General features: G+C 33.1%; 56 protein-coding genes (1 of these 56 cut by a window edge). 27 read left to right on the forward strand and 29 right to left on the reverse strand.

What is annotated here, in order from left to right:
* From SOM12_RS15555 to SOM12_RS15570, 4 genes are all read right to left on the reverse strand, one after another.
* A protein-coding gene (locus SOM12_RS15555; RefSeq protein WP_320494116.1) for a ribonucleoside-diphosphate reductase subunit alpha crosses the window boundary here: on the reverse strand, positions 1 to 162 show its 5' portion. 2,232 nt of this gene lie to the left of the window's left edge; the window shows 162 of its 2,394 coding nt (coding positions 1–162); its start codon is at positions 160 to 162; its stop codon lies beyond the left edge, outside the window.
* Between the two features lie 264 nt (positions 163 to 426).
* Entirely contained in the window at positions 427 to 1,404 is a 978-nt protein-coding gene (locus SOM12_RS15560) for a ribonucleotide-diphosphate reductase subunit beta (protein ID WP_320494118.1), read from the reverse strand.
* 336 nt (positions 1,405 to 1,740) lie between these two features.
* Positions 1,741 to 2,310: a DUF3109 family protein gene (locus SOM12_RS15565; protein ID WP_320494119.1), complete on the reverse strand. Its 570-nt coding sequence runs from the start codon at positions 2,308 to 2,310 to the stop codon at positions 1,741 to 1,743.
* A gap of 88 nt (positions 2,311 to 2,398) precedes the next feature.
* On the reverse strand, positions 2,399 to 3,178 hold the full coding sequence (locus SOM12_RS15570) for a hypothetical protein (protein ID WP_320494120.1): 780 nt from the start codon (positions 3,176 to 3,178) through the stop codon (positions 2,399 to 2,401).
* Positions 3,179 to 3,469: 291 nt separating this feature from the next.
* Here SOM12_RS15570 and SOM12_RS15575 point away from each other — a divergent pair, with 291 nt between their 5' ends.
* The 3 genes from SOM12_RS15575 to SOM12_RS15585 all read left to right on the forward strand — a co-directional run bounded on the left by SOM12_RS15575 (position 3,470) and on the right by SOM12_RS15585 (position 4,966).
* On the forward strand, positions 3,470 to 4,048 hold the full coding sequence (locus tag SOM12_RS15575) for a MarC family protein (RefSeq protein WP_008465051.1): 579 nt from the start codon (positions 3,470 to 3,472) through the stop codon (positions 4,046 to 4,048).
* 107 nt (positions 4,049 to 4,155) lie between these two features.
* Complete coding sequence (locus SOM12_RS15580; protein WP_095928256.1) at positions 4,156 to 4,359, forward strand: hypothetical protein; 204 nt, start codon at positions 4,156 to 4,158, stop codon at positions 4,357 to 4,359.
* A gap of 1 nt (position 4,360) precedes the next feature.
* Positions 4,361 to 4,966 (forward strand): FAD-dependent oxidoreductase, encoded by a 606-nt coding sequence (locus SOM12_RS15585; protein ID WP_320494324.1) that lies wholly within the window; start codon positions 4,361 to 4,363, stop codon positions 4,964 to 4,966.
* 5 nt (positions 4,967 to 4,971) lie between these two features.
* On the opposite strand, the gene SOM12_RS15590 is transcribed toward SOM12_RS15585, so the two are convergent.
* The 6 genes from SOM12_RS15590 to SOM12_RS15615 all read right to left on the reverse strand — a co-directional run bounded on the left by SOM12_RS15590 (position 4,972) and on the right by SOM12_RS15615 (position 9,022).
* A complete protein-coding gene (locus SOM12_RS15590; RefSeq protein ID WP_320494124.1) occupies positions 4,972 to 5,586 on the reverse strand; it encodes a hypothetical protein in 615 nt (204 codons plus the stop codon).
* A gap of 38 nt (positions 5,587 to 5,624) precedes the next feature.
* Positions 5,625 to 5,942, reverse strand: a complete 318-nt coding sequence (locus SOM12_RS15595; protein ID WP_320494126.1) for a hypothetical protein — start codon at positions 5,940 to 5,942, stop codon at positions 5,625 to 5,627.
* A 90-nt stretch (positions 5,943 to 6,032) separates the two neighbouring features.
* Complete coding sequence (locus SOM12_RS15600; RefSeq protein WP_095928258.1) at positions 6,033 to 6,398, reverse strand: nuclear transport factor 2 family protein; 366 nt, start codon at positions 6,396 to 6,398, stop codon at positions 6,033 to 6,035.
* A gap of 16 nt (positions 6,399 to 6,414) precedes the next feature.
* The gene (locus SOM12_RS15605; RefSeq protein WP_320494128.1) at positions 6,415 to 7,992 is read right to left on the reverse strand and encodes a S41 family peptidase; all 1,578 of its coding nucleotides are present in this window, start codon (positions 7,990 to 7,992) and stop codon (positions 6,415 to 6,417) included.
* Positions 7,992 to 8,423 (reverse strand): deoxycytidylate deaminase, encoded by a 432-nt coding sequence (locus tag SOM12_RS15610; protein ID WP_095928260.1) that lies wholly within the window; start codon positions 8,421 to 8,423, stop codon positions 7,992 to 7,994. The genes SOM12_RS15605 and SOM12_RS15610 overlap by 1 nt, the downstream gene beginning before the upstream one ends.
* Before the next feature lie 5 nt (positions 8,424 to 8,428).
* Positions 8,429 to 9,022, reverse strand: a complete 594-nt coding sequence (locus SOM12_RS15615) for a HupE/UreJ family protein (protein ID WP_095928261.1) — start codon at positions 9,020 to 9,022, stop codon at positions 8,429 to 8,431.
* Positions 9,023 to 9,190: 168 nt separating this feature from the next.
* Here SOM12_RS15615 and SOM12_RS15620 point away from each other — a divergent pair, with 168 nt between their 5' ends.
* Positions 9,191 to 9,622 carry a TerB family tellurite resistance protein gene (locus tag SOM12_RS15620; RefSeq protein ID WP_095928262.1) on the forward strand — a complete coding sequence of 144 codons (432 nt, stop codon included), beginning with the start codon at positions 9,191 to 9,193 and terminating at the stop codon, positions 9,620 to 9,622.
* A 149-nt stretch (positions 9,623 to 9,771) separates the two neighbouring features.
* On the opposite strand, the gene fbp is transcribed toward SOM12_RS15620, so the two are convergent.
* Complete coding sequence (gene fbp / locus SOM12_RS15625) at positions 9,772 to 10,776, reverse strand: class 1 fructose-bisphosphatase (RefSeq protein ID WP_320494131.1); 1,005 nt, start codon at positions 10,774 to 10,776, stop codon at positions 9,772 to 9,774.
* A gap of 171 nt (positions 10,777 to 10,947) precedes the next feature.
* On the opposite strand from fbp, the gene SOM12_RS15630 reads away from it, so the two are divergent.
* Positions 10,948 to 11,436 (forward strand): GNAT family N-acetyltransferase, encoded by a 489-nt coding sequence (locus tag SOM12_RS15630; RefSeq protein ID WP_320494133.1) that lies wholly within the window; start codon positions 10,948 to 10,950, stop codon positions 11,434 to 11,436.
* 138 nt (positions 11,437 to 11,574) lie between these two features.
* Positions 11,575 to 12,834, forward strand: coding sequence for an aspartate kinase (locus tag SOM12_RS15635; RefSeq protein ID WP_320494135.1), 1,260 nt, complete (start codon positions 11,575 to 11,577; stop codon positions 12,832 to 12,834).
* A gap of 63 nt (positions 12,835 to 12,897) precedes the next feature.
* Here the strand turns inward: SOM12_RS15635 and SOM12_RS15640 are convergent, their stop codons facing one another.
* Positions 12,898 to 13,242, reverse strand: a complete 345-nt coding sequence (locus SOM12_RS15640; RefSeq protein WP_320494137.1) for a helix-turn-helix transcriptional regulator — start codon at positions 13,240 to 13,242, stop codon at positions 12,898 to 12,900.
* 179 nt (positions 13,243 to 13,421) lie between these two features.
* On the opposite strand from SOM12_RS15640, the gene SOM12_RS15645 reads away from it, so the two are divergent.
* The 6 genes from SOM12_RS15645 to SOM12_RS15670 all read left to right on the forward strand — a co-directional run bounded on the left by SOM12_RS15645 (position 13,422) and on the right by SOM12_RS15670 (position 17,739).
* Positions 13,422 to 13,646, forward strand: coding sequence for a hypothetical protein (locus SOM12_RS15645; RefSeq protein WP_320494138.1), 225 nt, complete (start codon positions 13,422 to 13,424; stop codon positions 13,644 to 13,646).
* 88 nt (positions 13,647 to 13,734) lie between these two features.
* The gene (locus SOM12_RS15650; protein ID WP_320494139.1) at positions 13,735 to 13,953 is read left to right on the forward strand and encodes a hypothetical protein; all 219 of its coding nucleotides are present in this window, start codon (positions 13,735 to 13,737) and stop codon (positions 13,951 to 13,953) included.
* A 72-nt stretch (positions 13,954 to 14,025) separates the two neighbouring features.
* On the forward strand, positions 14,026 to 14,655 hold the full coding sequence (locus SOM12_RS15655) for a hypothetical protein (RefSeq protein ID WP_320494141.1): 630 nt from the start codon (positions 14,026 to 14,028) through the stop codon (positions 14,653 to 14,655).
* 165 nt (positions 14,656 to 14,820) lie between these two features.
* Complete coding sequence (locus SOM12_RS15660) at positions 14,821 to 15,342, forward strand: peroxiredoxin family protein (RefSeq protein ID WP_320494143.1); 522 nt, start codon at positions 14,821 to 14,823, stop codon at positions 15,340 to 15,342.
* Positions 15,332 to 17,503, forward strand: coding sequence for a peptidase domain-containing ABC transporter (locus SOM12_RS15665; RefSeq protein ID WP_320494144.1), 2,172 nt, complete (start codon positions 15,332 to 15,334; stop codon positions 17,501 to 17,503). The genes SOM12_RS15660 and SOM12_RS15665 overlap by 11 nt, the downstream gene beginning before the upstream one ends.
* Positions 17,504 to 17,580: 77 nt before the next feature.
* Positions 17,581 to 17,739, forward strand: coding sequence for a DUF5808 domain-containing protein (locus tag SOM12_RS15670; RefSeq protein WP_320494146.1), 159 nt, complete (start codon positions 17,581 to 17,583; stop codon positions 17,737 to 17,739).
* A 1-nt stretch (position 17,740) separates the two neighbouring features.
* On the opposite strand, the gene SOM12_RS15675 is transcribed toward SOM12_RS15670, so the two are convergent.
* A complete protein-coding gene (locus SOM12_RS15675; RefSeq protein ID WP_320494147.1) occupies positions 17,741 to 19,987 on the reverse strand; it encodes a TonB-dependent receptor domain-containing protein in 2,247 nt (748 codons plus the stop codon).
* Between the two features lie 113 nt (positions 19,988 to 20,100).
* Complete coding sequence (locus SOM12_RS15680; protein ID WP_320494148.1) at positions 20,101 to 21,159, reverse strand: helix-turn-helix domain-containing protein; 1,059 nt, start codon at positions 21,157 to 21,159, stop codon at positions 20,101 to 20,103.
* Between the two features lie 93 nt (positions 21,160 to 21,252).
* Here SOM12_RS15680 and SOM12_RS15685 point away from each other — a divergent pair, with 93 nt between their 5' ends.
* The 4 genes from SOM12_RS15685 (at position 21,253) to SOM12_RS15700 (ending at position 26,951) form a co-directional block, all read left to right on the forward strand.
* Entirely contained in the window at positions 21,253 to 21,480 is a 228-nt protein-coding gene (locus SOM12_RS15685) for a DUF5808 domain-containing protein (protein WP_095928268.1), read from the forward strand.
* Between the two features lie 103 nt (positions 21,481 to 21,583).
* A complete protein-coding gene (locus SOM12_RS15690; protein ID WP_320494149.1) occupies positions 21,584 to 25,018 on the forward strand; it encodes a hypothetical protein in 3,435 nt (1,144 codons plus the stop codon).
* A 63-nt stretch (positions 25,019 to 25,081) separates the two neighbouring features.
* A complete protein-coding gene (locus SOM12_RS15695; protein WP_320494150.1) occupies positions 25,082 to 25,657 on the forward strand; it encodes a hypothetical protein in 576 nt (191 codons plus the stop codon).
* Positions 25,658 to 25,871: 214 nt separating this feature from the next.
* On the forward strand, positions 25,872 to 26,951 hold the full coding sequence (locus SOM12_RS15700) for a glycosyltransferase (protein ID WP_320494151.1): 1,080 nt from the start codon (positions 25,872 to 25,874) through the stop codon (positions 26,949 to 26,951).
* A 145-nt stretch (positions 26,952 to 27,096) separates the two neighbouring features.
* On the opposite strand, the gene SOM12_RS15705 is transcribed toward SOM12_RS15700, so the two are convergent.
* The 3 genes from SOM12_RS15705 to SOM12_RS15715 all read right to left on the reverse strand — a co-directional run bounded on the left by SOM12_RS15705 (position 27,097) and on the right by SOM12_RS15715 (position 30,592).
* Positions 27,097 to 28,407 carry a porin gene (locus SOM12_RS15705; RefSeq protein ID WP_320494152.1) on the reverse strand — a complete coding sequence of 437 codons (1,311 nt, stop codon included), beginning with the start codon at positions 28,405 to 28,407 and terminating at the stop codon, positions 27,097 to 27,099.
* A gap of 163 nt (positions 28,408 to 28,570) precedes the next feature.
* On the reverse strand, positions 28,571 to 29,656 hold the full coding sequence (locus SOM12_RS15710) for a sensor histidine kinase (protein ID WP_320494153.1): 1,086 nt from the start codon (positions 29,654 to 29,656) through the stop codon (positions 28,571 to 28,573).
* A 252-nt stretch (positions 29,657 to 29,908) separates the two neighbouring features.
* Positions 29,909 to 30,592, reverse strand: a complete 684-nt coding sequence (locus SOM12_RS15715) for a response regulator transcription factor (protein ID WP_008465097.1) — start codon at positions 30,590 to 30,592, stop codon at positions 29,909 to 29,911.
* 243 nt (positions 30,593 to 30,835) lie between these two features.
* On the opposite strand from SOM12_RS15715, the gene SOM12_RS15720 reads away from it, so the two are divergent.
* The 4 genes from SOM12_RS15720 (at position 30,836) to SOM12_RS15735 (ending at position 36,557) form a co-directional block, all read left to right on the forward strand.
* Entirely contained in the window at positions 30,836 to 33,583 is a 2,748-nt protein-coding gene (locus SOM12_RS15720) for a TonB-dependent receptor (RefSeq protein WP_095928273.1), read from the forward strand.
* Positions 33,584 to 33,721: 138 nt separating this feature from the next.
* The gene (locus SOM12_RS15725) at positions 33,722 to 34,909 is read left to right on the forward strand and encodes a hypothetical protein (RefSeq protein ID WP_095928274.1); all 1,188 of its coding nucleotides are present in this window, start codon (positions 33,722 to 33,724) and stop codon (positions 34,907 to 34,909) included.
* Positions 34,910 to 35,116: 207 nt separating this feature from the next.
* A complete protein-coding gene (locus SOM12_RS15730) occupies positions 35,117 to 35,455 on the forward strand; it encodes a T9SS type A sorting domain-containing protein (RefSeq protein WP_095928275.1) in 339 nt (112 codons plus the stop codon).
* Between the two features lie 121 nt (positions 35,456 to 35,576).
* Positions 35,577 to 36,557, forward strand: a complete 981-nt coding sequence (locus SOM12_RS15735; protein WP_320494326.1) for an acyl transferase — start codon at positions 35,577 to 35,579, stop codon at positions 36,555 to 36,557.
* Between the two features lie 60 nt (positions 36,558 to 36,617).
* Here SOM12_RS15735 and SOM12_RS15740 read toward each other — a convergent pair whose 3' ends face one another.
* Positions 36,618 to 36,962, reverse strand: coding sequence for a hypothetical protein (locus tag SOM12_RS15740; RefSeq protein WP_320494155.1), 345 nt, complete (start codon positions 36,960 to 36,962; stop codon positions 36,618 to 36,620).
* Between the two features lie 185 nt (positions 36,963 to 37,147).
* Between SOM12_RS15740 and SOM12_RS15745 the strand changes: the two genes are divergently transcribed.
* Positions 37,148 to 38,845, forward strand: coding sequence for a T9SS type A sorting domain-containing protein (locus tag SOM12_RS15745; RefSeq protein ID WP_320494156.1), 1,698 nt, complete (start codon positions 37,148 to 37,150; stop codon positions 38,843 to 38,845).
* 80 nt (positions 38,846 to 38,925) lie between these two features.
* Here the strand turns inward: SOM12_RS15745 and tyrS are convergent, their stop codons facing one another.
* Positions 38,926 to 40,221: a tyrosine--tRNA ligase gene (gene tyrS, locus SOM12_RS15750; RefSeq protein WP_320494158.1), complete on the reverse strand. Its 1,296-nt coding sequence runs from the start codon at positions 40,219 to 40,221 to the stop codon at positions 38,926 to 38,928.
* 258 nt (positions 40,222 to 40,479) lie between these two features.
* Between tyrS and SOM12_RS15755 the strand changes: the two genes are divergently transcribed.
* Both SOM12_RS15755 and SOM12_RS15760 read left to right on the forward strand, forming a co-directional pair.
* A complete protein-coding gene (locus tag SOM12_RS15755) occupies positions 40,480 to 41,715 on the forward strand; it encodes an outer membrane beta-barrel protein (RefSeq protein WP_320494159.1) in 1,236 nt (411 codons plus the stop codon).
* 138 nt (positions 41,716 to 41,853) lie between these two features.
* Positions 41,854 to 42,855 (forward strand): NAD-dependent epimerase/dehydratase family protein, encoded by a 1,002-nt coding sequence (locus SOM12_RS15760; RefSeq protein ID WP_320494161.1) that lies wholly within the window; start codon positions 41,854 to 41,856, stop codon positions 42,853 to 42,855.
* Here SOM12_RS15760 and SOM12_RS15765 read toward each other — a convergent pair.
* Genes SOM12_RS15765 through SOM12_RS15775 form a run of 3 tightly spaced genes read right to left on the reverse strand, consistent with a single transcriptional unit; the run spans position 42,850 to position 45,427 of the window.
* Complete coding sequence (locus tag SOM12_RS15765) at positions 42,850 to 43,341, reverse strand: DUF4296 domain-containing protein (RefSeq protein ID WP_320494163.1); 492 nt, start codon at positions 43,339 to 43,341, stop codon at positions 42,850 to 42,852. The genes SOM12_RS15760 and SOM12_RS15765 overlap by 6 nt on opposite strands.
* Positions 43,342 to 43,350: 9 nt before the next feature.
* The gene (locus SOM12_RS15770; protein ID WP_320494165.1) at positions 43,351 to 44,691 is read right to left on the reverse strand and encodes a dihydroorotase; all 1,341 of its coding nucleotides are present in this window, start codon (positions 44,689 to 44,691) and stop codon (positions 43,351 to 43,353) included.
* 10 nt (positions 44,692 to 44,701) lie between these two features.
* Positions 44,702 to 45,427 (reverse strand): polyprenol monophosphomannose synthase, encoded by a 726-nt coding sequence (locus SOM12_RS15775; protein WP_095928284.1) that lies wholly within the window; start codon positions 45,425 to 45,427, stop codon positions 44,702 to 44,704.
* A gap of 107 nt (positions 45,428 to 45,534) precedes the next feature.
* Here SOM12_RS15775 and SOM12_RS15780 point away from each other — a divergent pair, with 107 nt between their 5' ends.
* The 3 genes from SOM12_RS15780 to SOM12_RS15790 all read left to right on the forward strand — a co-directional run bounded on the left by SOM12_RS15780 (position 45,535) and on the right by SOM12_RS15790 (position 47,672).
* The gene (locus SOM12_RS15780) at positions 45,535 to 46,203 is read left to right on the forward strand and encodes a DUF4271 domain-containing protein (RefSeq protein WP_320494166.1); all 669 of its coding nucleotides are present in this window, start codon (positions 45,535 to 45,537) and stop codon (positions 46,201 to 46,203) included.
* Positions 46,204 to 46,217: 14 nt separating this feature from the next.
* Positions 46,218 to 46,967, forward strand: coding sequence for a uroporphyrinogen-III synthase (locus SOM12_RS15785; RefSeq protein ID WP_008465120.1), 750 nt, complete (start codon positions 46,218 to 46,220; stop codon positions 46,965 to 46,967).
* A 234-nt stretch (positions 46,968 to 47,201) separates the two neighbouring features.
* Positions 47,202 to 47,672 (forward strand): Lrp/AsnC family transcriptional regulator, encoded by a 471-nt coding sequence (locus SOM12_RS15790; RefSeq protein ID WP_095928286.1) that lies wholly within the window; start codon positions 47,202 to 47,204, stop codon positions 47,670 to 47,672.
* Between the two features lie 220 nt (positions 47,673 to 47,892).
* On the opposite strand, the gene SOM12_RS15795 is transcribed toward SOM12_RS15790, so the two are convergent.
* From SOM12_RS15795 to SOM12_RS15805, 3 genes are all read right to left on the reverse strand, one after another.
* A complete protein-coding gene (locus tag SOM12_RS15795; protein ID WP_320494170.1) occupies positions 47,893 to 48,579 on the reverse strand; it encodes a zinc metallopeptidase in 687 nt (228 codons plus the stop codon).
* Positions 48,580 to 48,683: 104 nt separating this feature from the next.
* Positions 48,684 to 49,313 carry a response regulator gene (locus SOM12_RS15800; RefSeq protein ID WP_250834990.1) on the reverse strand — a complete coding sequence of 210 codons (630 nt, stop codon included), beginning with the start codon at positions 49,311 to 49,313 and terminating at the stop codon, positions 48,684 to 48,686.
* Positions 49,303 to 51,315 carry a histidine kinase gene (locus SOM12_RS15805; protein WP_320494173.1) on the reverse strand — a complete coding sequence of 671 codons (2,013 nt, stop codon included), beginning with the start codon at positions 51,313 to 51,315 and terminating at the stop codon, positions 49,303 to 49,305. Before SOM12_RS15805 ends, SOM12_RS15800 begins: the two co-directional genes overlap by 11 nt.
* Before the next feature lie 167 nt (positions 51,316 to 51,482).
* Here SOM12_RS15805 and SOM12_RS15810 point away from each other — a divergent pair, with 167 nt between their 5' ends.
* Positions 51,483 to 51,884: an MmpS family transport accessory protein gene (locus SOM12_RS15810; RefSeq protein ID WP_320494174.1), complete on the forward strand. Its 402-nt coding sequence runs from the start codon at positions 51,483 to 51,485 to the stop codon at positions 51,882 to 51,884.
* Between the two features lie 74 nt (positions 51,885 to 51,958).
* Here SOM12_RS15810 and SOM12_RS15815 read toward each other — a convergent pair whose 3' ends face one another.
* The 4 genes from SOM12_RS15815 to leuS form a co-directional block, all read right to left on the reverse strand.
* The gene (locus tag SOM12_RS15815) at positions 51,959 to 52,555 is read right to left on the reverse strand and encodes a hypothetical protein (RefSeq protein WP_320494175.1); all 597 of its coding nucleotides are present in this window, start codon (positions 52,553 to 52,555) and stop codon (positions 51,959 to 51,961) included.
* Entirely contained in the window at positions 52,542 to 53,015 is a 474-nt protein-coding gene (locus SOM12_RS15820; RefSeq protein WP_095928292.1) for an RNA polymerase sigma factor, read from the reverse strand. Before SOM12_RS15820 ends, SOM12_RS15815 begins: the two co-directional genes overlap by 14 nt.
* Positions 53,016 to 53,020: 5 nt before the next feature.
* Entirely contained in the window at positions 53,021 to 53,866 is an 846-nt protein-coding gene (locus SOM12_RS15825; RefSeq protein ID WP_320494177.1) for an alpha/beta fold hydrolase, read from the reverse strand.
* Positions 53,867 to 54,430: 564 nt separating this feature from the next.
* Positions 54,431 to 57,295: a leucine--tRNA ligase gene (leuS, locus tag SOM12_RS15830; RefSeq protein ID WP_320494178.1), complete on the reverse strand. Its 2,865-nt coding sequence runs from the start codon at positions 57,293 to 57,295 to the stop codon at positions 54,431 to 54,433.
* Positions 57,296 to 57,531: the final 236 nt, after the last annotated feature.

The raw sequence follows: 57,531 nt of genomic DNA on the forward strand, positions 1-57,531 counted from the left end.
CTCAGAAGTCGAAACCCCATCATACAATCCTTCGATAACTCTCATCGCTACCTTAACTGGATCTACAAGCTCATTTAAGCCGTAACACAATTTTTTGATTCTTTCTGTAATCTTATCAAACATTACGGGCTCTCTGTGGCCATCTCTTTTTACTACATACATAAGCTTACCTTTATTAGTTATTGAAAAAATGAAAGTATCTAGAGAACGAGCCCTAGTACTTAAACATTGCGTGTTTTTAAATTAATTTTGGAGAATTACCAAATTCTCAATAGTTACTCATTTCAAATTCGAAATTCGAATTTAAATGCGTCAAAAATTGCTATTGAATCTGCGACTTGGGGAAAGAGATTCAACCTTTAAAATATTCCTGTAATCTTTTTTTAGCGTCTCTAGAAGATAGACGCTAAAAGTATTTTTTGTTGTCTAAAAATCTGCATCAAATGAAATTTTTTGAGCATCACTGTCATTGTTCATAACACCTGACTTTTGATACTCTGCAACACGTTTTTCAAAGAAATTAGTTTTTCCTTGAAGAGAAATCATGTCCATGAAATCAAATGGATTTGCCGAACCGTATACACGCTCGCAACCTAACTCTACTAATAATCTATCGGCAACGAACTCTAAATACTGTGTCATTAACCCAGCGTTCATACCAATTAAACTTACCGGAAGAGATTCTGTAACAAACTGTCTTTCGATATCTAAGGCATCTACAATAATTTCTTTAATTCTGTCTTTTGGCACTTTGTTTACCAAGTGATGATTGTGCAGGTGAACCGCAAAATCACAATGTACGCCTTCGTCACGAGAAATCAACTCATTAGAGAATGTTAAACCTGGCATTAAACCACGTTTTTTCAACCAATAAATGGAACAGAAGGCTCCTGAGAAAAAGATTCCTTCAACAGCAGCAAAAGCGATTAGTCTTTCTGCAAATGAATCTGACTCGATCCATTTTAAAGCCCATTCTGCTTTTTTAGCAATTGCTGAGAATACTTCCAAAGCATTAAATAATTCTGCTTTTTCTGCTTCGTCTTTTACGTAAGTATCAATTAATAGTGAATACGTTTCACTATGAATGTTTTCCATCATAATTTGGAAACCATAGAAAAACTTCGCTTCAGCATATTGAACTTCGTTTACAAAGTTCTCAGCCAAGTTTTCGTTTACGATTCCGTCAGAAGCAGCAAAGAATGCTAAGATATGTTTAATGAAATATCTTTCGTCGTCATTCAATTTGTTATTCCAGTCTGTCAAATCTTGGTGTAAATCGATTTCTTCTGCAGTCCAAAAACTTGCTTCCATCTTTTTATACCACTCCCAAATATCATGATGTTTAATCGGAAAAATAACGAAACGATTTTTATTTTCTTGTAATATTGGTTCGATTTGTGACATGACAGATTCTGTTAATTTTTTTATTGAATTTTTACACATTCAGTGCACTACAAAGATTGTCAATTAACGGCAAAAATAAAAGCCAAACTTATTCACAATCGGACGTAGTTTTTAACAAAGCCTAAAATTTGAAAAACTTTTCAGACAATAATTAATTTACTGCAAATGAATGATTTAAAAGCTATTTTACACTTCAAAAGCCCCGTAAAATATAGACTTTTTCGAATAAAAAGCAAGAAATTTTAAAAAGTTTTAAAAAGTTTTTTTTGAGTCAAAACTTTATTTTTTTGAGTTAAAAGATGTAGTCAAAAAGACTATAATTTTAACTGTAGATTTTTATGAATTTTTAAGTTCTTCGGCTACTTTTTCTAGCTCCAAATACCAATCTTCGCCAAAGCGTCTAATAAGCGCTTCTTTTACAAATTTGTAAACTGGAACTTCTAATTCTTTACCTAACGAACAAGCATCATCACAAATATCCCATTTATCATAATTGACCGCAGCAAATTCTGTGAAGTCTTTTACACGAATTGGATATAAATGACAAGAAACTGGTTTTTTCCAATCAACGAGTCCTTGATTATAAGCTTGCTCGATTCCGCAAAGAGCCGTTTTTCCGTCAAAAATTACGTAAGCACAATCTTTATTATCGATAAGCGGAGTTTCGAGATCTCCATCGGCTCCTTTTACCCAGGTACCCTGAGCTTCGATTGCTTCGATTCCTTCTTTTCTTAAAAAAGGCTTTACTTTTGGATAAATTTCTTCTAAAATTTTTGTTTCGGCTTCGTTTAAGGGCGCGCCGGCATCTCCATCAACACAACAAGCTCCCTTGCACGCTGATAAATTACACACAAATTCTTTTTCGAGGATATCCTCTGATACTATGGTTTTTCCTAATTGAAACATTTTGCAAAGGTAACTAAAGATTCAGGAAATAAAAACCGCTACCAAATATATGTTCTTAGTCTAAATAACTTGACTTACAAACTCCTTGTTACATGAATTTATAGTCTGATTTATTAAAGGTAAAAGCGCTCTTTTCTAAACTAACACATTTCATCGTTGTTACTTTTTTGCTTTTTAGATCTTTCATAGTCATATCCATTAGCAAAGTGCGTTCATCGGGTTTGAAATAATTAAGGAACTCATCTGGCATTTTCCAGCCTTTTTGATTTTTAAACATATCGCTAAAACTCACTTTTGCTTCACTTGTGTAATAACAGATAATATCGTGTTCATCATTGGTCATTTGCATTCCTTTGCAATTGTATCCTAAAAAAGTTTTATTTGGCAATGTCTTAATCGTGTATTTTGACTTTTCTCCCTCTTTCTTTGCTATTGATGAATAATCAGGCATTTTTGAAGCCGTTGCCATTTTACTTTTACCATCACCAAAACCGGTCACCGTTATGCTATTTTTAGAGTCCATAATCATCAGCATATTTTGGCCTTTTCCCTGATCAATATTCATTGCAAAATAAGAAGCATTAGGTTCTAGAAAATAATTTGCATTCATAGTCTTGCCTTCATCTGTTTTAATTTCCATAATATATTTCCAGCTAAAAGAATAAGAATCTGGAACCGCCGACGGATCAACCTTGTTTTTCCCATAATTTAAAACAGCATTTTCTATACTTGCATTTTTATCCGCACTTCCGCTGCTATTTTGCGCTTTTTGCTCTGCTGCTTTTTTAATTTGCTGCCAGATTTGGGCTTGTGAACTATTGTAAACCAACAAACACAAGAAAACTATAACAAACATCCTCTTTTTCATAACCCCTCCTTTTTAAATTACAACAAATTTAGTAATTGATTTTCAGTAAGTTATACTTTTTAACGTTTGATTTCATGAACCTTACAAAATGGAGAATGCAAATAAATTAAGTTCAAAAATAAAACGTGCTTTTTTCCTCAATTCAACAACTCAAACATCATATTGTTACAAATATCACATTTTACATATATAAAAGATGTTTTTATAACAAAAATACACTGTAACGAAAAAACACCTAACTTTATTAACTACTTTTGCAGCAGTTTTTTAAACCCTAAAAATCAAAGCGATATGTTAGAAATCGATTTTAAAGAAATCATTACCGTTAGTATGGTGCTTTTTGCCGTAATTGATATTGTTGGTTCAATTCCGATTATTGTGAATTTAAGAGCTAAGGTCGGACACATAGAATCTGAAAAAGCTTCTATCGTTGCAGGAGCTATTATGATTGTTTTTCTCTTTGTTGGAGAAGGTTTACTAAACTTAATTGGTATCGACGTTCACTCGTTTGCCGTTGCTGGATCTTTCGTTTTATTCTTTTTGGCGCTAGAAATGATTTTAGGAATCAGAATCTACCGTGACGAAGAACCAGGATCTGCCTCTATCGTTCCTTTGGCTTTCCCGCTAATTGCTGGAGCAGGAACAATGACGACTTTGTTATCGCTTCGATCTCAATTTCACACCATTAATATCATCATCGCGATTGTTCTAAATATTATCTTGGTTTACATCGTTTTGAAGTCTTCTAAAAAAATCGAAAATCTATTGGGAGAAAACGGACTTGGAGTAGTTCGCAAGACATTTGGAGTAATACTTTTGGCGATTGCTGTTAAATTATTCGCTGCTAATGTTAAAGGTTTGTTTGTCTAAATTTTATTTTTATAAATTTACCCCGTAAAATTTCTAAAATACAACTTTAAGGCATTTTCCCCATTAAAGTTCTACTTTATTATTTTAGGCAAAAACAAAACAACCTTATGAAAATTTTCACTTCAATCTTAGTGCTTTTGGCACTAGCTTTAATTGTTTTTAATATTACGCTATTAGACTTTCAGAACCCTTTTCAAGGAGATAGTATGGTAGCTTTTATTGGAATCGCCGCTTCATTTTGCGCTGTTTTGATTCTTTTGATTTTTAGAATTTCAAAAAGAATTGAAGAAAAAATGAATGACAACAGATAATATGTTTGATGTTTTAATTATCGGAGGAGGAGTATCAGGAATGTCATGTGCTCTTGTCTTAGGGTCCGCAAAAAACAAAACTTTTGTTACTGATAAAAAAATCGGAATTTTTACCCACCAGAAAAATTCTTCTTTACAAGAAGCAATATTTTATAACGCTTACGGAATTACACCAGGAAAATTAGGTTCTGAACTTTTAACTGAAAGCACACAGGATTTAGCTACAGCTTACCCACACATTGCTCAGATTCCAAATGAAAAAGTAATGAAAATTGAGGGCAGTTATCCTGAATTTACTGTTGTAACCAACAAGAATTCATACCAAACAAAAAATATCGTAGTCGGAATTGGTTCTGCCAATACTTTCGACATTGAAGGTTTAATGCAATACATTGAACCACATAAAAAAGCACTACCAGAAAAACAACGTATTCAGCTTAAAAATGAAGACCATAAAGTTACTGACGGCATTTATGTAATCGGAACTTTAGCGGGCTGGAAAAGTCAATTGGCAATTGCTGCCGGAAGTGGCGCTGCAGTAGCAACAGATATTCTTACTTTATGGAATAATGGCGTGCAAACTCACGCTCACGATAGTATTCGATAAAATTACTATTTGAATTTCACTTTATTATAAATTGGCAATCCTGGTAAAGGCATTGCCAACGTATCTTTATGCATTGAAAAAGATATTATCGCTTTCTTTTTTTCAGCAAAAGAAAGAGTGTCTTTTATCTTTTCATATTTTCTCTCAATCTGATTTGTTTTTAAAGCGACATATAATTTCTTTATAACCGAATCTATATTGTTCTTTTTCTGAAAATAATATTCATAATACTTTTCTTCGTTGTTAGAACAAACCACTTTTAGCCTAAACGTTGGAGAACTTTCCATACATCCATCTTGTTTATACGAACTTATAAGAGCTTTGTTTTTATCAATTTCAGGTAAACACTTCACCAAATCAGTTATTAATTTCGCATCAACCTTCGAATGAAAATAAAATTCAGTTTTATTTGGAGAGAATTCGCAGACATAAGTTTGATTCTCCCCATTTAAATTTATAATCGAATATAATTTTGGCTGAATATAAAATTTCCCTCTAAAAGACTCTGTAGGATATTTTAAATCCCAGTTATAACAGATAAGTTCAATACTTCTAATATCTTTCTGATTTGAAGAACATCCAAAACTAAAAAATATCAAACCTATCAGAAGTTTTTTCATACAATAAAACTAATCTCTCTTTTAATTAAATTCAATCTTTACTTCACTGAAACGATTTGAGTTACTTTAATATGATTTTCGTCTTCACTTTTCCATTTTTCTCCTTTTACAGATACCACATCTCCAATTTTTAATTGTTTGTAGTTTTGAGGACCGCCAACATTTACAATGCTAATAGTAGCAAAATAGACTTCTTTGGCGTCTGTAGTAATTTTTGCTGTGTAACCGTCTTTTCCTGCCTCAATAGAATCTACTTTTCCAGAAACTGCAGTATTTGGATCGTTTTTCATTGTTTTACAAGAGATTACAAAAGTTATTAAAATCAATAATAAACTTATTCTTTTTAGATTTTTCATATAATTTATTTTACCGCAAATTAAGCTCTTATTTACACTCAGATTGCTTAATTACGTTTTAAGTTAATATTATTTTTCCAGCTTCAAACTTTATGCCAGCTGAACACAGCTTCCTGCAATAACTTTTAGATTTTTTCCTATTTTTTTCCAAACTCTTATGTATTTGAAAACGCCATTAATCGGAGTGTTATCATAAGTCCCATTTAAAGCGACTGTAACAGTAACTACAGCCGAATCACCAATTATGTTAACGATTTGATCAGAACCTTCCAAAGAATCTATTTTAATCTTTCCAGAACGATAGGTCTGCAAATCAAAATCTTTAGTGATGGTTTGTCCGTCTGGCATGTTGAATAATAAATCATCATGAAGGATGGTATCCAAAGCCAAAACATCCGATTTTTTAATGGCAGTTAAAAGTTCGATTTCTGCATTAACAACGGTTTCTATTTTCATGATATAAAGATTGAAGTTATTTCTTCGGAGTCAGAATTGTTTTTATCATGGCGTCTTCTTTTAAGATTACATCATAATAGTACAATTCTCCATAAAGCTGTCGAGCAAATTCAGCCGTAATATGACGGTTGACAAGTGCTTTTGTTTTATCCATTTTCAAATCCAGACCCGTCATCAAGATATAATTCTTAAATTTTTTGAAATATAGGTCTGAGCTTTTCATTTTAGCTAAAAAATCAGCAAAACTATCCCCTGCAAAAGCATTTCTGTTTTTATCTAATTCTTCAAAAACAAAATGCCCCACAATTCCTGTTTGCAGCAAATAAGCAACATTTTCATTCCCGTGCTCTGCTTCTAAAGGCACAAAAACATCTGGAACAATTCCGCCACCGCCGTAAACTATTTTACCCTTTGGAGTTTTGAATTTTAAAGAATCTGCCACTTTTATGCTGTCTTTTGCATAAAATTCTCCAGTAGCAATTCTAGATTCAGATTCTTTAAAATATTCTTCGTTTCCTTTTTTATATGGTTTCTGAATTGATCTTCCTGTTGGCGTATAATAACGCGCCACGGTCAATCTCACGGCTGATCCGTCGTTAAAATCCATTTCTCTTTGAACTAATCCTTTTCCGAAAGAACGACGACCAACGATAGTTCCGCGGTCATTATCTTGAATAGCACCTGCTAAAATTTCGCTTGCAGAAGCACTATTTTCATTAATAAGAACATACACTTTTCCAGTTTCAAAACTTCCTGCTTTTGTAGCATATGTCTTTTCAGTAGAACCGTTTTTGCTTTTTGTAAAAACAATCAACTGTTTGTCTTTCAAAAATTCATCGGCAATAGCAATAGCTTCTTCCATATAACCACCGCCATTATCACGAAGATCAATTACAAGCGACTGGATTCCTTTTTGTTTTAATCTTGTTAAACCCGTTTTGAATTCATTAAAAGTAGTTTCTGCAAAACGGTTAATTTTGATATAACCTACATTGTTGCCAATTAGCAAAGACGCGTCTACGCTTTTAATTGGAATAATATCTCTTTTTACTTTAAACTTGAGTTTCTTTTGTTCTGATTTTCTAAAAACAGTCAGCTCGATTTCTGAACCCTGAAGCCCTTTTAATTTAGAAAACAAACTATCTGAAGGCAGTTTTCTACCGTATAATTTCGTTTTTCCAGCAAATAAAATACGATCGCCAGATTTTATTCCCGCTTTTGCCGAAGGTCCATTTTCAACTGGTTTTATAATCGCAACCGAATCTTTATACATATAAAAATTGATTCCGATTCCGACAAAATCACCTTTCATGCTTTCGGCAACCTCAGCTTGTTCACTTGGCGGAATATAAACCGAATGGGGATCTAATTTAGAAAGAATATTATCGACCGTAAGATTTACAATCGAATCGGTATTGACGCTATCAACATATTCTGTATTAATAAAATCAATAAGTTTGTTAAGCTTGGTTTTTGAGTAATTTTTAGCCAAAAGCTGGTCGCTTGCGGGAGCATTCATAACGCTTCCGGCAATTGTTCCAAGAGCAAAAGTGGCTCCTATTACTATGGGTAAATATTTTGAGTTAAATTTCATTACTCTTCTAAAACAGGAATATGTTCTACTTCTATGCCTGCTTTTATTAAAAATTGAATTCCAGAATCATCACGATATCCATCTTTATACACCACTCTTTTTATTCCAGACTGATGTATTAATTTGCTACATTCTTTGCAAGGCGAAAGCGTAATATACAATGTTGCGCCTTCGCAAGACTGCGTTGATCTGGCTACTTTCAGGATCGCATTTGCTTCGGCGTGTAAAACATCCCAGCGTGTTAATCCGTCTTCGTCTTCACAACAATTTTCAAATCCAGACGGCGTTCCGTTGTAGCCATCAGAAATGATCATTCTGTCTTTTACGATAATTGCACCAACTTGTTTACGTTTACAGTAAGAAAGCAGGCTCCACTCTTTTGCAATTCGCAGATATGCTTTATCGTATTTATTCAGCTTTTTTACTTCCATTTAATTTATCTGTTCCAAATTGGACTTTCAATAATCATCGGAATTACAACTCCAATAATGAAAGCCGACATTACAAGTGCCCAGTCGCGTTTTGAAAAACGAAAAACCGTCTGCACTATATATGAAATTACCAGAACAACAAAAACCACTACAAGCTGAGCAGCTTCTATTCCTAAGGCAAACTCTCCCAAAGGTAACAATTTTGAGGTTGCAGAACCGCCTAAAATTGTTTTGAAATAATTAGAAAAACCTAGTCCGTGAATAATTCCAAAGAATAAAGTTATGAAAAATACCAGATTTACGCCATCATTTTTTGAGGTCTTTCCGGCCGTAAACAAATGATAAAGAGCGGTTACGAGAATTGTAATCGGAATCAGGAATTCTACAACATCTACTTTTATGGCAATGATACCGTAAACAGAAAGCACTAGAGCCAAAGTATGACCAATTGTAAAAATAGAAACCAGAAGAAAAATCTTTTTCCAGTCTTTAAAAAGATACGGAACGGTTAAGGCGATTAAAAAAAGAACGTGATCGTAAGCATTGATATCTAAAACGTGTTTTAATCCTATTTGAAAATAAATCCAAAATTGTGACATAGGTATATTGTAATTAAATAATTAGGGGTTGTAAACTTACGATTAATTTTCAAAATTAAAGATTCAAGTTTCCAATTCCTGCAATAAAAATAAGTTAAATTTTATGAGAAATTTAAAATCGTTAATGTAAAATAAAATTTATATTTGTGATATAAAAACTTAATAATTATGTCATTTTCAGAATTATTTGATAGCGAATTCAAGCAAAGAAACAAAGGACACTTTTCTGCTATCGTTCGTGTAGCATTAGCAGATGGAGTTGTATATCCAGAGGAAAAAGCCTTTTTGGACAAACTTGCTTCTCGTTTAGAAATTACAGAATCGGAATACGAAGAAATTCTTAGCGATCCATTAAAATATCCTATCAATCCACCTTATTCATATGTTCAACGTTTAGAGCGTTTATATGATTTAACAAGAATGGTTCATGTTGATCATCATCTTGAAGATAAACAAGAAGTATTATTGAAAAAAATAAGTGTTGCGCTAGGATTCACACCAAGCAACGTAGATTACATTATTGCAAAAGCATTGTCATTGGTTGACAAAAAAGTGGATGCAGATACTTTTATCTATGAAATGCAGCACATGCATAAATAAAATTCAGTGTTCAGTTTTTATGCTGAAACTTGACTGATAATGAAAATTAAAAAACAAAAACCCGACAGGTTTTAAAAAACCTGTCGGGTTTGCTATTTATAGTCCAGACTGAAAACTGCGACTGTGACTGAAAACTAAAAACTGATCACTCACTCAGCCGCCATAAATTCCTCTGCTTTTTCTACCATATTATAGCTTCCGCAGAAAAAAGGAACTCTTTGGTGCAGTTCAGTTGGCTGGATTTCTAGAATTCTTCCAAAACCATCTGTTGCTTTTCCTCCTGCCTGTTCTGCTAAAAACGCCATCGGATTACATTCGTACAATAAACGTAATTTTCCTTTTGGAGCTTTTGAACTTGTTGGATAAATATAAACTCCACCTTTAATCATATTTCGGTGAAAATCGGCTACTAAACTTCCGATGTATCTTGAAGTGTACGGCCTGTCTTCTTCTTCACGCTGGCAATATTTAATGTAATTTTTTACCCCCTGCGGAAAATGAACATAATTCCCCTCGTTTACCGAATAAATATTTCCATTTTCTGGAAATTTCATGTTTGGGTGCGAAAGGTAAAATGTACCTATCGCAGGATTTAGTGTAAAACCATTCACCCCATGTCCAGTCGTATAAACCAGCATTGTAGAAGTTCCATAAATTACATAGCCTGCTGCAACTTGATTGATTCCCGGCTGTAAAAAGTCCTCGCTAGTTACCGGAGTTCCTATTGGAGTAATTCTTCTGAAAACAGAAAAAATAGTTCCGACAGAAACATTCACATCAATGTTTGAAGATCCGTCAAGCGGATCCATTAAGATCACGTACTTATTATTATGACAGTTGTCGCTCCCCTGAACTGTAATAAAATCGTCGTTTTCTTCAGAAGCAATACCACAGACAATCTCACGGTTTATTAACGTCTGGATAAATACTTCGTTTGCATAGACATCTAATTTTTGCTGGTCTTCTCCTTGAACATTCTGCTCGCCTGCGGCGCCAATAATGTCTACTAAACCTGCTTGATTAACTTTATGATTGACAACCTTTGCTGCCAAACGTATCGAGTTAATAATTCGGGAAAGTTCTCCCGACGAATACTGAAATGCTTTTTGGTGCTCAATAATAAACTCTCCCAGTGTTTTATTGCGTTCTTCCATTGCTAAATCGTTATAGTTTTATTTTTAAGTCACAAATATCGTCTATTTTGTGAGAATGATTTAAAAATTATTTTGTTAGTTTGTTACTATTGTATATTTGCTAATAATCTGCAAAAAGCGACCAATAAAATGAAGCTTTTTTAGATATTAAATAGTTAAAAATAGGAATATATGAATATTAGAAAAGGAAATCCTGAAGACATGAAATCGGTGTTAGAGCTTATTCAGGAGCTGGCTATATTCGAAAAAGAGCCTGAGGCGGTTGTCATTATTGAAGAAGATTTAATACGTGACGGTTTTGGTGAAAAGCCATTATTTCACGTTTTTGTAGCAGAAATCGAAAACGAAGAAAAACAGAAAGAAATTGTTGGAATTGCATTGTATTATTATCGCTATTCTACCTGGAAAGGAAAGACAATTCATCTTGAAGATTTGATTGTAAAAGAAAAGATGCGTGGCACAGGTTTAGGTTCTGCTCTTTATGCTGAAATCATGAAGCAAGGAAAAAAAGATAATGTGAGAAGAGTTGAGTGGAATGTTTTGGCATGGAACACGCCAGCTGTTAATTTTTACAAGAATTCTGGCGCAAGAATTCTAGAAGACTGGCAAGTGGTTCAAATGGATGAAGCAGGAGTTAATTCGTTCTTAGAAAAATTATAAAAAAACAGTTTGCAACAGACTGTAAGGATTAAAAGGATTTTAAAATCTGTCTAAATCATTTTAATCTGTGGCAAAAAACAAAATACTAGGTTTCGATTTGAATCTGAAATCTAAAATCTAAAAATCTATTAATTAAAAATGAGAGTATTTAAATTTGGAGGAGCATCGGTAAAAGATGCAGATGGAATTAAAAACGTATACGACGTTTTACAAAAAGTAGGTTACGAAGACGTAATTCTTGTAGTTTCGGCTATGGGAAAAACAACAAATGCTCTTGAAGTAGTAATCAAGAATTACTTTGAAAAATCGACAGAATTGAATTCTTCTGTTCAGGAAATCAAAAAATACCACAATCAGATCTTATTGGATTTGTTTGAAGATGAAAATCATGCCGTTTTTGCAGCTGTAAATGCACAATTTGCTGAACTAGAATATTTCTTAGCACATAATAAATCTCCAAATTACAACTTTGTTTACGATCAGGTTGTTAGTTTTGGTGAGTTGATTTCGACTAATATTTTAAGTCATTTTATGAATTTCATGGGAATTCAGACGCAATGGCTTGACGTTCGCAATTTCATCAAAACCAATGCAAACTACAGAGATGCAGAGGTTGATTGGGAAACAACGCAACAAAACATCAGCAAAAATGTACCTAGAAAACAATTAAATATTACACAAGGATTCTTAGGTGCCGACGAAAATAACTTCACTACAACTCTTGGCCGTGAAGGTTCTGATTATACTGCCGGAATTTTTGCTTACTGCCTAAATGCTGAAAGTGTAACGATCTGGAAAGACGTTCCAGGAGTTATGAATGCCGATCCGCGTTATTTTGAAAATGCAAGTTTGTTAAACCAGATTTCATATCGTGAAGCTATCGAATTAGCATTTTACGGAGCAACGGTTATTCACCCAAAAACATTACAGCCGTTACAGAAAAAAGAAATTCCATTATACGTAAAATCATTTATCAATCCGTTATTAAAAGGAACTTGTGTTTCTAAAGGAGTTGACTTGGAACCGCAATATCCATGTTTTATCGTAAAAAGAGAACAGCTTTTAATTTCACTTTCATCAATTGATTTCTCTTTCATTATGGAGGAAAACATCAGTGAGATTTTCGGTTTATTCCACGAATTCAAAATCAAAGTAAACTTAATTCAGAACTCTGCCATTAGTTTCTCTGTTTGTGTGGAAGATAAATTTGGAAATTTCAACGATTTGAATGCTATTCTTTCGAAAAAATTCAAAGTTGACTTTAATGAAAATGTAACATTGTATACGATTCGTCACTTTAATGAAGATGCCGCACATACTGTTGAGGCCAACAAAGAAGTTTTATTAAAACAAGTTAGCCGCGAAACCATGCAGATTGTGACTAAGGAACTAAATTAATTTTCTAAGCGTTAATTATTCAATTCATTATAAAAGGTTTCATCTTAATTGATGAAACCTTTTTTATTCTCTATTTCTTCTTAAATCTTTAATTGTTTTTTTTAATTCTTTTATGCGTGCTTCATATTGCTCAATTATTTTTTCTGATAACTGATTTACAATTTCTATCGAATCTGATTCTTTCTCTTCATTTAAAAATTCCTCTTCATTTTTACTTAATAGATTTTCGGGTTTAATTTCAAAAAGATTACAGATTTTATTAAAATGAGTTGCCCAAGAAGTACTTACTCCTCTTTCCATTCTAGCATAAGCTGATTGCGAAATGTTTAGATAATCTGCTATTTCTTCTTGTGACATATTTTTTGCCTGACGAAGTTTTTTAAGCTTATTTCCTATAATTATATTCATATTTAACATTTTTACAAATATAAATATAAGAATTATTTTACAATTATTCGAATTTAGATTTTAAAAAACCGATTTTAGACTAAGAGTTTTTTCCTGACCAATTTACATTTGTCATTATAACAATTAATCAATATCAAACTCTAAATTTTAAAAAGATGAAAAAATTAGAATTAAATCAAATGGAAAACTTGTCAGGCGGAGCCCCTTATACCAACAAAGTTGATCAAGAAGCAGCGGACCCCCAAAACGGCGGAGGTTTTCTAACCAACTGTGCTGGCGCATCTGTAGGTCTAGCATTCGGATTTGCAGGTTTAATTATGGGTGCGACTTCAGTAGTAGGAGCTGGATTTGGCGCTGCAGCATTCATTTACACTTCAGCCCAGTGGGGGGCAGCTTGTCGTTAATATTACAGGAACTAAAAGAAAAAGAGATTAAAGTAATGCAAAATTTTATTTCTCTACTGAGAATAAAAATCTACAAACTCACTCTATCATGAAAGTTAAAAAAAACATATTACTCATTGTGCTTGTCTTTTCCTTATTCTTTTTAGGCATCAACTTAAGTTGGTTATTTCAAAAAGAGAATTTCGACAATATTACTTTTTTTGACTTTAAATATGCTATCGGACCTTTTTTATCATCCGTAGCACTTTTTATAGCTTACGTTACAGCCATTAAAAAGGAAAATAAAAATAACCGCTCTAACAATTAATCTATCTACTTATTACTAAAAGCATTATTCTTATAGAATAATGCTTTTTAAATATCAGAAAACATTAACAAAATGAATAATACTTTTTCAAAGTATCTATTACTCTCTATAGCTTTTATCATAATAGCTGAAATTTCAGAAAAGGTAATTAATATGAAGAGCTTACTACGTCATTACCTAGCCAATAGCTTAAGCTCAGATCAATTAAACACTTATCTTGAATTTCAAGATAAATGGCACTGGTGGACTTATTTTTACATTCCTGCTAGTATTTTAATTAAAACCTTAATAGTTGCTGCCATACTCTATATTGGTATATACTTTTCTAACAAAGAGATAAAATATAAAAACTTACATGATATTGTGATAAAAGCAGAATTTATTTTTTTGCTAATCCCAATAATTAAGACTCTATGGTTCTACCTAGGCCAAACCAATTATGCATTAGAAGATATTCAAAATTTTTATCCTCTATCAGCTTTAAATATTACAGGTTATAAAGGATTAGAGCCTTGGTTTATTTATCCATTTCAGGCACTTAACTTATTTGAACTTACTTATATAATATTTCTAGGATTTGAAATTGGAAAATTAACTAATACAAACGCAGATTATGGTTTAAAAATAGTAGCCTTAAGTTATGTTCCAGCGCTCATTTTATGGGTAGCAACAATAATGTTTTTCACTCTTACTTACAGTTAATATGTCAAAATTTAAAAAAACACTTTTCGTGTTATGCTGTCTAATGATTATATGGTATGCAATCAATTATTTCTTTTATAAGGCTGATTTAATTCAAACCGTTCTGGGAATTATTCCTATGATTTTATTAATTATAACAACCCAATTAAAAGAAAACAAAGAGAAATGAAAAACGCACTCAAAAATATACTTGTTTTATTATTTGCGAGTACTTTTCTTTTTCTAAGTTATCGAATAATCTCTAGAATAAATTATATAGAAGAAGTTCAGAAAAATATAGAAACGATTCCTAAATTCAATTATCAAAATATAAAAGGAGGAGTTTTTACGAATCAAAACTTAGAGAGAGAATCTTCTACTATTTTTATATATTTTAATACGGAATGCGAATTTTGCAATGAAGAAGCTAAACTGATACAAGACAATATAAATAGATTTAATAAAAGCCAATTAGTCTTTGTATCGTTTGAAGAACCAGAATTAATTAAAAAATTTGCTCAAAAACATCAATTGACGACTTATGATAACGTTTATTTTTTATGTGATAACAAAGTTACTTTCGCTACTACTTTTGATGTGAATTCAATGCCTTGTTTAGTTCTTTACGACAAGAACCAAAACCTAATTGAAAAAGTAAAAGGGCAAATTAAGGTTGAGAGTTTAATCAAAAAAATGAATGCAAAATAAAGTTGTAATGAATTTAAAACACATACAAAAAACACATACTTTACAATTAGACCAATCAGATTGTGGTGTAGCTTGTCTATTATCAATGATAAAATTATACAACGGAAATAATTCTATCGAAAAACTTAGGGAGATAAGCGGCACAAACAAACTAGGCACAACAATGTTGGGTTTGTATCAGGCAGCAGGTCAGCTTGGGTTTAATTCAGAAGGTTTTGAAGCGGATATTAAAGCTCTTATTAATTACAAACAACCTGTTATTTTACATGTTCTAATCGAAAATCAATTACAGCATTATATTGTTTGTTATAAATATAATGATGACAAAAGTTTCCTGATTGGCGATCCTGCAAAAGGCATTTATACTTTATCCGTACAGGATTTAGAAAAAATATGGGCTTCGAAAACATGTTTAACTCTCGAACCAAACGAACACTTTGTAACAGAAAAACTAGAAAAAAATGCACAGCGGAAGTGGTTTCTGGAAATCTTAAAAGAGGATTATAAACTTATTTGGATTTCTATTTTACTTGGTGTTTTTATTGCCGGTTTAGGAATGTCGATGGCATTATTTTCTCAAAAACTGATCGATGATATTTTACCTTCGCATAATATTAATAAACTAATCTCCGGAATCTCTTTATTAGCCTTATTACTTCTTGCAAGAATTGGACTGAGTATTTTAAGACAATACTTTTTATTACAACAGTCTAAAGATTTTAATAACCGAATAAATAATTCCTTTTTCTCTTCATTGCTGCATCTTCCAAAATCTTTTTTTGACACAAGAAAAACAGGAGAACTTATTGCGAGATTAAATGATGCTCAACGTGTGCAAAGCGTAATTAGAATGCTTACAAGCACTTTAGTAATTGATATATTAGTCGCAATTATATCGTTAGTTTTCTTATTAGTTTATTCTTGGAAACTAGGCTTAATTTCTTTACTAAGTTTACCGATTTATTTTTTTATAATTTACAGTAATAATAAAAAAATAATCAAATCACAAACAGAAATTATGCAAAGTAATGCAGTTAACGAAAGCAACTACATTAATAGCATTCAGGGAATTTCGACTATAAAAAATGACAATAAACAAGATATTTTCACGAAATTAAACGAACATATATTTTCAAATTTTCAAGAAAAAGTATTTAATCTGGGAAAAGTCAATATCACATTATCCTGGCAATCCAGTTTAGCAAGTGTCGCCTTTTCTATAGGAATCTTAATCTACACTTCAATTTTGGTTTTTAACAAGCAGATTAAAATTGGCGAATTAATGGCGATTTTAGGAATATCTGGATCTTTATTGCCTTCAATTGCTAATCTCGCATTAATTTCAATTCCAATAAACGAAGCTAAAATTGCTTTTAGTAGAATGTATGAATTTGCATCTATTGAAAAAGAAAATGAAGAAGGTTTGGAGATTTCCGAAATAAATAAAATATCCATTCAAAATCTCTCTTTTAGATTTGCTGGTCGAAGTGTTTTATTTCACGATATCAATATAGAAATTGAAAAAGGAAAAATTACAGCATTAGTTGGAGAAAGCGGTGGCGGAAAAAGTACAATTGGGCAAATAATACAACGCTTTTATCAATTCGAAAATGGAAATATTATAGTAAACAACAAGCTTAAACTTCAAGAAATTGGACTCAAAAGTTACAGAAATTTATTATCCGTAATTCCTCAGGAAATAACAATTTTCAACGGAAATGTACTTGACAATATTTTATTAGGTGTTGAGGATTTACCAGAAAACTTAATGAAATTTATTCAAGAATACGGCTTTGAATCTTTTTTTAATAAATTACCTCAAGGATTAGCAACCATTGTTGGTGAAGAAGGGATAAATCTCAGCGACGGACAAAAGCAAATTATTGCATTAGCAAGAGCTTTGTATAAAAAACCTCAATTTTTGATTATGGATGAAGCGACATCAGCAATGGATCGTAACACCGAAAACTTCACCATTAAATTACTTCAAAAAATAAAAGAAGATTGTGCTGTATTTTTCATTTCACATCGTTTAAATAAGTTAAGAAATATTGCTGATACTATTTATATTTTAGAAAATAATACAATTTTTAAATCTGGTAATCATGAAGAGTTAATGCAAAGTGATAATTTTTACAGTGAATATGTGAGAGAAAATTAGTAATTTTAATTTATGACTAACCACGAAACTTCCGAAGAAACAAAAAACAATTGGCACAATGATCCGAGTAATTGGGTTTGGGAATTTTCTATTTTAATCCAAAAGACGAAAGACTGTTTCCTCCAAAAAGAATCAAACAAATGGGATGGACGATTAATTTTGCCAACCCGCATTCTGTTTTTTTTGCAGTAATAATAATACTTGTTTTACTTATATTATCACAATACATCAGGTAATTTACCTCGCCCTATTATTCTCCGTCTGCTCAATTTCAGCCTTTTTATAAGTTGCCTTTTCTGAATTCCCGAAATTATATGTGGCTATTAATTTAAAGTAATTTGTGGTGTAAGTTCGATGGTAGTAAATCTCGGTTTGACCGACTTCGTAATCGCCTGAAACCATAAAATCGTGAAAGATGTCGTTTGCTGTAAAATTCAATTTTAGCGCATCTTTAAAAAAGTTTCTTTCAACACCTAATGTCACCGTCGAACGGCTATTATCTGTTCGTAATCCATAACTTTTATTACCTAAATACCAAGCCAATAATTGAATCTTGAAAACATTTGGAATCGTAAATGTATTATTCGAATAAAGATAGAGTTGCGGTGTGATTGGACCTAATTCGTATTCATAAAAATTATCAATAGCTTTAGTCAAATTCATACTTACAGTATTTGTCGAATTCCACCATTTGGCTGTAAAGGATTTTGAGAGTGAAGTAAAAAAAGTATGTTCTTTTTCTAAATTCAACGATCTTAAAATATAACTATTTGGCGTGTCACCTCTCAAAGCCGCACCAGAAATAGGATCTGTTTTATAGGTATATCCTATTTTAAAATCAAATTTTTTATACATCGCACCAATTTCAAAAGCATGAATTTTTTCTGGCAGCAAATTAGGATTTCCTTCTATGGTCGTAAACGGATCCTGATAAATAACATACGGATTTAGTGCCTGATATCGAGGTCTTGTAATTCTGGAAACATAAGAGAAATGTCCTTTCCAATCTTCTGAAAGATTAAAGTTTAAAAGTGCATTGGGGAAAAAATTGCCGTACGATTTATCAAATTTCTGAATTCCATTGGCATTTGTAAATAAATCATAACTTGTTTTTTCGCCTCTTACGCCAAGCGAAAAATGAATCTTTTCGTTCAATGTCCCGATATAATTAAAGTACGCAGCAGCAATTTTTTCGTTGTATTCAAAATCGCTTGAAAGTTCGTCATCCAGCTCAAAATTAATCTCATCATCAGAAATCAAGAAATCTGTTCCAGAATTTATTGTCGCGTGGCTAAACTTCGCTCCTATTTCGAGTTTTGTTTTTTCATTTATTTTCTTAGAATAATCGGCTTGAACTGCAATTATATTAATCCGGCTACCCACATTATTCTTTAAAAATCGTTCGGAATCTGTTTCCTCAATCAGACTATTTTCGTCAATAAAATCTCTTATAGTTTGATTGTAATTTGAAAATTGTGATCCTATAAATAATGTCGAACCTTTAGCCGTTGTCCAGTTATAATTCAAATTAACAAACTGATTTAGCAAGACATCATTTCGGTCAACGTCTGTGGCATAAAAACTATTTCCAAAATTATTGGTTATCGAATTTCTGCTTTCTGTAATTCCGCCCAAATCATTTACATTTCCACTGTAAGCCAATGAAATATAATTGCTTGGAGAAAAACTATACTGAAGTCCGAATCCGAAATTAGAATAATTGTTAAATCTTCTTTTCCAATCGGTTGTCAATTCAGATTTCATAAAATCATCAGGATCTGGGCGTGTTCTTGTGGTGTACAACAACTCGCGATTTCTTCCTAACTGCAAACCGTAATTGGTTACAAACGAGAACTTTCCTTTAGAATAATTAAAATCAACAAGCGTATTATAAATGGTTCCACCAAATTTAGAAACGGTTATATGCTGATTGACAGTTCCCATTACACCGCTTTCTATATTTTTTTTGGTTATAATATTGATAACCGCTTTTCCTTCGGCATCATATCTTGCAGAAGGATTAGAAATAACTTCTATCTTTTGAATTTGCGAAACAGGAATTGCAGCAAAACGTTCATAATTAATCAAAACTCCGTTGAGATAAATTATAGCTTCTCCTTTTCCGACAACGCTAATTTCTCCATCTGCAACTACAACATTGGGCACTCTTCCTAACAATTCATTTACCGAACTGCTTGTTGCCAGAACAGTTCCGTTTACATTGACATCAATATTACCGTTGGCTCCGTATTTTAATAATGAAACTTGGCTCTTTATAACCACTTCATTTAGCTCATTGTGCTCTTTCTCTTTGTCTTTAATAATTACAGTATCTTGAGCAGACTTTAATGTTTTTTTTCCAAGGATTACATCATCGCTATAATAACTTTTGTCTTTAACATTTTTGAAGCGTTGCGCTTTTATTTCTATTGATGAAAAAATCAGAAGAAAAACATTAAGGGTAACCAATTTTAGAAATCTCATAAATTTTGACATTAGCAGTTTGACTTTTATTTGAAACAAAAGTCATCTGAAAATCAATAAATGAGATTGCAAAAAGCGAAATCAGGAGTACGAATTTATAAATCGATACCCAATTAGGATTGTAAAGCCTGAAGCTGATAATTAAGCGGGGTCGTTCCAGTGTGTTTTTTGAATGCTGCGAAAAAGGTTGATTTGGAATTAAATCCGACATCGTAACCCACAGATTCTAATGTCAATTTATCGGAAGAAGTGATAATTTTACACGCTTCGTTAATTCGAAATTCGTTTACATAACTGGTAAAATTCTTTCCTAGATTATTATTCAGAAACTGTGATAATTGATGGCTTGAGATATTAATTTCCTGAGATAAATCTTGAAGCGTTAAGTTCGGATTTTTATACAAACTTTTTTCAAACATGGCGTTCTCCAATTTATCTGACCACATTCTTGCATCTGCTGATTCTATTTTTTTATTCGAAATCTTTCCATTCAATAAAAACAAATCGTCTGTTTTTTTTCGGTACAAAAGAATAGAAATTCCCAAGTATAAAATAAACGAAAAAACAACCGCGCCACTTATATAGGTAGCTCCTGACGCTCCCATGATGGATAGAAAATAAAATAGAAACAAGAGAAAATTACCTAAAAACAACATTCCAAACCACATTTCGGCTGGAGTTGTTTTTTCTTTTCGACTCAGGATTTTTTTCAAAACTCCACGAAGTTCAAAACCAGCAGAAACGATATAAACAAACCATTGAAAATAAATGATTCTTATTAAATAACCTCCCCAAAGTTTTGGATATGCTTCGTACGGATATAAAATACCTACAGCAACAATTAAAGTTGCCCAAAATGCCAAAATAAATTTCCATGATTTGGGCATTATCTGCACTTCTTCAACTGCCGATTTGATGAAATAATACAAAAATGGTCCGATAAAAAAACAAGCCGTAAGTCCAAACTGAAGATACATTTTTGGAAGTTCGGGATGAAAATAAACAAACACAGATTTTCCGATACGAATACTCAGAGCAAACAAAAGCGCCCCCAGAAAATAATTCGTCAGGTATTTTTTCTTAGTAAAAAAGAAGAAATACACGCCCAGAATAATTCCGTTGAAAACTCCTAAAGCACTAAAAAAGAATAAAAGTTCTTTGCCAGTATCCATAATTTAAATTTGTCATATCACTAACAAAGCTAAAAAGATTATTTCTAAATGAAAATCAATTAACTTTATAATAGCCAACTAATACAAAAAATTATGAAAAACACTAACGAACCAAGTGAAGAAACAAAAAACAGATGGCATAATGATCCTGAGAATTGGGTTTGGGGAATGTTTTATTATAATCCAGAGGATCCAAGGCTCTTTCCTCCCAAAAAAATTAAAGAATTTGGATGGACTACAAACTTTGCAAACCCAAATTCGGTAACTGTGATGATAATTTTAATTTTAGTATTGTTAATCTTCATACTGTTTCTTCGCTAATAGGTCACAAATTAGAGTTATTTAAGAACTTAAAACTAAAGTTGGACAAACCACAATTCCCAATTATAAATACTACTTTTGACTTTTTAGAGTTAAAGTATTTATGTTGAAAAAATTACTGTTTTTGACGGTTTTCTTCTGGTTTTCTGCGCTTCAGGCTCAGGAAACTGAATCACTGTACAAAACCAAAAAAGTAATCGTTTCAAAAGACACTATTCGTCTGGAAAAAGTCTCTATAAATTCTGGATTTTTTCAAATTCTAAACACAAAAAACCAACCGATCGATTCGACATCTTATAAAGTCGATTTTCAAAAAGGATATTTGCTTTTAAATGAAAATTTCCAATCGGTTTCAGATACTTTAATTGTCAATTATCTTAATTATCCCGAGCTCTTAACCAAAGAATACAGTCTTTACAAATCGGAACAAATTGTAAGTGGCGATGTTGGAACAGAAAAACTTTACCGAATAGACAACAATTCAAACGCCAAAAAAGTAACTCCTTTTGACGGCCTGGAAACTTCTGGAAGCATTACTCGAGGCATTACGGTTGGTAATAATCAAAGTACGGTTTTAAACTCCAATTTAGATTTGCAGATTACAGGAAAACTTTCAGACAAGGTAAGTTTGAGAGCTTCGTTGCAAGACAATAATATTCCGTTGCAAGATGGCGGTTATTCGCAAAAACTTGATCAGTTTGACAATATTTTCATCGAACTTTTTAGTGATGATTGGAACATTCGCGCCGGCGATGTATTTTTAGAAAACAGAAAAACTCAATTTTTGGGTTTTAATAAAAAGGTTCAGGGACTGTCTTCCAACTTTGATTTTGATACCGGAAAAAGCAAGACCAATGTTTTTGCTTCGGTCGCTTTTGTAAAAGGGCAATATGCCAAAAGCACTTTTACGGGTCAGGAAGGAAATCAAGGTCCGTATAAACTAAAAGGCCAGAATGGCGAATTGTATGTTCTCGTTATTTCGGGTTCAGAACGCGTTTATGTAAACGGGGTTTTATTAAAAAGAGGCGAAAACAACGATTATGTGATTGATTACAATGCAGGAGAAATTGTCTTTACTTCACTTTTTACCATTACTTCAGAAATGCGTATTAATGTGGAATATCAATATTCGGAACGAAATTATAACCGATTAGTTACCTACGCAGGCGCGACTCACGAAAACAAAAACTGGAGTTTTGGCGGTTATTTATATTCTGAAAATGATATGAAAAATCAGCCTTTGCAGCAAAATCTTTCTTCAGAACAAGTTCAGATATTAAGTCAGGCGGGTGATGACATCAATTTAATGAAAGCGCCTTCTGCTTACGAAGATACTTATGCCGAAAATAAAATTTTGTATCGAAAAATACTCGTCAATTCTGTTGAAGTTTATGAATATTCGAATAATTCTGCCGATGTTTTGTACAATGTAAGATTTAGTCAAGTTGGTGCAAATGCTGGAAATTATATTATTCAAAATAATAATTCTGTTGAACGAATTTATCAATATGTGGAACCTGTTAACGGAATTCTGCAAGGAAATTATGAGCCAATTGTACAGCTTGTCGCGCCAATGAAACTTCAGGTGGCTACTTTTTTAGGAAAATACAATCCTGATGAAAAAACGTTGGTTGATTTTGAATTAGCGGTTAGTAATAATGACCAGAATTTATTTTCTACAATTGATGATGCTAATAATGAAGGAGTGGCTTTTAAAACCAATCTTAAAAAACGTCTTTTTTCTAGAGACTGGAGTTTAGACGCTTTCGCAAATTATCAATACGTGCAGCAGAATTTTAAATCGGTTGAACGTTTATACAATATTGAGTTTAATCGCGATTGGAATTTAACTGGAACACTTTATGGCAATCAGAGCCTTTTGGTTACGGGATTAAATTTTGATTTATTTTCTAAAAATAAGACTTCAAATATCGGTTTGCTAACGTATCAATTTGAAAAATTAGATTTTAGCGAAAGCTACACAGGCATTCGACATACCACAAATGCTTTGTTCAAATTGAAAAATTGGACGATAGAAAACAACGGAAGTTTCCTGAATTCTGATGCTACAGCTTCGACTTCAAAATTTATTAGAAACCAGACCAGAACCAAATATCATTTTGGTAAAAACTGGATTGGTGGCACTATGCAACTAGAAAACAATCAGGAAAAAGACAAAGTGACCAATCAGTTTTCGGCTTTAAGCCAAAGATTTACAGAATATGGCGTATTTACGGGACGTGGCGACAGCACCAAAGTTTTCGTTGAAGTTGGTTTTCTGCAAAGACGCAACGATAGTTTGCAAAACGGATTATTGCAACATGTAAACAATTCGCAGACGTATTATTTAAAGTCGAAATTAATTCAGACCAAAAAGACCGATTTAGCAGTTTATGCAAGTTATCGAAACTTAGATTTTACAGACAAATCGAGACAGAACGAACCTTCTTTAAATTCGAGAATTCTGTATAACGATCGTTTTTTTAATCAGTTCATGCAAATTGGAACAGCTTACGAAACGAGTTCTGGAACTATTGCCCAACAAGAATTTACATACGTAGAAGTTCCAACTGGTCAAGGAGTTTACACTTGGAACGATTATAACGGGAACGGAATTCAGGAATTGGAAGAATTTGAAGTTGCAGTCTACCAAGATCAGGCGAGATATGTTAGAGTCTTTTTACCGAATCAGGTTTATATAAAAACCAACCAAAATAAGTTTTCGCAGTCTTTAACCTTGAATCCGCTGCAATGGCAGAATGAAAAAGGCTTCAAAAAACTGCTGTCTTATTTCTATAACCAGACCTCTTTTATAATGGATCGAAAGGTTAAAAGCGAAGGCGAAAAATTAGAACTCAATCCGTTTGATTCCTCAGAAGAAAATATTTTAGGCTTGAATTCCAGTTTTAGAAACAGTTTGTTTTACAATCGAGGCAAACAAAAACATTCTGTAACCTATTCCTATTTGGTAAATAAAGGAAAAAGTCTGCTTTCTATTGGTTCGCAAAACGTACAGAATTATTCGCATCAAATTCAATACACCCATTTGTACCAAAAAAGCTGGCTGTTTAATCTCTTTACCAAAACCATTAAAACCGATTTGGTTTCTAAAGATTTTACAGAGAAAAATTATGATATTCAAGGCTGGCAGCTGGCACCAAAAATCAGTTATTTATTTTCTAAAAACACCAAATTGGATTTCTTTTATGAACTTCAAAACAAGAAAAATCAAATTGGAAATCTGGAAACTTTAGACCAAAATAGACTTGGAACTTCCTTTTCTTATGCAGGCGAAAAGAAAGTTACGGTTAATGGAGAATTCTCTTTTTATAAAAATAAATTTAACGGAAATGAATTTTCATCAGTAGGTTTTCAGATGCTAGAAGGACTTCAAGCGGGATCAAATTTGGTTTGGAAACTGCTTCTGCAAAAGAACATTACATCTTTTTTGGATGTTAATTTAAATTATCAAGGAAGAAAAAGTGAAACCGGAAATACGATACATACAGGAAATATACAGCTTCGTGCATATTTTTAATGTAACACGAAAAAGATGACAATAAATTGTTTAATTTTAATTGAAATTTAAACTTTTAGCCTTATGAAAAAATTAGTATTGCTCTGTTTAATGGTTGCTTTCTCTTCTAATTTTTATGCTCAGGAAACAACTGCAAAGACTACAAAAAGTAAAACAGAAACTTCGGCAAAAAAAGCCAAAGCAAGTGCGGACAAAGCTTCGGCTGACGCAAAAAAAGAAGCCACAAAATCGAAAAAGGCCGCTGATGATGCAAAAGCTGCTTCAACAAAAGCCAAGAAAGAATCTGCTGACGCTGCAAAAAAAACCGCTGATAAAGAAGCTGCAAAAGCTAAAGCCGATGCAAAAAAAGCTACTGTAGAATCTGATAAAGCAAAAACTACTGCCGACAAAGCAAAAAGCTCTGCCGACAAAGCCAAAGCCGACGCAAAGAAATCGACCGCAAAAGCTGACGCCGCAAAGAAAGATGCAACTGCTGCTAAAAAATCGGCCACAAAAACTTTAAAAGAAACTAACGAAAAAGCACCATCTGTTCCAGACAAAGTAACTGGCGAATACAATGGTAAAAAAGTATATACTGGACCAAGAGGCGGTAAATATTATATTAACAAAAATGGAAATAAAACCTATATTCAAGATTAAGTTTCTAAGATGCTAAGACGCTGAGATTCTAAGATTAAGCCGAACTTATAGTTCGGCTTTCTTTTTTAAATAGAAAATCTTTGAGCTTAGAGACTTAGCATCTTAGTAGCTTAGCAACTCCAAAACTTAGAACCTTAAATTAATAATTTAGTAATACCCTCGAAATAACACAGAAAACATATTTGTCTATCTTCGTTTTTAAAACGTGTTAAAAATGAGCATAGATTATTCTGCGAATAAAACTATTTTAGTAGCTCCATTAAATTGGGGACTTGGGCATGCCACTCGCTGCATTCCAATTATCAAAGCGCTTCAAGAGAATAATTACATTCCGATTATCGCCTCAGATGGTGTTGCGCTGGCTCTATTACGAAAAGAATTTCCTTATATACAAACTTTAGAATTGCCTTCTTATCATATTGAATATGCAAAGAATGGTAAAAACTTTAAATGGAAACTGATTAAGAATCTTCCGAAAATGATTACTGCCATTTTGGATGAGAAAAAAATGGTAAATCATTGGATCAAAAAACATGGCATTGACGGAATAATCTCAGATAACAGATTGGGGGTTTTCAGTAAAAAAGTGCCTTCGGTTTTTATGACGCATCAATTGAATGTAATGACAGGAAATACGACTTGGTTTACGAGTAAATGTCACCAGCATATTATTAAAAAATACAATGAATGCTGGGTTCCTGATACAGACGGAAAAGTTAACTTAACGGGAGATTTAGGTCATTTAAAATCGAATGAACTCAATCTAAAATATATTGGCCCGTTGAGCCGCATGAAGAAAAAGGATACTCCGAAAATATATGATTTGATGATTATATTGTCTGGCCCTGAACCTCAGCGTACTTTCTTGGATGAAAAACTACAGAAAGAAGCAGCAAACTATCCCGGAAAAGTGGTATTTGTACAGGGAATTGTAGAAAAATCGCAAGAAAAATGGCAGGCTGGAAATGTTACCTATTATAATTTCATGAACTCGAAACAGTTGGAGCAGACTTTTAATGAAAGTGAATTTGTATTGTGCCGATCTGGTTATACGACTGTAATGGATTTGGCAAAGCTGGGCAAGAAAGCTTTTTTTATTCCAACACCTGGTCAATATGAACAGGAATATTTGGCCATAAAACTTCAGGAAGAAAATCTTGTACCTTATGCCATGCAGGACGACTTTAGCATTGAAGATTTATCAAAAGTAAAATCGTTTCAAGGATTGTCTCAATTTGAAAACAATATTGACTGGGATTCTTTATTTAAGGTTTTTGAAGACAAAACAGCATAATTGCAACAAACTAATTTGGCTAAAGCCTTATTACTACAATAAAAAAACCTCCAGTTAAAGCTGGAGGCTTGAATTTTTTCTCAAATAAAAAATCAGTTTTTATCCGCGTCTTCGCGAAAGCGAATCTGTTTTCTGCGTACTGATTTTAGAAATTAAACTGTACCTGCATTCTAAGAACATTTCCTTGCTGTCGGTTTACTGGCAAGGCGCTGTCTTCAAAAGTTCGGTCTGCTACTACATATTCTGCAGTTAGTTCTAAGGCTTTAATTGGCTGCCATTCTACACCAAATTCAAAATCTCTTACTACATAACTTCTAGCATCTTTTTCGTATTTTTTTCCTCCGTCATAATATTGAAATTTGGCGAAAGGATAAATATGCTGTTTTTTAATATCCCATTTATAGTTTAACAAAACATAACCTCCGTTCAAATCGGTTTGGTCTATTGAATTGGTAATGGTATTGTAACGAGGCCCAGTACCAATGTTGTATTCGGTTTGGATTCCGAATGGTCTTGGATATAAAACGAAAGTCGCTCCAACGCGCTGATCTTTTACATATTGAGGATCGTTAACCGTAACCCCAGGCGAAACTTCTCCTGTAAAAGCCCATTTACCAGTGTAAGCCTGAATTCCAGGTTCTATAATTTGGCTTCCAATAACAAAAGGATAGGTTACTCTAGCCACCACATTTAAGTCTCTGTTCCCATCTAATTTATTTGCGATTTGACCATTGTAAACACCTAAAGCAAAAACACCAAAATCTCCAGAACCTTTGTAACCATCTCTAACCAGCATTTCAAAACGCTGTCTGATTTCAGCTGGAGCCCAATAAAAGAATATTCCTAAATCACGTTCGTTTAAAATAGAAGAGTTGATTCCATCGGCACGGTCTAAAGTTAAACGCTGTGAACTTGACTGCATATTCTCAAATCCGTATGGAATTTTACTTTGTCCTACACGCACACGATATTCTCTTTTTTTATCAAAAGAAAGATCAAAATACAAGTCACGAATCTGTACGAAATTATTAATTCCACTAGAGGGTGAACTCGCGAAATCGGGCTGAAAATAAAAGAATATATTCGGATGAACTTGACCAGAAAATACTAAACGAGCACGGCGAATAAAAAGTCCGTTGTTTGCTTTTGCATCTGGAGCTGTAGAAGTTGTTCCCCAAGATCTATCACATTGTTCGCAAGACACTTTATCGTTTGTAGAAAGCAAGCCATTGTATCTAATTTGTGCGTAACCTCTTAAGGAGATTCTATCGTACCAATGTTCTTCAACTCCTCCTCCAGATTTTGTCTCTGGAAGTTTAGCTTTGTTTATAGAATCTAAAATACGTATTACTTCGTTTTTTACATCCTGTTTATTTAATTCTTGCTTATTTGTTTCCTGTGCATTTGCAACACAAGCTAACAGTAATAAAACGGCTAAAAGTTTTCTTTTTATCATTAGTTCTGTAATTCCCTTAATTTCAGGATGCAAAGATGGAGCACCTATGTTAAGAAATCATTAACCAGATGTTACTATAATAAAAATTTAATGTTATGACCTAAATCACTATGTTTATTTATTGTTAAACACCTTTGTTTTAGGGCTTTCAGCAAAACCGCCGTTACGATTTTTTAACGTCGATTTTTGATGCTTTATTTGCTTTTTCGAGCGTAAAAGAGAATTCAGAACCAATTCCGAACTCACTTTCTACATAAACTTTCTCTTTATGCGCTTCAATAATATGCTTTACAATTGCTAATCCTAAACCAGAACCACCTTCCGATCTTGTTCCGCTTTTATCCACTCGGTAAAAACGTTCAAAAAGCCTTGGAATATTTTGCTTTTCGACACCTTCTCCGTTATCACTAATACGAATTAATACTTTTTTCTTGGTTAGGTTTACTACGCCAACTTCTGTCAGACCGCCTTCTTTTCCATACTTAATAGAATTTACAATCAGATTTTCTAGCACTTGCTGTATTCTGTCCTGATCTCCTCTAATTATTACCGACTGTACATTTTTACTTTCAAAAGCCAATTTAATTTTCTTTTTATCAGCTTTCATTTCAAGCAATTCAAAGACATTCTGAATTAATTCGACAACATCAAAATCAGTCATATTCAAATCTAAATCGCCCGATTCCAATTTGGTAATCATATCCAAATCTTCTACTATATAGATAAGACGCTCTACTCCTTTTTCGGCGCGTTTTAAATATTTTTTTCTGATATTTTTATCATCCATTGCTCCGTCAAGTAAAGTTGAGACGTAGCCTTGAACGGTAAATAAAGGGGTTTTTAGTTCGTGCGAAACGTTTCCTAAAAACTCTCTTCTATATTGTTCACGAATTTCGAGCATTTCGATTTCGAGTTTTTTATCGGTGGCAAACTTTTTTACTTCACGCGAAAGCGTTTCCATATCGGTATTAATCGGCTGATTGATTAATGTTGTTGATTCTAACAGCGAAACCTCATCATAAATTTTCTTTACTCTTCGGTAAATAAATCGTTCTACACGATATTGCAAAACCAGAAAAGAGAAAATATAGATTACGATAATGAAAATTATTCCAAACGCAACTTGATGTTTTAATTGATTTTTATAAAATAATGACATTAACATCAATACAAATGCTGTTGTAAAGAGACTGATATATAATGCCGATTTTATGGCGAATTTGTATGTTTTTTTAAAATTAATTTTCATTGAAAAAATTGAACCATTAAGAAATTAAGAAAATTAAGCTTTGCTTTTAAGTTATTTTCTTTTGAATAAATCAAAAAACAAAAAAGGAATAACTCAAAAACCATATAAGAAAATGAAGATTGTACAGCTTCAATTCTTATATGGTTTAAATGTATTGAATATTTTTAAAAGAATTTGAAAGGGCTTAAATCTTTACCAAAATTCTAAAATCACTTAGCAACTTAGTATCTTAGAACCTTAGCATCTTAAAATCTAAACTTCAAATTTATAACCAACACCTTTTATAGTTTTAAAAAGGTCTTCGCCTATTTTTTCGCGCAGTTTTCTGATGTGAACATCGATTGTTCTACCTCCAACCACAACTTCATTACCCCAAACTTTATCCAGGATTTCGTCTCTTTTAAAAACTTTCCCTGGTTTTGAAGCTAATAGATAAAATAATTCGAATTCTTTTCTTGGCAAAGCAATTTCTACATTGCCTTTTATGATTTTGTATTCTTCACGATTAATCTCGATTCCGCCTACATTTAAAGTATCTGTAACAACTTCTTGTTCTTTTAACCTTCTTAACAGCGCCTTTACTTTTGAGACCAATAATTTTGGTTTAATTGGCTTAGTAATATAGTCATCGGCACCTGCATCAAAACCAGCTACTTGAGAATAATCTTCGCTTCTTGCTGTAAGAAATGTTATGATAACATTATTTAATTCAGGAATTTTTCTAATATGCTCGCAAGCCTCCATTCCGTCCATTTCTGCCATCATCACGTCCATAATGATTAATTCTGGCAGCTCTTTCTGTGCTTTTGCTATAGCATCTTTTCCATTAGAAGCTGTAACAATCTGATAGCCTTCCTGAGCAAGGTTATAGCCAACGATTTCTAAGATATCTGGTTCGTCGTCAACTAATAAAATCTTAGTTTGTGTTTTTTTCATAAATAGCAAAAATTGAGATTTTTATATCGAAACTTCTTCATTAAACATTCGATATTTCTTATTTCACAGGGTAAATATACTAACAAAAGAACCTTTAAAAAATGGTGTTAACCGTAATTTAATCTCGTAACAATTTGATAATCTTAACAACACAAAAACATAACAAGTCGGTAACATGGACTTCACAGAGCGGTTCTTTCTTTGCACAAAAATAATAAGACACAAACACAACACTGAAAAAAAATGAAATTCAATTTAAGATTTCTCTTTATTGCATTATTTATCTGTACGATTTCGATCGCGCAAAACAAAGGTACGATTTCTGGAGTTCTGACTGACAAAGATATGAACAACGCATCGCTACCATTTGCTAATGTTTTAGTTAAAGGTACAAATATTAGCGTAAATACGGACGTAGATGGAAAATATTCCTTAAGCGTAAATCCTGGAAATTATACTTTAATTTTTAGTTTTTTAGGATATGAATCTGTAGAAGCTCCTGTAGCTGTAAAAGCAAACGAAACTGTAACGGTTAATCAAGGGCTTTCAGCAGGAAGTTATACTCTTAAAGATGTAGTCGTTCAAGCAAGTGCAGTAAGCAAACAAAAAGAAACTGCATTACTTTTGGAACAAAAAAATGCTGTAGATATTAAACAAACTATTGGCGCGCAGGAACTTTCTAGAAAAGGTGTGGGCGATGTAGCTGCAGCTGTTGCAAAAACATCTGGAGTTTCTAAACAAGAAGGAAGCAACAGCGTTTACGTAAGAGGATTGGGTGATCGTTACAACTCGACTTCGATGAACGGATTGCCAATTCCATCCAATGATCCACAAAGAAAAAACATTGCTCTAGATCTTTTCTCAACTGACATTGTTGAGTACATTTCAATTGACAAATCATACGGCGCAAAAATGTATGGAGATTTTGCTGGAGGAAATGTAGATATAGTATCTAAAGATTACCGCGGAAAAGGAATGTTCGAAATCTCATTAGGATCAAAAGTTAACACTAATGCAGTATCAAATTCTAGCAATTTCTTATTACAACAAGGCCCAAACAAATCTGGTTTTGTTTCTTACGGAGTTCCAAACAATCCTTTAACCAGTTTTAGTTTTGAAAACAGTTTAAATCCTAAAAAAGAATCTCCTTTTGGCGGAAACTTCAATCTAAAAGCAGGTAAAACTTTCAACATTGGTGAAGAAGGAAAATTAAGCCTTTTTGCTACTGCAGGTTTTGGAAATGGTTACGAGTATAGAGAAGGGCTTAGCCAAAGTGTAAATGCTCAGGGTGCTTCATTAAAATCTTTCCAACAAGAAAAATTTACGTACAACACCAATACTACTGGAATGTTCAATGCTAACTACCGTTTGAACAAAAACCATAAAATTGGATACAACTTCTTGTATGTTAACTCATCTGAGCAAACTAGAGATACTTATTTTGGAAGTGATCGTGATTTTGACAATGCTGATGCAAGTCTTTTAGTTCAAAGAGGTACGTTTACACAAAACACTGTAATGATCAATCAGCTTTTAGGAAATGACAAAATAACTGATAAAATTGATTTGGATTGGGGTGTTTCATACAATACTGTGAAAGGTAATATGCCAGATAGAACCCAAAACAAAATGTTCTACAATCCAACAACTGACATTTATACACTTGCTCAAAGAACCACTACCGATAACCAAAGATATTTCCAAGATCTTACAGAAAATGAAGCAGCCGCCAATCTTGCCTTCTCATACAAGTTACAAGATCAAGATGGGGCTTCTAAAGGAAAAATCACTGCAGGTTATAACGGAAGATTTAAAAAACGTGATTTTGAAGCTATTCAATTCAACTTCAACATTAGCCAAACTGGTCAAAACACAAGTGTAGATCCAAACAATTTAGATGCTTTTTTTAACCAAGCAAATTACGAAAGTGGTTTATTCTCAACTGCATCTTTTGCAGGAATGGCTCCTCAAACTTATGATGGAAAACAAGATATACACGCAGGTTTTGGTAATTTCGAATATAAATTCACTGACAAATTAAGCTCTGTTATTGGCGTAAGATACGAAAGAATCTCTCAAACAGTTAACTGGAGAACACAGCTTGATGCAGGTGGAGGAACAAATACTTTTGAAAGAAATGAATTTTTACCAAGTGCTGTTTTAAAATATGAATTAAACGAAAAACAAAATCTTCGTTTAGCGGCTAGTAAAACATACACATTGCCACAGTTTAAAGAACGTGCTTTGTTTATCTATGAAGATGTAATGGAATCTGTAATTGGTAATCCAAGCTTATATCCTTCACAAAACTACAATCTTGATTTAAAATGGGAGATGTTCCCAAAAAGCGATGAGTTATTATCTGTTACTGCTTTTGGAAAATATATCATGGACCCAATCAACCAAATCATTATTGCTTCTTCTACAAATGATATTTCTTTTGTTAATATTGGAGATACAGGTTACGCATATGGAGTTGAGTTAGAAGCAAGAAAGAATATTTTTGAAATTGAAGGAGAATACACTAACAAACTTTCTGTTGGATTTAATGCTTCTTTAATGAAAACACATCAAGACATTGATGCGGAAAAAGTTAGAAATGAAACAGATGGAAGATTAAACATCAACACTACAGATAGTAGTTCAGGATTTACAGGAGCTTCAGATTTGATTTTAAATGCTGATTTATCGTATACTAAAAACTTCAAAAACGACTCTGGAATTATGGCAACTCTTGCTTACAACCATTATTCTGATAAGCTTTACGCAATTGGAAACGAAGGAAAAGGAAATTTAGTTGACAAAGCAATGGGATCTTTAGACCTTATTTTAAAAACAAAATTGACTAAAAGCTTTGGAATTGATTTTGGAGCAAGAAACTTATTGAATCCAGAATTCAAAAGAGTTCAAGAAAATGCAGGTGGAGACGTCTTGGTTTTCAACTACAAAAAAGGTCTGACATTCGGATTGGGAATGAACTACCAATTCTAAGAAACATACTGGAAATATTGAGTTATCAATTCCTTAACGTTAGAATAAAAAACACATAACAAATAGATGACAACGGCTTAACGTTGATTAAAGCTTAAGTTCTAATCTTTGCATAAACACAAACTAATTAAAAAAGTAATGAAAAAAACAATTTCAACAATTTTCGGTTTAGCTGCATTATCGCTTGCAACACTTACAACTTCTTGCTCAAGTGATGACAACAAAAACGAGGGACCAAAATCTGATTTCGTAGTAGTTAGAGATAACTTACAAGGAGAAATCAACAGCGGAGAGGTAGTATTAGAATCTGGAACTTATAAACTAACAGGGAAATTAGTAGTTAAAAACACTGCTAAACTTACAATCAAACCTGGAGTTATCATTGAAGCAACTGCAGTAGCAGCTGACCAATTACAAGCAGTAAGATATATTGCTGTAGCACAAGGAGGACAAATCGACGTTCAAGGAACTGCTGCTAGTCCAGTTATTATGACTTCAGAAACTAAAAAACCAGCTGCTTGGGGTGGTTTAGTAATCTGTGGAAAAGCACCTATCAACAAAGGAACTACTGCTAGTGCTGAAGTTTCTGAGTTAACTTACGGTGGAACTGTAGCTAACGACAACTCTGGATCAATTAAATATTTAAGAATTGAGTACCCAGGTTTCTCTTACAGCAGTGACAAAGAATTCAACGGACTTTCTTTATTTGGAGTTGGAAACGGAACTGTTATTGATTATGTACAAATTTACGAAAGCTCTGACGACGGATTCGAGTGGTTTGGTGGAACTGTAAATGCATCTCACTTAGTAGTTTCTAATAAAGACAATACAGCTGTAGGTGATGATTTATTTGACTGGACTGAAGGATGGAGTGGAACAGGAGAAAACTTCTACGGAATCAGAACTAACGCTGGTAACAGAGGTATCGAAGCTGATAACAACTCTAACAACCACTTAGCTACACCAATTTCTTTCCCAACTATCAAAAACCTTACTTTAATTGGTTTCGGATCTACTGACACAAGTGCAGAGTCTCAAGCTTTCAAATTAAGAGTTGGTACAAAAGGTAAATTTGATAACGTTGTATTAAAAGGTTGGAAAACTGGATTTGACGTAGAACATGACGAAACTATCTCATATGTTGGAGCTGACTTATTAGCTACTAACGTTAAATTTGAAGACGTTCCTACTAAATCAAAAGGTACAACTACAGGAAAACTTACTGCTGATGTATCTAAAGTTTACACAGAATCTACAACTGCAACTGGAGCAGGAAACGGATCAGGAGTTCCAACTTGGGCTGCTGGATGGACAAAAGGTCTATAATAAGAAAACAAAAAATAGTAAAAACACTCTAACTTTATTAGGGTGTTTTTTTTTGCTTTTTAGTAATGTAGATCGCCTCTAAAGTAATGTAATCTCTTAATCGCTTCGAAAACATAATGTTAAAAACATCCTAATTCTTTAGGATGTTTTTTTTTGGCGTACTTTTTGTAATTTTTTTTGTATATTTACATTAATCAAATACACGCGATGGCAAAAAACTACTTTTATATTACTTTCTTATTGGCATTTTTCTTCACTGTAAGCGTTTCGGCTCAGGACAGCAAGCAATTACCAAAAACTCAAGAATCTACTTCTATCGAGGGGCTTAGCTTGTATCCTAATCCAGTTACAAACGGAAAAGTCTATATCTCATCTAAAAACGATTTAGAGAAAGAAATTATTGTGTTTGACATCTTAGGCAAAAAAGTATTGCAAGCTCATTTAGTATCAAGAGAGCTAAGTGTTGCAGAATTACCGCCAGGTGTTTATATCATCAAAATAAGCGAACAAAATGCATCGGCAACCCGAAAACTCATTATAAGATAAAAGCTCCTTTGGAGCTTTTTTTAGTTTTCAGTAGCAGTTTTCAGTTTACATACTTTGCTGAAAACTGTGACTGAATACTGCAACTGAACACTAAAAAACAATATCTTTGCAAAAAAAAGTTTTGATCACAGCCAACGATATCTTTACCATCTCAAGTCAGAAACAATTTGAAAAAATAGCATTAAAAGTGTTTCGTTTTCAGCACGAGAACAACAAAGTTTATCGTGATTTTTGTGATTTTTTAAATGTTAATCCGCAACAAGTAAAATCACTGCAGCAAATTCCTTTTTTACCCATTCAGTTTTTCAAAAGTCATGATGTTGTTTCTAATACAGATCCGACACAAGTAACTTTTACCAGCAGTGGAACAACTGGAATGATTACAAGCAGGCATTTAGTGACCGATATTTCCCTATATGAGGAAAGTTACCGCAAAGGATTTTCGCAATTTTACGGCAATATCGAAGATTACGTTGTTTTAGCCCTTTTGCCATCTTATTTAGAACGCGAAGGCTCTTCTTTAATTTATATGGTAGAAGATTTAATAAAACTCTCTAATCAGCCTGAAAGTGGGTTTTATTTGCACAACCACGAAGACTTAATCAAAAAGCTTCTTGAATTGGACGAAGCAGGTCAAAATGTAATTCTAATTGGGGTAACTTACGCTTTATTAGATTTGATCGAAAAACACCAATTCAATCTTCAAAATACCATTATTATGGAAACTGGAGGAATGAAAGGAAAACGTAAAGAAATGATTCGTGAAGAATTACATGAAATACTTTGTAAAGGTTTCGGCGTTTCTTCTATTCATTCAGAATACGGAATGACCGAGCTTTTAGCGCAAGCCTATTCTTTAGGCGAAGGTGTCTTTGAATGCCCTTCTTGGATGCATATTTTGGTTCGAGATCCCGAAGATGCTCTCACTTACGTGAAAGACGGAAAAACTGGTGGAATCAATGTAATTGATTTAGCCAACATCAATTCCTGTTCTTTTATTGCCACGCAGGATTTAGGCAAAAAAAATCCCAACAACTCTTTTGAAGTATTGGGACGTTTTGATAATTCTGATATTCGCGGCTGTAATTTGATGGTTTTGTAAAAAAAGTCTAATCGTTGACTTGTTTAATCGCAAAAAAATCGATTAAACAGTTAAACAAAATTAATTCTCCTCTATTACACCGATGCTTTCAATACCTTCTCTTTTTTGAAGCGCTTTTTCTTTTTCACCTTTACTTTCTAAAAGCTTATAAACTCCATAGCAAGCCAAAGCGCCAAAAAGCACAAAAAGTATATTCCATCCTGGATTGCTAAAACTGTCATCGTTTACATTTTCAACGCCGCTGATAAGAACGGCTAAAATTCCAACAACAAATCCAGAAACGAGAGTGCCTCCATAATAAGACGCTATTCCAATTCCAAAATAACCCCATTTGTTCTTATCATATTCAAGAGCCAAATTGGTATATCCTTTCCATATCCAATAAATAAGTAAAATTCCAATCATAATCGTTTTGTTAGTTTTTAGGGAATAAACTTAATAAAAAAAACAAGCACACAAATCTAATATATAACAAATCTTTTTTTATTAAAGGATATACTTATATTTTATTAATGAACAGTTAACGTAAAAAAAATACTACAATTACATTTTAAATATACTTTTAATTAAAATCATTAAATATAATTCTTATGAAAAAAATTACTTTTTTATTACTTGTTTTTGTAAGCATAACAAGCTGGTCCCAAACCTATAAATTTCATACTCTTCAGGACTTAGGTTCAAATATTGAAATAGCCATTTCAACTGATTGTACACAAAACACTTCCTCTGGACCAACTAGAGATTTTAATTTAAGACAAACCTCTAAACTAGAAGTCGGCAAAATCTATAAATCCGATTTAGTACAAGGATCAACATCAGGGTCTCATTACTATAAAGTTTTATATTCTGTTGATTATTCTCTTGACAAAGGGAGCGACATAGATGAACCAGCGCCTTTTGAACTAATTCCAGACTTGTGCAATGCATTGTCATGGAAGTACATTAGACCAGTATTATTAGGTTCAAATCTACAAGAAGCACAAAACAATTTTTGCTCTGGACAAACAGTAAATGATATCCGTGAAAGAGTAAACATTAAAACAGAAACTCCTCTAAATATTGGTCAAGTATACTTTATGGATTTTGGAAAAGGTTCAAATTACTATTTGATCACATCATCGAGTACAGAATTTGGAGATAGCGAATACCAAATAGACCCAACAAATAGTAATACAATTTTCAATCCAATTACATTTGACTGTCAAAAAGTAGATCTTAAAGCATTTTCAATTATAACAGAATCAGGGTCAACTGCTCTCGATTACACAAAAATTCAACCATTTAGTTTTCGCATATCTCAATTATCTACCAGAATTCAGAGTGCAACCACTAATATAAAAATATATTTAACTAAAAGTAGAAATTTTGTAAATGCTAACGATTTTTTCATGGATGAGTTCTCAATTTCTTCGGCCTCTATGAATCAGTACTATGACAATTCTTCTCTAGCAGGGCTTGGGACATCTTTAGTCGTTTCATCTAAAATTGCAGATGGTCAATATTATCTAACTATGGTAGTAAGCAATACTGAAGATTTTAACTTACTTAATAATATTGCTTCTACATCAAATACTCTTACTATCAAAAATGGAGCTTTACCTGGAACTCCAAAACCAACTCCTACACCCCCTACAACTCCAGTAGGAGCATCAGACTTAACGATTGACTCATCAAATGTTATTGTAAATAGCGATTGTTCTTGTAACTCCATATTAAGCGACTTAGATGGCAAAAGACATAAAATAAACTACTTGGGAGGATCAATAAGAATTCCGTCGATAGCCATTAAAAACGTAGGATCCGTAGCATCAATCCAAACAAACTTAAAATTTTATCTTTCAAAAAACACAACTCTAGACACTTCTGATTTCCCTTCGAAACAGAATGCTAAAACAATCGCTCCTATTAATGCTAAAGAATCATATGTAATGTCTGGAGGTGAAATATTTTCTTATGATTTTGGCAACAATGGCACTCAATTTAAAGATGACTGGAACATCCTAATGGTTGTTGATGATTCTAAAGCTAATACAGAATCAAACGAAAACAACAATGTCACTGCTATACCAGTAACTTTTTATGATCCGACTGCTCCATTAATGGCAACAACAACAATTGAAACCACACAACCATATTCTATCAATGTTTACAATTTTGATGGGCAAAAAGTATTGACAAAAGAAGTTAATTCTAAAGAAGAAGAGGATAAATCTCTTGATATATTAAAAACTGGAATTTACATCATTAAATCAAATGGCGAGACGCGAAAAGTTCTAAAAAAATAAATCTTAATATTATAAAAAGAAAGGCATCCTAAAATTAGGATGCCTTTTTATTTCAAATTAAAAATATTTTGTTTTCGAAGTTATACAACGCGGATTACAAAATAATTTTTCTTTCCGCTTTGCAACAAAACAAACTGATCGTTAATTAAATCATTTGCCGTTAAAACAAAATCTTCTTTTATCTTTTCTCTGTTTACAGAAATTGAGTTTGCTGTCAAAGCACGTCTCGCTTCTCCGTTAGATTTAAAGAAACCCGTTTTTTCGTTTAAAACCGTAATAATTTCCAATCCGTTTTCTAAATCAGCTTTTGCGATTTCAGCTTGTGGAACTCCGTCAAAAACTTCTAAAAAAGTCGCTTCATCCAATTTCTTCAAATCTTCGGCAGTCGAATTTCCAAACAAAATATTCGAAGCCTGAATTGCTTTTTCCAACTCTTCTCTATTATGAACAAAAACGGTGATTTCTTCTGCCAATTTCTTTTGTAAAACTCTCAAATGAGGAGCCGCTTTGTGTTCTTCGATTAATCCATCGATAGTTTCTTTATCTAAGAAAGTAAAGATTTTAATGTATTTCTCTGCATCAACATCTGTTGTGTTTACCCAAAATTGGTAGAATTTGTATACAGAAGTTTTATCAGCATCCAACCAAACATTTCCACCTTCAGATTTTCCAAATTTAGATCCGTCTGCTTTTGTAATTAGAGGTGTTGTTAAAGCGTACGCTTTAGCATTCTCTCCTCCCATTCTACGCACTAATTCTGTTCCTGTGGTAATATTACCCCATTGGTCAGAACCCCCCATTTGTAGAATGCAATTATTGTTTTTATATAAATGATAAAAATCGTAACCTTGAATTAATTGGTATGTAAACTCTGTAAAAGACATTCCCTCACCTTCTCCGCTAAATCTCTTTTTTACAGAATCTTTAGCCATCATATAATTTACAGTTATTCTTTTTCCAACTTCACGTGCAAAATCAATAAAAGAGAATTCTTTCATCCAATCGTAGTTATTCACCATTACTGGTGCATTTGCTTCGGTTGAATTAAAATCCAAGAAACGAGACAAAACACTTTTGATTCCAGCTACATTTTTAGCCAAAGCTACTTCATCAAGCAAGTTTCTTTCATCAGATTTACCAGAAGGATCTCCAATCATTCCTGTTGCTCCACCCACTAAAGCAATCGGTCTGTGACCAAAATTCTTTAAGTGAACCAATAAAATAATCTGAACCATACTTCCGATGTGCAGTGAATCTGCCGTTGGATCAAAACCGATATAGGCAGTGGTTGCTTCTTTTAGCAATTGTTCTTCCGTTCCAGGCATACTATCATGGTACAACCCGCGCCATTTTAATTCTTCAACTAGATTCTTCATTTTTTTAAATAATTTGCGCAAATGTAATCAATGTCAATGGCAATATCAAAAAAGTATGCCACGAAGACACTAAGGCACAAAGTTTTTTATTTTTATAAAATTTAATCGTTTAAGCAATGGATATGTTAAATACATCTATTCAGATACTTTGTTTTCTAAAAAGCAGATCGAAGTACATTAAATAAATTAGTTTACGGAAAGCCGTAAAGATGCATCCAGTTTTTTCTTTAGTTTCGCCTTCCAAAAAAACTACCCATAATGAAAAAAACTTTTTTACTTATTCTTTTTCTTTGTTGCACTTTCATCAATGCACAGGTTACTTTTGAAAAAGGATACTTTATTTCTAACAATGGAAACCGAACAGAATGTTTAATCCGAAACTTAGACTGGAAAGACAATCCAACCGATTTTAGGTATAAAATAGATCCAAATGACAAGGACTATATAACCGAAACTATTGCAAACGTTTCTGAATTTGGCATTGGAAACAGTATTACTTTCAAAAGAGCAAAAGTAAAGATAGATCGTTCAACTGATGATTTATCTAAAATATCACAAACAGGAAAACCAGTTTGGGAAGAAAGCACTCTTTTTCTTCGTGTTTTAGTTATTGGCGAAGCCTCATTATATTCTTACAGAGAAGCCAATCTTTTCAGATACTTTTATGAAACAAAAGAAGTGCCTCTTGAGCAGCTTGTGTATCTTAGATATATTGAAACCCAAACTGAAAACGCCAGCAAAAATCTTAAGGAGAACACTTATTATAAGCAACAGTTAAATCTAAATGTAAGATCGTCAAACATTACTGAGAACGATATTAAAAACTTGTCTTACACAAAATCTGATTTGACGAAATATTTTATAAAATTCAACAATATTTCTCCTGCTACGGAAACTAAGAAAACATCGGCTGATGGAGAGAAAAACATTTTCCATATTAAAATTACTCCTGGAATAAGCTTAATTTCTTTATCCATGGACAGCAAAAGTCTTCCGTACCGCAATATAAAATTAGACAATAAAACCAATTTTAAAATCGGTATTGAAGCAGAATATATTCTTCCATTCAACAAAAATAAATGGAGCGTATTTTTAAATCCGACATACCAGAAGTATAAAAATGAAAAAAGCTATAGCATTCCCGGTCTTTTCCCTACATCTCCTTTAGAGGAACATGAAGTAGATGTAGAATACAGCGGAATACAGATTCCGATGGGAATTCGCCACTACCTTTTCTTGAACAAAAGTTCAAAATTCTTTATCAACGCAGGATTTACTTTCGATGCGGGCAAAAGCAAAGTTGTCTACGATAAAGACAGAGTTAGTGAAAGTACAGCGGGATCTAATCTAGCCTTTGGTTTTGGATATAACTTTAAAGATAAATTTGGTGTGGAAGCAAGATTAAATACCAAAAAAAATCTAATGAACGAGTATAGCGATCTTGCTGCAAACTATGGCTCTGTTGACTTTATCTTTTCATACACGATTTTTTAAGCCAATTTTTTTCACGACTTAATAATTAAACAGTTTACAGAAATTAATGATTTCTATAAACTGTTTTTTTTATCTAATTTTATTAACAACTCCCTTTGTAACCAAACCTCATTTATACAAAAGTACTATCTTTACAACATGATATTAGTAACTGGAGGAACTGGTTTAGTAGGCGCACATTTATTGCTTCATTTAATTGAAAATGGAGAAAATGTTCGGGCTATTTACAGAAGTGAAAACAAAATTGAAAAAACAAAATCGGTTTTTGATTTTTATAAAAAAGCAGATTTGTTTGAAAAAATCAATTGGCTTGAAGCCGATATCCTAGACATACCTTCACTTGAAACTGCTTTTATCGGTATTAAACAAGTATACCATTGCGCTGCTTTTATTTCGTTTGAACCCAAAGACGAAGAAATCCTCAGAAAAACCAATATCGAAGGAACGGCCAACATGGTCAATTTTGCCATTGCCAAAGAAGTACAAAAATTTTGCTATATCAGTTCGATTGCCGCTTTAGGCGACATTGCTCCTCACGAAACATATATTACAGAAGAAACCGATTGGAATCCGGAGAAACCGCACAGCGATTACGCCATTTCCAAATATGGTGCCGAAATGGAAGTTTGGCGAGGGCATCAAGAAGGCTTAAATGTTATTATTGTAAATCCGGGAGTTATTTTAGGACCGCCAAAAATGATGGATATTTTTGACGAAGGCAGTAGTGAAATTTATCGAAAAGTTTCAAAAGGACTTCCGTTCTACACACTTGGAAGCACTGGTTTTATCTCGGTTGACGATGTTGCAAAAATAAGTTTTGAATTGATGAAAAGCGAAATAAAAAACGAACGTTTCACGCTTATCTCAGACAATATTGTTTTTAAAAATCTTTTAGACACCGTTTCTGATGCTTTAAATGTAAAAAGACCACACATTCATGCAAAGCCTTTTCTAATGAATTTCTTGTGGATTACTGATGGGATATTTTCTACTTTATTCTTTAGAAAAAGAAGCATTACAAAAGCAACAGCAAAAGCTTCGTACTCAAAAAATCTGTATAGCAATGAAAAAATAAAAACCGCTCTAGGAACGGTTTTTACTAATATTCATCAATATATTAAAGACGGTTCTAAACTATAGTCGTTTTTTTCTTCTGTCTTGCATTTGCATGTGAGCTCTTTTTATAGAATCGATATTAACCTTAGGAGCTACTTTCTTCACCGAATCTTTTGAAACTTCTTGAGCTTTCTTTTTAATTTCCTTAGCTGCTTTTTTCTCATCAATTTTAGCTAAAGAATCTGCCGCTCGCTGGTTTACAGAAATCCTTTTGTTCACTTGATCAAACATGTCTTTATAATTCTCATAATCTGAAGCATAATACATGTTGTTTTGAGCAAATTGAAGACTATCTACTTTGTATTTTTTCAAAATAAATTTCGTCGGATCATTTTCTATAGAATCCAAAGACAACGGTTTCTGATATCTCATTGCTTCCAAAAGAGATAAATCGTACATAATATCAATCATTTTATCTTTCTCAATAAGCTTTGCAGGCTGTTTTACAACATCCTTTTTACAGCTTATAGAAAGAAATATAACCAATATTATTACTACAAAATTCTTCATAGTTGCTTTTTATCTGTCAAACAATAATCTTTTACCTGCTTTGGTATCTTTTACTTTAAAGTTATTATAAACCAATTCACCGTTTACAAAAGTATGTGTGATTCTAGATTTAAAAGTAAAACCTTCAAATGGAGACCATCCGCATTTGTATAAAATGTTTTCTGGTTTCACGCTCCAAGGCAAACTTGGATTTACGATTACCAGATCGGCATGGTATCCTTCTTTAATAAAACCTCTTTTTTCTATTTTAAAAATCTTAGCTGGATTGTGGCACATTTTCTCCACAATTTTCTCCACACTAATTTTTCCTTGATGATGCGCTTCGAACATTGCTACAACTGCATGCTGAACAAGCGGACCTCCAGAAGGCGCATTCAAATAAGACTGCTGTTTTTCTTCTTTTGTATGAGGAGCGTGATCTGTTGCAATTACATCAATTCTTCCGTCGTTTAAGGCTTTCCAAAGTTCTGCACGATCTTCGGCAGTTTTAACCGCAGGATTCCATTTAATGAAATTTCCTTTTGTTTTATAGTCTTCGTCAGTAAACCAAAGATGGTGCACGCAAACCTCAGCAGTAATTTTTTTATCTTCTAATGGAATTTTATTCGTAAACAATTCCATTTCTTTCGCAGTTGAAAGATGGAAAATATGTAATCTTGCTCCAGTTCTTTTAGCCAAAGCTACTGCTTTTGAAGAAGAAATATAACAGGCCTCTGCACTTCTAATTAAATTGTGTGCCGTAACTGGAACATCGTCTCCATATTGCTCTTTAAAAGCAGCAAGATTATTTTTAATCGTAGTCTCATCCTCACAATGAACTGCAATTAACATTGGAGTACTTGAAAAAATCTTTTCTAAAACAGCTTCATTATCAACCAACATATTCCCTGTAGATGAACCTAAGAAAATTTTAATCCCAGCAACATTTTTTGGATTTGTTTTTAAAACTTCTTCCAAGTTATCATTTGTTGCTCCCATCATAAACGAGTAATTCGCAAATGATTTTTGAGAAGCAATTTGGTATTTATCTTCTAAAATTTCCTGAGTAACCGCATTCGGAACTGTATTAGGCTGTTCGATAAAAGAAGTAATTCCTCCCGCAACAGCAGCACGAGATTCCGATTCGATATCTCCTTTATGTGTTAAACCTGGTTCTCTAAAATGCACTTGATCGTCTATCGCGCCAGGCATTAAATAATTTCCTTCAGCATCGATTACAATACAATCTGAAGTTTTTAATGAAATGCTGTCTGCAATTTCAACAATCAGATCATTTTCAATTAAAACATCACCTTCAACAATTGTCCCTTCGTTTACAATTTTGGCATTCTTTATTAAAATCCTGTTCATTTTGGTTGGTTTATAATGAATTGACTAATTTTCTTATTCTAAGTGAAATTACTCCAAGTATCGCTTCTTTAATGATCGCATTGCTCATTTTAGAAACTCCTTTTGTTCGGTCTGTAAAAATAATTGGGACTTCGGTAATTTGAAATTTAGCACAATAAGTTCTGTACTTCATCTCGATTTGAAACGCATATCCGACAAATTTTATTTTGTTAAGATTAATTTTTTCCAAAACTTCTCTTTTATAACAAACAAAACCTGCAGTAGCATCATGAATTTTCATTCCGGTGATAAATTTCACATAAACAGATGCGAAGTAAGACATCAAAACTCGGCTAAGAGGCCAGTTTACCACATTTACACCCGTTACATAACGAGATCCAATTGCAAGATCCGCTCCGCCAAAATGACAAGCATCATATAATTTTTCTAAATCATTTGGGTTATGCGAAAAATCGGCATCCATCTCAAAAATAAATTGATAATCGCGCTCCAAAGCCCATTTAAAGCCATGAACATACGCAGTTCCTAATCCAGACTTTTTTGTTCTTTGTTCTAAAAAAAGTTTTCCTGGAAATTCTTCCTGTAAAGCGATCACTTTTTTAGCAGTATGATCTGGAGAATTATCATCAATAATCAGCAGATGAAAAGATTTATGCTGCGAAAGTACAGCTCTTACTATACTTTCTATGTTTTCAATTTCGTTATAAGTGGGAATTATGACAATACTATCATTCATTTTTTTCTCGGTAATTTCATCGCAAAAGTAAACTTTTTATAGCATTTGATTCATAATAAATATATAATAAAAGTATTGCATCAAAAAATTACTAATTTTGTATCGCTATGATTGAACAACTTCATCCTCGAATAATCGAAAACAAGGACTGGGCAACACTTTTATTTGTGGTGACCTTTGCCGTTGTTGCCATGACAAAATCTGCTTACGAAACAAGATTTAGTGAGTTTAGTAAACTTATTTTTTCTGATAAATACGCTAAAATTTATCGAGACAACAGCCACATGAAAAACAGCTTTACGGTTGGTTTATTTTTTGTACAAATTGTATCGTTTGCCTTTTTTATTCTGCTTACCATGAATACTTTTGGTTACGCTTCAAAAACCGACTGGGTTCTATTTATTCAGATTGCCACTTTTTTGCTTTATTTCATTTTAGGAAAGTATTTAATCGAAAAAATTGTAGCCGCTTCATTCAATATTGATGATTTTGTAGAGCTATTTAACCTCCAAAAAGTAACTTACAGGACTTATATTGGCGTTTTAATCCTTCCAATCAATGCTATTTTGTTGTATTACAACAATATTCCGCAGATTATTCCGCTAGCAATCATAGGTATTTCGCTGTGTATTAGTGTATACTCTTACTTTATTTCAATTAAAACGTATCAAAACGTAATAATCGGTAAGTTATTTTATTTTATTTTGTATCTTTGCGCTCTTGAAATAGCCCCTTATTATTTTCTCTATTATTGGATAGCAAAAGGGAGTGCTTAGTAAATATTTATAATATGAAAGTGAAAACAATTTTGGTGTCACAGCCTGAACCTAAAGTGGAGAATTCTCCTTACTTTGAGCTCCAACAAAAACACAAAATAAAAATTGATTTCAGACCATTTATTCATGTAGAAGGGGTTAGCGCAAAAGAGATTCGATTACAAAAAATCGATCTTAATCATTACACTGCGATCATTTTAACAAGTCGAAATGCTGTAGATCATTTTTTTAGAGTGGCTGATGAAATGCGTTACAAAGTTCCTGAAGGATTGAAGTATTTTTGTCAATCTGAGGCTGTTGCGTTTTACCTTCAAAAGTATGTTGTGTACAGAAAACGTAAAATTTACGTTGGAGCAAAAGATTTTGCAGATTTATCTCCGCTAATTAAGAAGTACAAAGACGAGAAGTTTTTACTTCCTGCATCTGACCAATTAAATGCAGATGCTCCTGTTACCTTAAACAGTTTAAAAGTAGATTGGGCACAAGCTATTTTCTACAGAACTGTAATGAGCGATTTATCTGATCTAGCTGACGTTTATTATGATGTTTTAGCTTTTTTCAGTCCAACAGGAATCAAATCATTGTTTAAGAATTTCCCAGATTTTAAACAAAACAACACCAGAATTGCCGTATTTGGAAGCACAACGCAAAAAGAAGCTTTAGATCATGGTTTAAGAATTGACATTCTTGCTCCAACTCCTGAAACTCCTTCTATGACAATGGCTTTAGAAAAATATGTAGCAGAAGCCAACAAAGGAAAATAACCTAAGAATAAAAATATACAAATTTGAAAATCCAAATTCCAACTAATCACTGGGATTTGGATTTTTTGTTTTTGGAGCTTCCTCGATTCGTATCCCGTGATTGAAACCAAAGGGCAATGTTTTGAATTTAAAATTTTAGAATTAGAATTTGGAATTTCCATTTCTACAGCATTTTAATTACATTTGATTTCTATTCAAAACCCAAATCACAAAAATAGTTTCAAATTGTAAGTTATGAAAATCAACTCCCTCTTAATTGAAATTGACGGAATCGATAAAGAAATTCTTCGATACCTAATGGAAGATGCTCGAAAACCGATTTTGCAAATCGCTAATAAAATCGGAATTTCTGGAGCCGCGATTCATCAGAGATTAAAAAAACTGGAACAATCAGGCGTAATCTCTGGCTCTAAGTTTACTGTAAATCCAAAAGTTCTGGGTTACAATACAATGGCATTTGTGGGAGTTTATTTGGATAAAGCTTCAAGAAACTCAGAAGCCGTAAAAGAACTTAGAAAAATACCCGAAGTTTTAGAATGCCATTATACGACAGGAAACTGGTCGGTTCTGATCAAAATTATCTGTCGAGATAACGAACATTTAATGCAGCTTTTGAACAACAAAATCCAAGCAATTGAAGGGGTTTCAAGAACAGAGACTTTTATCTCGCTAGATCAGCAGATTGACAGACAGATACAGCTTTAGAATTAGATAATGCGTCAATTTGATAATTAGATAATTCTTGAAAACGAATAATATTCTACTGTCATCCTGAGCGAAGTGGAAGTCTTAATTAGACATAAGGGCTTCGACTTCGCTCAGCCTGACAATTGATCAAAGAGTCATTATAAAACAAAACCCGACAGATTTTAAAAATCTGTCGGGTTTGCTATAAATTATCTAATTGATTAATTATCTCAATTAATTAATTTCTTCTGCTTCCAGAATAAATTGATATATAGTACAACAACGTTGCGATTGAACCAATTGCTGCTACTACATACGTTCTTGCCGCCCATTTTAAGGCATCTTTTGCTCCAGCCTGCTCTTCTTGCGTAAGCATGTGTTTGTTTTCTAGCCAAGTCAAAGCACGATTACTCGCATCATATTCTACCGGAAGCGTAATAACCGAGAACAAAGTCGTTGCAGCAAAAATGATGATTCCGATTAATAATAATCCCGGAAAAACTTTAATCATTAAAATTCCTGCAATTAAAATCCATTGTACATAATTTGAAGCAACGCTAACAATAGGCACTAACTTAGAACGCATAGTCAGCCATTCGTAACCTATTGCATGCTGTACGGCGTGACCGCATTCGTGTGCTGCAACGGCCGCTGCAGCTGCATTGCGATGGTTGTAAACTGCTTCACTTAAATTCACTGTTTTATCTGAAGGGTTATAATGATCTGTTAACTGACCTGGTGTCGAAATAACACGAACATCTGTGATTCCGTTATCGGCAAGCATTTTTTCAGCAATTTCTCTTCCGCTCATTCCGTTTCTCAATTGCAACTTCGAATACAATTCAAATTTACTTTTCAGCTGCGAGCTTACCAGCCAGCTGAACAGCATGATAGCTCCAGCAATAATTAAATATCCTGATCCCATTTTTTTTATGTTTTTTAGATTGATTTTTAAATTTACAAAACAAACTGCAAATTGCGAACCATTTTAACAAAATGTCATTTTGACATTATTTTACCACTTTTGACTTAATTCAACATATTGTTTTTAAGCAGAAAAGCAATTAATTCTGCCACATTTTTCATTTTATATTTCTGAAGAATGTTGCGTCGATGTGTTTGAACGGTTAAAAAACTCAAAAATAAATCATCGGCTATTTCTTGAGTCGACTTTCCTTGCGAAAGTAGTAATGCAATATCTCTTTCTCTGCGGCTCAAACCCGGAATTCGTTCCAAATCTTCAGACAAAGGCTGACTGATTATCGTTTTTACTTCTTCACTAAAAACAATTTCGCCCTCAATTGCTTTGTAAATACAGTTTTTAAATTCATCAAAAGAAGCATTTTTAAGAATATATCCGTTTCCTCCATTCTGGATAAACTGCATAACCAAACTTCTTTCAGACTGGCTACTCATGCCTATAATTACAATTTTAGGATGCTTTTGCTTGATTGTTTTACACAGATCAACTCCATTTATAACGGGAAGAAAAATATCCATTAAAATCAAATCGACTTTATTGTCTTCTATATAATCTAAAAGCGCAATTCCCGATTCGAATTTTTCTACAATTTCTATATTATCTAACTCTGAAAGTAAGCCCGCAATTCCAGAAATCACAATTGGATGGTCGTCTACTATTACTGTTTTATACTTCATAATCATGATTTGGGTTATATTTTAATTCAATATAAGTTGAAGTCCCTTTATCAAGGACAGAATCAATTTCTAATTTTCCGTTTAAAAAAGCCACGCGGTTTTTAATATTTCGCAATCCCATTCCGTCTCTTTTTTCTGCATACTCCACATTAAAACCAACTCCATTATCTTCAACTGTTATAAAAAATACATCTTTATTTTGAGAGCAGGAAACTAAAATCTGAGAAGCTTTTGCATATTTTAAAGCATTATTTAAAAGTTCTTGAATAATCCTGAAAATCATTATTTTAAAATGTTGCGGTAAAGTTGTTTTTTTAATCAAATACTGAAATTCGATTGCTGTCTCTGGTGTTGAATGCGATGCACACAAATCTCTCAGCGCATGTTCGAGCCCTAATTTCATTAAACTTTCAGGCATTAAATTCTGAGAAATATTGCGAAGCTCTTTTATGGAATCGTTCAGCATTCCGTTTATATTGGAAACATTCTCATTGTTTTCACGTTCAGCAAGATTCAAATGAATTTTTAATCCAGAAAGCATACTTCCGAGTCCATCATGCAAATCTCTTGCGATTCTTTTTCGTTCGATTTCTTCTCCCTCAATCAAGGCATTTGAAACGGATAATTTCTGCTGATTCTCTAATGCTTCAAGTTCTTGCTTATGATTGACTTCTTTTTGAAAACTTATCTTTTTCTGATAATTATTCCAACTCCACAAAAACAAAACAGTCAAAAACAACACAAACGAAAGCACTGCAAAAAGCATCATATTCAAGCGATTATTATTAACCTGCAAAACCGCTTTTTCATTTTCAGATTGCAACAAACCAATTTTCTTTTCGCTTTCTGCTTTTTTATATTTGGCTTCAAGCTCTACAATTTCATTTTTCAGTTTCGCATCATTTAGACTATCATTAATGACATTGTATTTATTCGAATAATAATAGGCTTTCGGATATTCTTTCGTCGCGTTATAAACTTTTGACAACTCTTTATAATAGTTTTTCTTGTCTACAATAAAAGGAGTATTTTTTATTAAATATTCTAAATTGCTTTTGGCCTTATCATAATTTTTAAGTTTAAAGAGTACTTCATATTCTGCAAACTTCAATCTATTTACCGCTATAGCATTATGATGCTTTTCTGCCGATTTAATTCCTTTATCAAAACTTTGCAGTGCCTCATTATGCTTATTTTGTTTCGCATAATAAAGTCCTTCCGAATAAAAATAAGAATCATTTAGATTAGATTCTGGGTATTTTTCTAATGTTGCATAAGCTTTCTCCAGAATTTCTTTAGCATCATAAAAATGTTTCAGCTCAACTAAATTTTCTGCATTTATAATATACGTCTCCATCTTAGACTCGGCTAAAGTTGCCGATTTTTTCGTAGCACTTTCAATATATTTCTGCGCTTGATCTAGATATTCTGCCGCTTTTTCGCGTTCATCATTATTCATAAAAATAATGGCAACGGCTTTATTTAAAGCACTTATCAATTCATAATCACCACTTTTTTTAGCAATTGGAATCGCTTCGTTGACTAGCAATTTCATATAAGCGTTTTCATTATTCTTCCTTTGTTGCATAATGCCGTAGTTCTGAAGTATCACGGCACGAAGTTTATAGGCTTCCTTATTACGATACTTTTTAAGTTTTGCGTTTGCATCTAGTAAAGCTTTTTCAAAGCCTTCCAAATCGCCTTTTTCTATAAAGCTGTACGCATTATAAAAAATAGAAGCGTCTTTTAAAAAAGGAAATTTAATTTTTAGACGATTCGCTTGATCCAAGTATTCCTTTGATTTTTCTGCATCTTGTGCCATTAAAAATAGTTTTGACAATCTGAAACTATTCAAACTTTTGACACTGTCGGATTTTGTGTTTTTTGTGATTTTAACAATACTGTCAATATAAACCGTATCATCATCTAATGAAAGAATTACTTGCGAACTGGAAATTGCAGTGAAAAATAAAAAAAAGAATAAGGCGTAGAGTTTCTTCATAAATGTGGCATTTACTCAAAGTTATTAAAGCTTAACGACTTTCAAAAAAAAATTACTTGCTTTTACCTGATATCAGGTAATAAAAAATACATTTTATCAGGTATTGCCGTCCGCAGGATAAGCGTCTAACTTTGTTAAGTTATGAATTTTAATTAAAGAATTTTATTATGAAATCAATTTTGAAAACCTTAGCAATTGTAATGACTCTTGCTTTTACAGTAGTTTCTTGCAGCAGCGATAATGATGATAATGGCTCAGGAAATGGATCAAGAGATGTTAAATATGAAATAACTGGAAATTATACAGGAACAGCTTCAGTTACTTATTTTGAAAAAGGAGGTAATGCATTAAACGAAGATATGACCAAACTTCCTTGGACTAAAGAATTTACTGCTGAAGCAAAATCTATGGGAGCATCACTGAGCGCAAGTGGATACGGTGGAGTTGCTGGACAAACCTTAACTGGAAAACTTTACATTGGAGGAAAATTAGAGAATGAATTAACTGCAACGGCAAATAGCGACGGAATAATTGTATTATCTCTTACACCGTACGTTTTTCCTCTTTAAAAATTAGTTTAGAATTTAGATTTAAGTTTTTGGTAAAAAGAAAGCTTCGTAAGATTTTACGAAGCTTCTTTTTTTTATGATTTTAATTGATTGTTGACTTCTTCAAACTTTTCAATTAAAGCATTTATTTTTTCCTGCTGTTTTTTAATTTGTTTCGGGCGAATGTAAAACCAATTGAACAACATCCAAAGCAAAGTGATTCCGTACGTTAAACTCGCTCCTAAAGCACTCATTCTACTAACGTATTCGTACATATACAAACAAATTCCAAGTGTTAGTGCTATAAAGTAAAAACTCATCATTTTGGTTTGCAAAAACTGTTGCTTCTTTTTTATCGAAATCAGTTTTTGAAGATATTCCTGATTGGCCTGTGTAGCATCTATGTTTTTATAATCGTCCATTAACTTATTATAGACAAATACATAAACGACCATAGCCAGAATGGTAAGCACAATTCCGATTTTAGTCGAAACAAATTGTGGCTGATAATATATCCAAATAAAAACAATAAAGACACTTGTTACCGAAAGCAAAATATTGATCATCCATAAACTGCGTAAAGCCGCTTTTTTAAATTTACTTAATCGCGCCAGCAAATCGGTTAGGTCTGGCTGACTTACGGATTGTTTTTTCCATAAATCTTTAAAATCTATATTGTTATCGTTGTTCATTTTCTTTAAATTTTTGAGTCAGTTTTTCTTTTATTCTATGAATTTTCACTCTAACATTGGCTTCAGAAAGTCCGACAATTTTTGCGATTTCATTTTGTTTGATGTCTTCCAATTCTAATGAAATAATAATACGATCGGTTTCGGGAAGCTCAGCAATACATTTATACAAGAATTGAATCTGAGGTTCTATAGAATGTTGTTTTTCTTCTGAAAGATGAATAGGAAGTTCTGATTTCGGAAAACGTTTTTGTTTTTCTATCTGCCTTAGACAGTTATTGGATGCTATTCTGAAAATCCAAGTTCCAATAGAAGATTCGTTTCTAAAGGTTTCCAGCTTTTGCCAAACAATTATAAAAGTTTCCTGAGTTAAATCTTGTGCCGCATCGTAATCATTGACGAAACCCATGCAAAGCCTGAAAATTCGATCCCAATACATTTTGTAGATTTGTTCAAATTCCATTCTTTCTATTTTAAAAAAGTGCTTAATTGCTCTAAGTACCAAGCTGTATCATCGTACATAATAAAATGCAATCCGTTGGTGGCGTACTGAAAATTTGCCGTTTTCAAATTTTTATACTGATCTTCTATAGCTGGTTTTAAATTTATAAAATAAGATTCTAATAAAATTAAAGCGGGGCATTTAATCTGTGCAATTCTTTCTCGTAAATCAATATTATAAAAGTCACAATACATTTGCCCAAAAGTTGTTCTATCCGATTTTACACTCCAATCTACAACCATGTCCAGCTTAGACGCATCAGCCAAAAGTCTTGGCATTGTCTTTTTTTGCATATCATAAAACTGATCATTGGTCATTCCTGTCATCTGATTTACCGTTGAAGAGCAATCGTTATTCATTTTTGATTTAAAAGTAGGATCGCTTAAAGCCGCCAAACAAGGAAGCGCATCTACAATCACAATTTTACTGATCAAATTAGGATAATCTGCTGCAATGGCAAGCGCCAGTCCGCCGCCCATGCTATGGCCAATTAAGATTGGCTTTTCAATATTATTTTCTTTGATATAATTGGCAATTCCACTCTTCCAGTTTTCGAACGAAGCATTCGGTTGTGGTTTTCTTCCCGCAAAACCAGCCATTGTAAGGGTGTAACAAGTGAATTGATTTTCGAATGTAGTTCTGGTTTCATTCCAAACATCTCCAGAAGATGCAAAACCAGGAATAAATATAATAGACTGATCTCCATTTCCGGTTTTTAAAACTTCAAACGGAAATTGTTTTGTTTGCGCAAAAACATTTAGACATAATGCTGAGAATAAGAATGCGATAATTAAGATGATATACTTTTTCATTTTTAATAGTTTTAAGTTGTTAATTAAATCGGATCCATGCTTTTGATACGACAACTATTAAAATGTTACAAAAGTTTTATTTTTTTTTATAAAAAATTTCAAATCCCAACATTGGTGTGGGTTTTTAACCGCAAAGGGCACAAAGGCTTACGCAAAGAACGCGAGTTTTCTTTTGCTCACAAAGATGCGAAGTCGCGAAGTTTTTTTCCCAATCTTGTCATTTCGACGAAGGAGAAATCTTCGCGAGAAGCTCCACATTCAAAATCGCCAATCTTTGTAGAGTTTCGGGTGTGATCCTTTGTTCCTAAGGATGACAAACTGTGTGCATTGTCAGTCTGAGCGAAGTCGAAGACCACGCAAGAAGCTCCGCAAACTGAATCGCCAATCTTTGTCGAGTTTCGCGTGTGATCCTTCGTTCCTCAGGATGACAAACTAAGCGTTTTTAAAAATAAAAATTCGTGTAAATTAGTGCAATTCGTGGCAAAAAATTAAACACAAAAAAAATCCCAAACCCCAATCGTAAAATTGGAATTTGGAATTTTTTATATTAAAATTTTAAAATAATTACCCTACAAGGTTGATAATTTTTCCAGGAACAATAATCACTTTATTTGGCGTTCTTCCTTCTAAGTGTTTTTGTGTTCTTTCGTCTTTCATTACGATTTCTTCGATTTGTTCTTTGGTTAAATCCAAAGGCAATTCGATTGTGAAACGCATTTTTCCGTTGAAAGAAACTGGATATTCTTTATTGGTTTCAATTAAATGTTTCTCATCAAAAATCGGGAAAGCAACTTCAGAAATCGAAGTTGTATGTCCTAACTGCGCCCATAATTCTTCTGCAATGTGAGGTGCATAAGGCGAAACCAAAATCGCTAACGGTTCTAAAATCGCTCTTGAATGACAGTTTTGAGAAGACAATTCGTTTACACAAATCATAAACTGAGAAACCGAAGTATTGAAAGAGAAATTCTCGATGTCTTCTGCTACTTTTTTGATTGTTTTGTGCAATGATTTCAAGTTGTCTTTTGTTGGTTCGTCGTTGTTTACGATTAAGCCATTATCATCAAAATACAATCTCCATAATTTTTTCAAGAAACCAAACACTCCAGAAATACCCGCAGTATTCCAAGGTTTTGCCTGCTCTAATGGTCCTAAGAACATTTCGTATAAACGCAATGTATCAGCACCGTATTCAGCACAAATATCATCTGGAGTTACCACATTATAGTATGACTTAGACATTTTTTCTACTTCACGACCTACAATGTATTTTCCGTTTTCATCAAAAATAAATTCTGCTGTATTGAAATCTTCTCTCCAAGCTTTGAACTTTTCGATATTTAATTCATCTGAAGAATTAACAAAATGAACATCAACGCGAATTGGCTGTACATTTTGGCCTTCAATTTTATTTTTAGATACAAAAGTATTTGTTCCTTCCAATCTGTAAACATAAGCCGTTGTTCCTAAAATCATTCCCTGATTGATCAGTTTTTTGAATGGTTCTTCCGTTGGAGCAAAACCTTTGTCTTTTAAGAATTTGTTCCAGAAACGAGAATACAATAAGTGACCTGTTGCGTGTTCGCTTCCTCCAATATATAAATCTACATTTTCCCAGTATGCCAATGCTTCTTTACTTGCAAATTCATTTTCATTGTGTGCATCCATATAACGCATCCAGTACCATGAACTCCCCGCCCAACCTGGCATAGTGTTCAATTCTAAAGGAAAAATCGAAACATTATCAACTAAGTCTGTATTAACAACTTTATTTTGCTTTGTATCCCAAGCCCAAACAGCCGCGTTTCCTAATGGTGGCAATCCGTCTTCTGTTGGTAAATATTTCTCTACTTCTGGTAAAATAATTGGCAAGTGCTGCGTATCGATCATTTTAGGTAATCCATTCACGTAATAAACTGGGAATGGTTCGCCCCAATAACGCTGACGAGAGAAAACAGCATCACGCAAACGGTAATTTGTTTTTCCTTTTCCTTGTCCGATTTCTTCTAACTTATAAATCGCTTTTGCCGTCGCATCTTTGTAGTTTAATCCATTTAAGAAATCAGAAGCTGCGATTTCAACATTGTCTTTTGATCCATATGCAGCTTCAGAAATATCAACATTAGCGAAGATATTTTTGATTTCCTGCATTCCGCTCTGACCTTTAAAGAAATTAGCGAAAGCATAATCTCTTTCGTCTCCGCAAGGAACCGCCATTACAGCACCAGTTCCGTAACCAGCTAAAACATAATCACCAATCCAAACCGGAATAGCTTCTTTTGTAAAAGGATGTTTTGCATAAGCTCCTGTAAATACTCCAGAAATGGTTTTTACATCGGCCATACGCTCACGCTCCGAACGTTTTGCTGTTTTTTCGATATAAGCTTCAACAGCTTCTTTTTGCTCTGGAGTTGTAATTTTAGCAACCAAATCATGTTCTGGTGCCAAAGTCATAAAAGTAACTCCGAAAATAGTATCAGGTCTTGTTGTAAATACTTCGATTACTTCATCGTGATTTTTCACATTAAAAGTTACCAAAGCCCCAACCGATTTCCCGATCCAGTTTCTTTGAGATTCTTTGATAGACTCACTCCAGTCAATATCATTTAAACCTTGAAGTAAGCGCTCGGCATAAGCAGAAATTCGCATACTCCATTGTGTCATTTTTTTTCTTATAACAGGAAAACCTCCACGTTCTGAAACTCCGTTTACAATTTCGTCGTTTGCCAAAACAGTTCCTAAGCCTGGACACCAGTTTACTTCGGTTTCTGCCAAATACGTCATTCTGTATTGCAACAAGATTTTTTCTTTTTGATCGTCAGAGTAAGATTTCCATTCATCAGCCGTAAAAATCGTAACATTATCGTCGCAAACTGCTTCAACCAATGCATTTCCGCTTTCTTCAAAAACAGTTACAAGCTCTGAAATATCAAAAGCCTGTCCTTGTTTTCTGCAATACCAAGAGTTGAACAATTGGATAAAAATCCATTGTGTATGTTTGTAATAATCAGGATTTGATGTACGTACTTCACGAGCCCAATCAAATGAGAATCCGATTTTGTCTAATTGTTTCCTGTAACCCGCAATTTGTTTTCCTTCTTTGTCTACTCCACCATCAATATTTACGCGCGTTGTATCTTCTGGACGTTGTCCAGTCTGAATCGCATATTGTTCTGCTGGCAATCCGAAACTATCGTATCCCATTGGGTGCAAAACATTGAAACCTTGATGTCTTTTAAAACGAGAATATACATCTGAAGCTATATAACCAAGTGGGTGCCCAACGTGTAGTCCTGCTCCAGACGGATAAGGAAACATATCAAGAACATAATGTTTCGGTTTTTCAGAGTTATTCTTTGCTGCAAAAGTTTGATTTTCTGCCCAATATTTTTGCCATTTGGCTTCAATTTCGTTTGGATTGTACTTCATTTCTAAGTGACTAAGATTCTAAGTTACTAAGGTTCTAAGCTTTTCACTAAATTAATTTAGCCGCAAATTTACATTTATTGCGCATTGTAGCAAAGCTATTTCACTGACAAACAAATAAAATAACAAAATACGTATTTTTAATTACGTAAAAATACTTATATTTACATTTTAATACTTAGAAAATATATAGCAAAGACAGAATATTTTTATCAGAAAAGAATTATTTTTGAATAGCA

The sequence above is a fragment of the Flavobacterium sp. CFBP9031 genome (genome assembly GCF_034044945.1).
Taxonomy (GTDB): Bacteria; Bacteroidota; Bacteroidia; order Flavobacteriales; family Flavobacteriaceae; genus Flavobacterium.

What these genes read in the sequence shown, in the direction of transcription:
- SOM12_RS15610 (WP_095928260.1), bottom strand. Translation starts at nt 8,423, where the DNA reads ATGGAAGTAAAAAAGCTGAATAAATACGATAAAGCATATCTGCGAATT.
- SOM12_RS15615 (WP_095928261.1), bottom strand. Translation starts at nt 9,022, where the DNA reads ATGTCACAATTTTGGATTTATTTTCAAATAGGATTAAAACACGTTTTA.
- SOM12_RS15805 (WP_320494173.1), bottom strand. Translation starts at nt 51,315, where the DNA reads ATGAAGAAACTCTACGCCTTATTCTTTTTTTTATTTTTCACTGCAATT.
- SOM12_RS15655 (WP_320494141.1), top strand. Translation starts at nt 14,026, where the DNA reads ATGAATAATACTTTTTCAAAGTATCTATTACTCTCTATAGCTTTTATC.
- SOM12_RS15700 (WP_320494151.1), top strand. Translation starts at nt 25,872, where the DNA reads ATGAGCATAGATTATTCTGCGAATAAAACTATTTTAGTAGCTCCATTA.
- SOM12_RS15810 (WP_320494174.1), top strand. Translation starts at nt 51,483, where the DNA reads ATGAAATCAATTTTGAAAACCTTAGCAATTGTAATGACTCTTGCTTTT.
- SOM12_RS15565 (WP_320494119.1), bottom strand. Translation starts at nt 2,310, where the DNA reads ATGTTTCAATTAGGAAAAACCATAGTATCAGAGGATATCCTCGAAAAA.
- SOM12_RS15710 (WP_320494153.1), bottom strand. Translation starts at nt 29,656, where the DNA reads ATGAAAATTAATTTTAAAAAAACATACAAATTCGCCATAAAATCGGCA.
- SOM12_RS15775 (WP_095928284.1), bottom strand. Translation starts at nt 45,427, where the DNA reads ATGAATGATAGTATTGTCATAATTCCCACTTATAACGAAATTGAAAAC.
- SOM12_RS15680 (WP_320494148.1), bottom strand. Translation starts at nt 21,159, where the DNA reads ATGGATACTGGCAAAGAACTTTTATTCTTTTTTAGTGCTTTAGGAGTT.
- SOM12_RS15645 (WP_320494138.1), top strand. Translation starts at nt 13,422, where the DNA reads ATGGAAAACTTGTCAGGCGGAGCCCCTTATACCAACAAAGTTGATCAA.
- SOM12_RS15675 (WP_320494147.1), bottom strand. Translation starts at nt 19,987, where the DNA reads ATGAGATTTCTAAAATTGGTTACCCTTAATGTTTTTCTTCTGATTTTT.
- SOM12_RS15590 (WP_320494124.1), bottom strand. Translation starts at nt 5,586, where the DNA reads ATGAAAAAACTTCTGATAGGTTTGATATTTTTTAGTTTTGGATGTTCT.
- SOM12_RS15560 (WP_320494118.1), bottom strand. Translation starts at nt 1,404, where the DNA reads ATGTCACAAATCGAACCAATATTACAAGAAAATAAAAATCGTTTCGTT.
- SOM12_RS15690 (WP_320494149.1), top strand. Translation starts at nt 21,584, where the DNA reads ATGTTGAAAAAATTACTGTTTTTGACGGTTTTCTTCTGGTTTTCTGCG.
- SOM12_RS15650 (WP_320494139.1), top strand. Translation starts at nt 13,735, where the DNA reads ATGAAAGTTAAAAAAAACATATTACTCATTGTGCTTGTCTTTTCCTTA.
- SOM12_RS15570 (WP_320494120.1), bottom strand. Translation starts at nt 3,178, where the DNA reads ATGAAAAAGAGGATGTTTGTTATAGTTTTCTTGTGTTTGTTGGTTTAC.
- SOM12_RS15580 (WP_095928256.1), top strand. Translation starts at nt 4,156, where the DNA reads ATGAAAATTTTCACTTCAATCTTAGTGCTTTTGGCACTAGCTTTAATT.
- SOM12_RS15715 (WP_008465097.1), bottom strand. Translation starts at nt 30,592, where the DNA reads ATGAAAAAAACACAAACTAAGATTTTATTAGTTGACGACGAACCAGAT.
- SOM12_RS15765 (WP_320494163.1), bottom strand. Translation starts at nt 43,341, where the DNA reads ATGAAGAATTTTGTAGTAATAATATTGGTTATATTTCTTTCTATAAGC.
- SOM12_RS15660 (WP_320494143.1), top strand. Translation starts at nt 14,821, where the DNA reads ATGAAAAACGCACTCAAAAATATACTTGTTTTATTATTTGCGAGTACT.
- SOM12_RS15575 (WP_008465051.1), top strand. Translation starts at nt 3,470, where the DNA reads ATGTTAGAAATCGATTTTAAAGAAATCATTACCGTTAGTATGGTGCTT.
- SOM12_RS15825 (WP_320494177.1), bottom strand. Translation starts at nt 53,866, where the DNA reads ATGAAAAAGTATATCATCTTAATTATCGCATTCTTATTCTCAGCATTA.
- SOM12_RS15730 (WP_095928275.1), top strand. Translation starts at nt 35,117, where the DNA reads ATGGCAAAAAACTACTTTTATATTACTTTCTTATTGGCATTTTTCTTC.
- tyrS (WP_320494158.1), bottom strand. Translation starts at nt 40,221, where the DNA reads ATGAAGAATCTAGTTGAAGAATTAAAATGGCGCGGGTTGTACCATGAT.
- SOM12_RS15785 (WP_008465120.1), top strand. Translation starts at nt 46,218, where the DNA reads ATGAAAGTGAAAACAATTTTGGTGTCACAGCCTGAACCTAAAGTGGAG.
- SOM12_RS15620 (WP_095928262.1), top strand. Translation starts at nt 9,191, where the DNA reads ATGTCATTTTCAGAATTATTTGATAGCGAATTCAAGCAAAGAAACAAA.
- leuS (WP_320494178.1), bottom strand. Translation starts at nt 57,295, where the DNA reads ATGAAGTACAATCCAAACGAAATTGAAGCCAAATGGCAAAAATATTGG.
- SOM12_RS15685 (WP_095928268.1), top strand. Translation starts at nt 21,253, where the DNA reads ATGAAAAACACTAACGAACCAAGTGAAGAAACAAAAAACAGATGGCAT.
- SOM12_RS15640 (WP_320494137.1), bottom strand. Translation starts at nt 13,242, where the DNA reads ATGAATATAATTATAGGAAATAAGCTTAAAAAACTTCGTCAGGCAAAA.
- SOM12_RS15595 (WP_320494126.1), bottom strand. Translation starts at nt 5,942, where the DNA reads ATGAAAAATCTAAAAAGAATAAGTTTATTATTGATTTTAATAACTTTT.
- SOM12_RS15725 (WP_095928274.1), top strand. Translation starts at nt 33,722, where the DNA reads ATGAAAAAAACAATTTCAACAATTTTCGGTTTAGCTGCATTATCGCTT.
- SOM12_RS15760 (WP_320494161.1), top strand. Translation starts at nt 41,854, where the DNA reads ATGATATTAGTAACTGGAGGAACTGGTTTAGTAGGCGCACATTTATTG.
- SOM12_RS15820 (WP_095928292.1), bottom strand. Translation starts at nt 53,015, where the DNA reads ATGGAATTTGAACAAATCTACAAAATGTATTGGGATCGAATTTTCAGG.
- SOM12_RS15635 (WP_320494135.1), top strand. Translation starts at nt 11,575, where the DNA reads ATGAGAGTATTTAAATTTGGAGGAGCATCGGTAAAAGATGCAGATGGA.
- SOM12_RS15585 (WP_320494324.1), top strand. Translation starts at nt 4,361, where the DNA reads ATGTTTGATGTTTTAATTATCGGAGGAGGAGTATCAGGAATGTCATGT.
- SOM12_RS15600 (WP_095928258.1), bottom strand. Translation starts at nt 6,398, where the DNA reads ATGAAAATAGAAACCGTTGTTAATGCAGAAATCGAACTTTTAACTGCC.
- SOM12_RS15780 (WP_320494166.1), top strand. Translation starts at nt 45,535, where the DNA reads ATGATTGAACAACTTCATCCTCGAATAATCGAAAACAAGGACTGGGCA.
- SOM12_RS15815 (WP_320494175.1), bottom strand. Translation starts at nt 52,555, where the DNA reads ATGAACAACGATAACAATATAGATTTTAAAGATTTATGGAAAAAACAA.
- SOM12_RS15800 (WP_250834990.1), bottom strand. Translation starts at nt 49,313, where the DNA reads ATGAAGTATAAAACAGTAATAGTAGACGACCATCCAATTGTGATTTCT.
- SOM12_RS15695 (WP_320494150.1), top strand. Translation starts at nt 25,082, where the DNA reads ATGAAAAAATTAGTATTGCTCTGTTTAATGGTTGCTTTCTCTTCTAAT.
- SOM12_RS15665 (WP_320494144.1), top strand. Translation starts at nt 15,332, where the DNA reads ATGCAAAATAAAGTTGTAATGAATTTAAAACACATACAAAAAACACAT.
- SOM12_RS15745 (WP_320494156.1), top strand. Translation starts at nt 37,148, where the DNA reads ATGAAAAAAATTACTTTTTTATTACTTGTTTTTGTAAGCATAACAAGC.
- SOM12_RS15790 (WP_095928286.1), top strand. Translation starts at nt 47,202, where the DNA reads ATGAAAATCAACTCCCTCTTAATTGAAATTGACGGAATCGATAAAGAA.
- SOM12_RS15755 (WP_320494159.1), top strand. Translation starts at nt 40,480, where the DNA reads ATGAAAAAAACTTTTTTACTTATTCTTTTTCTTTGTTGCACTTTCATC.
- SOM12_RS15770 (WP_320494165.1), bottom strand. Translation starts at nt 44,691, where the DNA reads ATGAACAGGATTTTAATAAAGAATGCCAAAATTGTAAACGAAGGGACA.
- SOM12_RS15740 (WP_320494155.1), bottom strand. Translation starts at nt 36,962, where the DNA reads ATGATTGGAATTTTACTTATTTATTGGATATGGAAAGGATATACCAAT.
- SOM12_RS15605 (WP_320494128.1), bottom strand. Translation starts at nt 7,992, where the DNA reads ATGAAATTTAACTCAAAATATTTACCCATAGTAATAGGAGCCACTTTT.
- SOM12_RS15705 (WP_320494152.1), bottom strand. Translation starts at nt 28,407, where the DNA reads ATGATAAAAAGAAAACTTTTAGCCGTTTTATTACTGTTAGCTTGTGTT.
- SOM12_RS15720 (WP_095928273.1), top strand. Translation starts at nt 30,836, where the DNA reads ATGAAATTCAATTTAAGATTTCTCTTTATTGCATTATTTATCTGTACG.
- SOM12_RS15630 (WP_320494133.1), top strand. Translation starts at nt 10,948, where the DNA reads ATGAATATTAGAAAAGGAAATCCTGAAGACATGAAATCGGTGTTAGAG.
- SOM12_RS15795 (WP_320494170.1), bottom strand. Translation starts at nt 48,579, where the DNA reads ATGGGATCAGGATATTTAATTATTGCTGGAGCTATCATGCTGTTCAGC.
- fbp (WP_320494131.1), bottom strand. Translation starts at nt 10,776, where the DNA reads ATGGAAGAACGCAATAAAACACTGGGAGAGTTTATTATTGAGCACCAA.